This is a genomic window from Streptomyces turgidiscabies Car8 (genome assembly GCF_000331005.1).
In the GTDB taxonomy this organism is placed as follows: Bacteria; Actinomycetota; Actinomycetes; order Streptomycetales; family Streptomycetaceae; genus Streptomyces; species Streptomyces turgidiscabies.
Genome location: NZ_AEJB01000475.1, coordinates 1 through 40,397, shown reverse-complemented (window position 1 = coordinate 40,397; position 40,397 = coordinate 1). Strand labels below are relative to the sequence as shown.

Sequence of the window (40,397 nt, the reverse complement as noted above, 5' to 3'; positions counted from 1 at the left end):
CCATCAAGCCGCGCACGAGCGGCAAGCGCTCGCCCGACACGCATGGATCGCAGGGATCCCAGGGGGGAACCGTGACGGACGCCAGAGGTCCGCAGACCCAGCAGTACGGGGCCGGTGGCGGCGCGGCCGCCCAGGGGGCCCCGGGCGCGATGCCGGTGGCGGAGCCCGCCGCGCAGCGCGCCCCCGTGGCGCCGCCGCAGCAGTCGCCGTTGCCCGGTGAGCGGCAGCCGCAGCAGGCGGCAGGGCCCTACCACCCGCCGCAGGCCTACCCGTCGGCCGCTGCCGGGGGCCCCGCGGCCCCGGTGCAGGCCCCGGCTCAGGCGCAGGCCCGCAACGCCCAGGCAGGGGCCGTACGGCGCCCGCGTACGGGGGCGACCACCCTGCCCCGCACGCGCAAGGCCCGGCTGCGCGTGTCCAAGGCCGACCCGTGGTCGGTGATGAAGGTCAGCTTCCTGCTGTCGATCGCGCTGGGCATCTGCACCATCGTGGCGGCGGTGGTCCTGTGGATGGTCATGGACGCGATGGGCGTCTTCTCGACGGTCGGCGGCACGATCTCGGAGGCCACGGGGTCGAACGAGTCGAACGGCTTCGACCTCCAGTCCTTCCTGTCGCTCCCGCACGTCCTGATGTTCACGTCCGTCATCGCCGTCATCGACGTCGTCCTCGCGACGGCGCTGGCGACCCTCGGCGCGTTCATCTACAACCTCTCCGCGGGCTTCGTCGGCGGCATCGAGCTGACGCTCGCCGAGGACGAGTGAGCTGGTGAAGCGCAGGTGAGACGCGGGTGAGGTGCGGTCCCAAACGTCGCCCGACTATCGATTTTGGGACTGACCGCGTCGTGCGCTAATCTTCAGAGGTCAGCGCGCGGGACATACACCGCACAGCGCGGCGGGGCTATAGCTCAGTTGGTTAGAGCGCATCCCTGATAAGGATGAGGCCACAGGTTCAAATCCTGTTAGCCCCACAGTAGTTAAGTGCCAGGTCAGAAGCCCGGTAGGTCCTCAGGATCTACCGGGCTTCTACATTTGTTGATCTTGAGAGTCCGGTACTAGTCCGTAACTTCGCTGATCCGACGCGATGTCAGGACTGCTGGGCTGATGTCAGAGTCTCCATCTACCCTTGCTCGCAGCGCACCCCCTGCCGATTTGCGCGGCAGGGGGTGTCTGCGTAGGCCCGGGACCTCCCGCTCCCTGGCGTACGCATGGGCCACTCTATCGAACGTCTGTGCGACTAGGATGGTCGTCGAGTGGCCGGATGTCCTGATGCCTCGTCACGCAGGCAGAAACGGGGCGGCCGGTCTCGTAATTGTCTGGATCTGCTGCCTCATAAAAACTGGCAAAGCCCCGCACAAGCAATCGAAACGCTGGCGAATCGGCTACATAACCCGGGTCTACCGTCTGTAGATCGGCCGTCTGAGTGGGTAATGTGCAGTCTGGGGAGGCGGACGTGACCATTCCATCCGCCTGACACACAACCCCAAGCGAGCCCGGCGGCGGCTGCTCGGGAGGCGCCGCGGCCGGAGGGCGCCCCCTGTCGCATCACACGCGACAGGGGGCGTCTGGGCACAGTAAACCGCCCCGCCCTCCATACGGAGAACGGGGCGGCGGCGCTCAGCCGCACGGGCGAGCGCCTAGCGGGGGCAGAGGACACACATCACACTGCCCCCGCGGCTACGGCGGGCCTATCCGGAGGGTGGGCCGGTGTCATACCCACGCACTTCAAGATCACACAAATTAGGGTCGGCCCTAATCCCTTTTGATCATGTAGTCGGGACTGTGGACCAGTGCCACGTCCCCCCGCACCCGACGAACGGGTCATCGCCCGTCGGCGCCAGGTGGGCGAGCAGATCCGCCGCGTACGCGAGCACCTCAACCTGACCCAGCCGGACGTCTGCGGCAGGTCCGGCATCGACATCGCCACATACAGCCGCATCGAGCAGGGCCACTCCAGCCCCCTCCTCGACACCCTGATCCGGATCGCCAACGCGATGGACGTCCCACTCACCGAACTCGTGCGCTGAGCGGCCGACCCCGACGGGGGTGACGGGGCCGACCGCTCCTCTTTCCCGCTACCGAAGTCGGCGCGCGCCGGTAGCGAGGGATCGGGCGGGATAGGTCTGGGTGGGCGGCTTCTTGCACAGCACGGCGTGGAGGATGACGTCGCCGCCGGCACCGGACGCGCTGTCCTTCGGGACCTTCAGGGTCCTCTGTCCGCGCCGGATCGGCTGGTCACAGCGGGCGCAAATCATCGGCCGTCCTCCCACGCATGGCGACGCAAAGCTCGGCGCGCATCGCAGGCCTCACCCCGGCTGCACGGCGTGCATGTTCCATCGTGGGCGCGGAGTGCCCGCCAGACAGCGGCATGTACGCAGCTGGTGCACGCCCTGGGTTCCCACGGGCCGACTATCCCCATCAGGGTGCCGGACCGGCGGCCGAGGTCGACGGCACCGGAATCGAGGAGGCCTCCGCCCCACACGCAGGCCTCGCCGCGGATCTGCTCCGGCCGCAGACTGCCGAGAGCGGGCACCGGCAGGGTCGCGGTGCGCAGGATGTCCTGCGTGGCGCTGGTCATCGGCTCCCCTTTGTGGGCAGCGGGAAGACCTGGCCGCCTGCGCCCGGGGTTCGGCCAGCCAGCTCGTGGAGGCCGATCTCGACCAGTGCGGCGACGACGCTCGGGGCGCACAAGGCGCCCGCGGCCTCCATGGAGACCGACCAGTAAGGGGCGCCCGAGTCGTCCGGGGCGTTCCGGCCGGGCCGGGGAACACCCACATACGAGCCGAGACCGCGAGGCTCCACGTCCCGGGTGTACTCCCACGGACGGCCACTATCGGCGGACATCAGCACGTAGTAGCGGCAGCGGTGCGGGTCATGGATGGCCGGTCCGCCGACGAGCGCGCGGGCCAGGTAGTGGTCGACGGCCGCGAGGTCGGTGGTGCAGGCGGCGGCGTGGACGAGGCGCGCGGACATGCGGATCGCGGAGAAGATACGGCCCGTAGGGAGCATGGTGACGCCGAGATCCTGCCACTCCGTACGGGACCGGTCGCGGGACTCGGTCGCGCCCAGGAGCCAGGCGCCGACCGCTTCGTCCACCTCTGCTCTGGTGTGTAAGACAGCTCCGGACGAGGCTGGATGTTTGGGTGTTTCGTACGTCATCGCTCACGCCTCCACAGTCACGGTGGTTTGTCTCACCACGTGACCGTAGGCAGGAGCTGGTGAGGTGACCCGAGCTGACAGCTCGGGTGACCCACAGGCTCGTCGACCTAGACCAGACCGATGCGCTCCGCGAGCTGCTCGGCTTGTCGGGCATGCATCGCCCGAGCCCGGCGGATCACGGTCAACACCATCTGCCGTGCCAGCGGTGTCCGTGCCAGGTCTTCCGGGGCAATCGCCTCCAGGCCGAGGAGGGCGAGCAGCACGGCGGCATCGTCCCGGCGCTGGCTGTGGCAGGCCGCTACCTCCAGGCCGAACGTGAACTCCCGTTCCAGGCTGGGCAGACCACTTGTGTCGATGGCGTCCGCGGTGTGCAGGGCCTCGCCGGTCTCGCCCGCCTCCATCTCGATGGAGACGGCGTGCAATGCCACGTTGGTCGGCCCGAACACTGTCCAAGCAACGTTGCTGCCGTCACCCACGGCGCGAGCCGCGGGCGCGGCATGCTGCCTCAGCCGGTCGCGGGCCTCCCACCACCGGCGCCGGCGAGCGGCAGCCACGACTGCCACCAGCTGGAGAGCACCCCCCATCGCCGCCCGCTCAACTTCCGACATTTGAGCTGTCGCCACCTGCTCAGCAGCGCGTATGGCCGACTCCTCCGCCTCGACGGGCTGGCCGGCCGCGAGCAGCACGTGCCCGAGGTTCCACTGTGCAGCCGCGATGCGCAGTGGATCGTCGGCGTCCTCCGCTGCGCGCATCGCACGGTCGGCGGCGAGAGTGGCGAGGTCGACGCGTCCGGTGCGCCGAAGGTAGGAGCGGAGCAGGCAGTACAGATCTGAGGCGGCTCGCAGCACAGCGCGTCGCTCCGCTACGTCGGTACCCGCGCGCGCGGCACGCACGGCATGCTCCAGGTCAGCGACGAGGTCCGGCATCGTCTCGGCCGCTCTGGTGAACCGGTCCGGACTGGTCTGCCAGCTCTGCCACGCAGCCTCCACCCGGTCCCTCAGCACGCTCGCAGGCACCGGTGGGGTGCTGCGTGCCGGGCCGTAGCCGAGCAGCGCGCGGCCCACGGCGGTCTCGGCGGTGTCCCCGGCCGTCTCTTCGGCGGGCGGCTGTTCAGAGAGCAGCGCTGCCGCAGGCACGCCCAGCTCCTGGGCGAGCGCGTACAGAATCGGCAGGGACGGCCTCTTGAGGCCGCGTTCGATCTGCGACAGGTAGTCGGGCGAGATACCGGCCAGGCCGGCGACAGCGTCCTGTCGGCGCCCCCCACGGTAGTGCCTGATCCTGTCCCCGATGGGGAGGTCTGCTGCAACCATGCGCTACTCCTTGCTCCTTGATATGAGCGTAGGGTGCGCGCAACGTGGGGAGGCCCAGTTCGTCAACAGAGGGGAGGCACTGGTGCCAGAGCTGGTGCTGTGGGACATCGACCACACGCTGATGGCGACGCGAGGCCTCGGGCGGGAGCTGTGGGAGCAGGCGTTCCAGACGGTGACGGGGATCGCGCTGCGGGAACAGGCGTCGGTCACCGGGTCGACGGAACGGGTGATCCTGCGGGAGACCGTGCGGCTGCACGACATCCCTTACAGCGACGACCTGTTCGTACGGTTCGCTGACGCGCTCGGGACACTGCACGTCCGGCGCGCGGCCGAGCTGCGCGAGCGGGGGCACGCGCTGCCTGGTGCTGCGGCGGTGCTCGCGTCTCTCGCAGAGCGAGGCGTGGCGCAGTCTGTGGTGAGCGGCAACGTCAGGCAGGCCGCCGAAGTAAAACTCGCTGTGTTTGGTCTGGACAGCTGGATGAGGCTGGATGAGGGCGCCTACGCCGAGGACGGCGAAGGCCGCCCCGAGCTGCTGCGCGCTGCCCTCAAGCGGGCAGCCGTGGGCCCGCAAGGTGCGGTGTTCCTCGGAGACACTCCCGCCGACGTCGCCGGAGGACGAGAGGCTGGCGTCCGGGTCGTAGCGGTCGCTACGGGCGGCACCTCCGCGACCGAACTGCGCGACGCTGGCGCCCATGCCGTGCTCGATGACCTGGCGGACACGGGCCGGGCGCTCGCCGCGATCGGGGCATGAGGAAAAGCCCTCTCCCGCCCGAAGGCGAGAGAGGGCGAGGCTCTGATCAACTTGCTCGGGAGGCTTACTCTCGTCACGGTAGCGGCCGGAAAGCGGCAATGCGGAGCTTCGACCAAAGACATCTCAGCCGTGACCGACTGCCTGCCACACCGACACGGCGAGCGCACCCACGGCCGTCACCGCAGCGATAGCTGGCAACGGCCATCGGGAGCGCTCGATCGCATCAAGCCGCCGCTCGTGATCTTCCAGCGCCTTGTCGGTTTGGTCGCCGCGCTGCACCAGGAGGGCGAGTTGGCCACGCTGCTCGGTGAACCCGACCTCCATCGTCCGCCGCAGCTCGGCGAGTTCGAGCGCGATCGACATCGACTCCGGCGGCGTCACTCACGATTCCCATCGTCCGTACGCAGCCAGCGCGGGAGCAGCCCTTGGACGCCGGGCAGTGCCATGACACGGGCGAAGCCACCCGCGACCGCCAGACCGCCCGCCACCCAAGGCAGAGACTCCGGGATCCCAGAGGCTGACACGATGGCCGGCAGCGTTACCGCGAAGCCGATCCCGGTCTGGAGCACCGTACGGGCGGTGCGCTTGCTGGTGTCCTTCATGGGTCAGCTCTCCTTGGTGAGTGCGATACCGAGCCGGTCGAGCGCCGCTTCGGCGCCTGTCTCCGCAGCGGCCTGGATCTCCGCCGCGTCCAGCCCGCCGCCCTTGGCGAGAGCTGCGATGGCGGCGGTCTGCGCGCCGACCAGCGCGACGAGCTGGGCGTGATGGGCGTCGCCGTAGCTGAGGAACACCCCTGCCGGACGGGTCGGGTCGGTGCCCTTTGCCGCCGTCGGGCTGGTCAGTCGGTGATCCCAGACCGCCTTGGCGTACTCCTGGGGGGTGGGCATGTCGTCCTCCTCGGTGGTGGTCGGTCGCGGGGCGCCCTTCTGCACCCACGCGTACAGAGCGGGCCCGGGGCACTCGGTGGCGTAGCCGTCCTTGTGGCCCTCGATCTCCTCGCCAGCACCGTCCTCGCGGAGCAGCTCGATGCCGTCGCGGATCGCCGAGAGCATGGCGTCGGTCGGCTCGGTCAGGCCCTCGTCGCCGACCAGGCCCACGACCGCGTAGTGCGCCTTGTTCAGGGGCTGGTTGCCGTTGGCCGCGGTGCGGCGGCCGAGGCCGCGCCCTTCCAGCAGGTAGCCGTGCGGGCAGGCCCCGTAGTTGTAGGCGATGTCCGAGTAGTCCTCGTCCGGATCGGCCAGATGAGAGGCGCGGATGGACTTCCACTCGGCGATGCACGCGGCATGGTCGGTGAGCAGCCGAGTACTCACCTCGGTCCCCTCGTAGTGGACCTTCACCCCCCTCGCGGTGGCCTGCAGCGGAGCCGCTGAGGCTGGCCAACCGAGTTGTGCACGCGTGACGAGCCGCGTCATCAGGCGCGCCCGGGCCTGGTCCACACCGCGGGCATGCCCTTGATCCCGTCGAGGTTCTCGCGGTAGACCAACGACGTGCGCCAACTGTGCCCAGGCCCGTCGTGCAGGACACGGGCGTTGATCGTGGTGGCGGACCAGACCCGGGTGACGATCGCCGGCGCCGTGGTGGCGCCGTTGTTCTCGGCGGGGTCGGCCACGACCAGGACGACGTCGCCAACCGCCGGAGCCAGCGGCGCGGGCGGAGCTCCATCGAGGGCCGCGTTGCTCGCGGCGACGACCGCCCAGTTCTTCGCCGCCCAGAGTTCGTCGAGTGCCTTCGTCACCTCCGGCCCCGTGAGGGTCTCGGCAAGCTGATGCGCCAGGTCGTGGAACGGTCGGCTCACCGCCTGGAGGTGCGCCGGCAGATGGTCGAACCGGAAGTTCTCGAGCACCCGGGCGGTGGCGGGATGGATCTCTACAGCCATTCGTGCCTCCAAGGGCATGCAGAAGCCCCGCGCCGGACGACGCGGGGCTCGATGAACGGGAACGTCAGAAAGTCGCGATCCCTGGGAAATCAGATGCCGGACCGGCGTCCCAGACGGTCAGCAGGCCCGGAGTGCCCGCAGTGCCGACCAGGATGAACGTGGCCGTGCTGCCGGTGTCCCAACTGGCGGTCAGGTAAACGGTGTCGGTGACCGTCGAGGAGGGCGTGACGAAGGTGCAGAAGTCGATGGCGTTGTTCCGGTTGGCTGTTCCTCGGTTGGCCACCGGGACGCTCTGAATGTTCCGGATAAGGCCGCCGCTCCGGCGGAGCCTCAGGAAGCACAGGTCAACGAGCGAAGCTGTGCCGTGCTGGATCATGCCGTGGTATTCGATCTTGTAGGCGCGCCCCACCGTGAACGTGGCGGACGGCGTCGTCACGACCGTCACCTCGGTCGTCGACGTGACGTTCGCCGAGTTCGCCGTCAAGGCTGCGTGCGCAACGACGTACGGCGACCGGTAGGTCAGCAACTCGTCGTAGATGACGCCGCCAGGGGGCACAACATCAGGCACGGGAGCCTCCTAGGGCAATGCGAGCAGGACGAGCGACGTGGACCGGAGAGTTGGCCAAATGGGACTTCGTCACGCCGTTGGCGGCGCGGACCACGGTGAAGGTCTGCGGTGATGCGACGCCGGTGACGTTGGTGACGGTCATCTCCTCGCCGCCCACGACGATGTTGAAGTCCACCTGGTGCACCCACAGCAATCCGCTGGAGACGGCGACCGACAACGAGGTCGCCGAGGAGCTGACGCCGACAGCGAGCGTGCTGGACTTGGAGTCGGCGATGCCCCGCACCGGGTCGTCTGTGACACCAACCTGGTACGGGCCCGCTGGCACGCATACGAAGTCGATCTCCCAGGTGCGCACGCCGATGCGCTCCTTATAGCCCACCACCAGCAGATCCACCGGTCCGGGCGGGAGGCCCTCGGGTAGGTCGGTGATGCGGATGAGGTCGCCTTCGGTGATGCCGAGCACCGTGTCGATCAGTTCCGGTGCCCTGTGCAGGCGGATCGTCAGCGACGGGTAGCGGGCCTCGTCCCAGGTGCCCAGATGCGCGAGCCAGGCCGCCATAGGCTCCGTCTGATCATCCGAGTAGACGTTCAGGGTGACGGAGTCGTCGTAGCGGCCCACCGATTCGATGGACAGCGGCCCATCGTGCACTTCGGCTCGGCCGGACGAGCCGCCCACCCTCTCCACCGTGACGTCATTACGCAGCGCCTGGTCGTCCTCCACCGGGTCGACGCCCGTCAGCCCACGGGACGCGAACGGGAGGGTGAGACTCGGCTGCCGGTTGTAGAAGGAGGTTCGCCCCCGGTAGCGCAGACCGATCTTGTCTCGGTCCTCGACGAGGATCCCCCCGTCAGCAGCCGCGCACTGCTCCAACTGCTCCAGCAGACTGGCCGGCCGTTGTGGGCCCATGCGGGCAGTCTCGCTCTGGACGCCTGTCACGAGGATCGGAAGGCTCTCCTCAGTGGACAGCCGGCGCAGGCGCGCAGCGGCAGTCTCACCCTGGTAGCCGTCGTCCGCGCCGTCCATGATCTTGGTATCGGTGGCTTGGAAAACGGCGAGGTGACCCATCGTCGTGCCATCCATGCCTGTGCCGAAGGTGCTGGACACGGTACGGACGCGGCCGACCTGACCAGCGTAAGAGCCGGTCACGAAGACACCACTGGCGCTCACGTTGAGCCAGGCCATATCGACGTCGACGTTGCCCCCGTTCTGCCGAGCGAAGACCCGGAAGCGGTTCTGGCTACCGAAGAAGTTCGGGGCGTTCCCCGCGTTCGAGTTCAGCAGGAGCAGCTGAGTGCCGTCTGGATCGAGGACCGTCAGCCGCACATTGTTTGTCTGGACCTGCACTGTGACTCGGGCGGCGGTCCCGCCCACGAGGGCAAGCTCGAAGAACGTAGCCAGCGAGCCAGGAGCGGTCGGCACACGGTAGACCAGCTCAACCTGCCACGGGCCGACCCCCGAGACAGGGGCTGGCACCTGAGCGAACATGGTCGCTCCGACCTGCACGACCGGCAGCGGAGCTGAGCCCGAGAACGAGTCGTCGCTCGCCATCTCGAAGTTGCTCAACTTCAGCGGCTGGACACCCGGGGTAGGGCTGTAGGCCTGCGTCGCCTCGTCATCGTCCTCCATCGGCCAGTACGCCAACAGAGTGCTGTCGGAGGGGATACGGCGGCGTAGCGTCGACTGGAAAGCCTTCGTGCCTTGGTTGAGACGCCGCAGGACTCCGGCACCCTCCCCTTCGACAAGGATGAGGTAGCCGGAATTGCCCCAGCGAGCGGGCCAGTCGCTGTACTCCCCGGTGAACCGGACGTACTCGTTGCTGATAGCTGCCCCGTTGGCCAGGGTCCAAGTGCGGCCACTGGCGTCCACGAAACTGGTGGCTCCGACGGATTGCACCGTGAAATCGACGCTGTCCACAAGTGTGCCGTTGATGCCGTTTCGGAGCTGCGCCGCGTACACGCTACCCACGGCGCCAGCGAAGACCACAGTGTCGAGGTCACCAACTACCAACGGAGCCGTGGACGCGAAAATCGCACCGGTAGGCATCGTGATGGTGGCGCCCAATTGAGCCCACGCGCCGCTGATCGACGGCGCCGTGTAGAAGGTTGTCGCGCCGGTGGCGTTGTCGCGGGTAACGCGGAGAGCTAGCCGGCCCGAAGGGGGGACGGGGACTACGGCTGTCGACTGGTACCCGGTGACCGCGCCGCCGTCGGTTGATGCGCGGAGAAGCAGCTTCCCGTCCGCTGCCACTGACATTTGCCACGACCGCTGATTGCCTGTGGTCAGGTATTTTCCGAACAGCTCGACCTCGGCGCCGCTCTGCCAGTTGAGCAGCGACACCTCGATCCGAGCGTCCAGGTTGCCCGCGATATTCAGAGCGGTAGCGCTGGGGGTCGTCGCGCGTGCAGTGGATGAGTCGTCAGGCAGTACCAGTCGCTGCGTGCCAGTCCGCACCGAGACCCGCAACGGCGTGTTCCGGGGCAGCAACCCGAAGTACTCGCTGCGCGGGTTCCGGTTGGAGAAGAGGCCCCTCGGGGAGCGCAAGGTAAGGGTGCAGGAGGCCGGGTCGACCGCCTGCCCTTCAGCCGTGCGCCCTCGCCTGTGGGTGATGACGTTCCCCAGCTGCGCGTACTGAGTGACGTCAGTCCACACCCCACCGATCCGGAAGGCGACATGAGTGCCAAGCGAGTCCTCTGGAAAGGCCATCAGCCGCCCCTCTTCCCAACGAGCACGAGGCCGGCGTCCTTGCCGCCCTTCTTCTGGATGCCGCGCTGCAATCGGCCGACCAGGTAGTCGTCCTCGGGGCGACCGGAGGACCGGATCTCCAACACCGTGCGCTGCACAGCGCCCGCGCGAGCCCGCGACGACGCCATGTCCCAGGAGCCCGCGGTCGGCGTCTCGACAAGGCTGGCCATGCTCCGGTTGACCGCAGCACGCTGACCCTCGACCCCCTTGATCAGGCCCTGTCCTGTGTACCGGCCCACCAGCGCCATCACCCGCGAGGGGGACTTGATTCCGAGGGCCGCGCGGATGGCCTTCGACATGCCGCGCGCGATCGTCAGCATCTGCCGCTCGATGGCCGTCTGCTGTGACTGGAGGCCCTTCACGAGGCCCTGAGCGGCCCGGATCCCGGCTCCGTACATCGCGTCGCCGGCCGTCGCCCCTGCCTGGTTCGCCGCCCTCACGAGTGCGCCCTGCTGGCTGTTGATCTGCTTGATCTGGCCCGAGTTCGCGTTGGCCAGGGCAGCAGCCGCAGAGGAGCCGCCATCGACTCCGGCCTGAGCGATCTGCGAAATCAGGTCCGACCTGACGCCCTTCTTTCGGAGGGCGGCGAGGTTCTTCGCGAAGGCCTGCGCGGCCACCGTGTCCGCCCGCAGGCCGACGAGAATCGACTCCGCGGTCTGTGGCCAGCCGCCGGTGTCCTGGCCCGTGATGTTCGCGGAGTCCAGCACCCCCTTGGCGACATCGGCCGCGAGAGTCTCCCGAGCCTTCCGCAGGTCGTCCAGCCGCTTCGTGGACGTCTTCAGCCGGGCCGCGAGGGTCTCCTCGCGCTTGGCGAGAGCGAGGAGCTGCCGCGTGCCGGTGCCCAGCTTGGCCAGCGCGGCCGATCGCTTCTTGCCCGGCTTGAGGCTGTCCGCGATGATGTCCGCGAGCTTCCCGGACGCCGCCTTGACCTGCTTCGTCGACCCGGTCAGCCCGTCGATCAGACCACGGGCGATCCAACGGCCCTGCGCCCGCGTGACCTTGGACGGGGAGTTGATGCCGAGGGCCTTCGCGATCGGCCCCGGAATCACGTCCTTCGCCCAAGAGATGAGCTGGGACTTGATCCAGCCGCCCATCGAGCTGATGCCGGACCACAGGCCGTGCACGATGTCCATGCCCTTGGAGACCAGCAGATCGGACAGCGAGCCCAGCCCGGAACTGATGCGCCCGGGCAGCCCTTTGACCCATAGGACGAGTTCCAACGCCTTGCGGACCGCGGCGTCCTTCATCCGGCCGAAGTAGCCGCTGACCAGGCTGGGCAGTCGCCCGAGGAACTTGACCGCGCCAAGGATCAGGCCGACGGCGGACATGATCTTGTTCCAGACCCAGTCCCAGATCTTGCCGGTCCACTTCTGGATCGTGGACCAGTTCGCGATGATCAACGCCACCAGGCCGATGACGATGGCGATGACCCAGCCGACCGGACCCATCGCGATCAGCCACTGAGCAGCCATGATCGCGGCCCACGCGACCGCCCGCGCGGCCATCAGGACGAACTGCGCGACCGTCGTAGCCGCCACCCGAATCACCGACAGCAGCCACGTCGCCGTCATCCTGGCCGCCGAGGCAGCCCACACAGCGGCCGTACGCAGCGCATTGGCCGTGGCAGAGGCCGCAACGGCGACAAACGAGCCGATCGCACGGCCCTTCATCATCAGCCAAGCGCCAGCCGTACGGAGCGAAGCCCCGACCTGGATCGCGGCACTCCTGACCGAGGCCGCACCGGTGGCCGTCCACCCCCACACGACCCGGCCAGCTGCGACGGTCGCCGTGACACCCATCAGGACCAAGGCGGGGACAAGGACACCAGCGATGACAGCGCCCGCGATCTTGAAGGAAGTTGAGTGCTCGCGCACGAAGGCGCCCAGCCGGATCATCGCGGGGATGGCCTGGCCGCCGATGAAGTCCACGAGTTGCTGCATGGCGCCGCGCTTGAACTTCTCGATGTTCGCGGACGCCGTGTCGTGAATGCCCTTGCCCAGCCTGTCGGCCGCCCCAGCCGCCTTGTCCATCCCGGACGCAGCGGCTGCCGACGCCGGATCGAGGGCCAGCAGCGCATCGCCCATCACGATGCCTGGGTCGCCGAACAGCGCTTCGGCGGCGGCGAGCCTGTCGGCCCCGTCTTTCGTCTTACGGAGGGCGTCCGTAGTCATCTGGAGCGCTGGACGCCGATGGGCCGCCTCTCAGCTTCGCCACGACATCGTCGGCTTCAGACCAATGCCTTGACGCCGCCTCGACCGGCTCCCGCCAGCGAGGGCCCGCTCACCGAACTGACCGATAGCGTCCGCGACTTGATCGCTGTCGCGAGCGCCCTTGCCGATGGCCTGCGTAATGAGGCCGATGGAGGTCTTACCGTCCAGGCCGACCCGCTTGAACTGGACGCTGTACTCGTTCAGCGTGTCGAGGAAGTCGTCCGCTTTGTTGATATTGGTGCCGAACCCGGCGGCGATCAGGTCCAGGGCCTGCGTGGCGTCCTTCGCCATGCCCGTCTGGATCATCTGCTTTGCCGCGTTGACGACCTTCACCAGGTCTTGGCCGAAGAGCGAGGTCAGGTCGGCGACCTTCGTGCTCACCTTCTGGATGTCGGCGTTCGTCGCGTCCGCGTCGATCAGCCCGGCGCCCATGACGCTGCCGATGGTGTCGGCCGCCGTCTGGAAGTCTTCGGTGATCGCCTTCGCGTACAGCTGGCCCGCGACGTGCCCGTACCGCTGTGCCTGCGCCGGCGTCTTGTTGAGCTGCGCGCCGAGTCGCGCCGTGATCTGGTCTTGCTCCAGCGCCTGCCCGAACGCGGTCATGAGGATGGCGCCGGCTGCGGCGCCCGCGCCGAGCGCCACAGCCTGCAAGCGGGACAGGCCACCCTCGGCCTGGTCGACGGCCGCGTCTGCGCCGTCTGCCGCGCCGTCGGCGAGCCCATCGCCGAGTGCCGCCCCAGCCTGCTGCCCGCCACGGCGTGCCGCCGCCTCCGCGTCGAGAGAGGCAGCCGTGACGGCGTCGACAAGCTGCGCCTGCATGTTCCGCCACTGACCATCGGCGCCGCGGACGAACCCGTCCCCGAGCTGCTGTCCCGCCTGCTGACCAGTGCGGTCGGCATCGGCGCCCATGCGCTGCCCGGAGGTCCGCAGAGCGTCCTCGGCGCGACGCAGGCCAGGGTTCACCGCCCGGTCATCGACGCTGAGGATTGCGTTGAGTTCACCGACGGTGAGCGACACGATCGGTCACCTCCTGGGATTGCGGGGGTTTTTCTCGGGAGGTGGCGCGAAGTGCCGGTGCAGGCGTGATTCAGCGGAGAGGAGTCCGAGGACACGGGCCTGGAACCAGCGCCATGACCGGCGCTGGAGGATGCCGTCTCCCACGTCGATCCCGTAGGTCTCGTGGAAGTCGGTCTCGATGAGCAGCCACTGCTGGAGCAGCCGCTCCCAGGTCAGGTTCTTGAACCCTTTCGACGACGACGTGAGCCCGCCCTCGTACCACTCGTAGAGCCCGGTTGCCTCGTCGAGTTCGCCGCGGCCGACGCCGAGCCATCGCGCTTCTCCTGCCGACGGGCCGCCCGGTTCACCGCTTTTCCCGGCTGCTGCCCCGTCCGCCAGAACTCCTGAGCGGTGGCCTTGTCGGTGGTGATCCAGAACATGGCCGTGAGCGCAACGTGCTTGAAGGGACCCCACTTCACGTCGGCCAGCAGCGTGTCGTAGGCGTCACCGAGGCACAGACGAAACAGGTCCCTCTCCTCCTCGTCGTTCAGGACCTGGGTGTCCGGCGCCTTGCCGCCAGCTGCGAGCCGAGCAGCAAGGGTGGTGACCCTCTCGACACGGATGCCGTCCTCGGCGGACGGGTCCTCGATCCGATAGACGCGGATCTCCCCGTCGCGACCTCTTACGGGGAGATCCAGGTAGTCGTCGAGGAACGCGTCGAGTGCCTCGAACGTCTCGTCGCCCGCCATCACGGGGCCAGCGGGTTGGTGATCGGGACGAGCGGACCGTCGCCGGTGAACTCGATGTCCGTCTCGCCCAAGGCGGTGTACTCGCCCCCGGCCGGCTTCCAGTTCGGGATCGCCTTGCCCTGGTAGGCCTCGGGCAGGCCGTTGCGGTTCATGTAGCGGAGGCGGATCTTGTTCGCGTCGCCGTACGCGTAGTGCGCGAGCCGGATCGCCTCGTGCACCGGGTTGTAGATCTTGACGTCCTTGTTCGCCTTGCGGCGGATTTTGATGGTGATCTTCCAGGACTGGGCGGTCTTCTCGTTGCCCGCCCAGCCGTCCGAGTCGTAGTCGGAGGCGTCCTCGATGTTCGGCTCGGACTCCGGCTGGAACTCTCGAATGCCCGGGCAGAGCTGCCAGTCGGGCACGTCGTCGGTGCCCATGTTGATCTCCAGCCGCCACTCGCGTGCGAGCTCGGTCTCCTCCGTGGGGGTCGACACAGGGGCCTCCTCAGTCGTTCAGGTGGGATCCGAACCGCACGGTCCGGAAGTAGTAGTTGCCGGTCAGCTCCATGCGCCCGCGGCTGTCCTGGCCGATCCATGCCTGGCTGTTGCGCCAGGAGATCTCCACGCGCACGCTGCGGGCATCCCAGCTCAGGCGGTTGTGCAGCACGGTGAAGACGTCGTTCGCCAGCTGGACAAGGTCGAGGGGGTTCGTGCCCGCGCGCATGCGCACCTGGATGCCGGTCACCGAGTCCGTCGAGTTGTCGTCGGCCACCGGATACGGGGTCAGCGCGAGCACTCGATCCGGGCCGTCCGGCATTCGACCGAGGACGATGCCCGTCCCGTCCGCAGGCAGTGCGCCCGACGGCGAGTAGGCGCCGACGCTCTCGGCCGTGAGCAGCTCGGCCACGCCCGCCAGGAGGTCGACGTCGTGGGTCTCCGAGCTCACCGCAGCGCCCGCCTGACCTGCGCTGCGATCAGCGCCTGGGAGGTATTCCGCTCCGCGTTGAACGGGGTCTCCAGGTACTTCGCGGTCCTGCCCGGCGCGTGCTGGTAATCCATCTCCTCGTGCTGCCGGACCGCGTACGGGGTGTCGTAGCTGACCGTCGCGGTCAGCGACCCCGGGTCCACGCTCGCCGTCCCAGACCGTTGAAGTGCGGACTCGTCCAGTGGGACCACATTGTTGCTCTCCCCAAGGACGTGCTCAGCGGCGAGGAGTAGACCCCGCGCAGCTCCCTCCCGCATCGCCCGTGTGGCCAGTTCCGCGTTGAAGCGCAGCCGGTAGCTGGGCACACAGATCACCTCATTCGAGCTGGATTTCCAGGTGGTTGGGGGTGCCGAGCGTCTTGCCGTCGCGCCGCTTGGCCTGGATGACCGTGGTCTTCCGGCCGCCGGGGAGCGTCACCCGGGACAGGGCCGGAGCCTCGGTTTCGAGGTCGGCATACGCGGTCGACGTGGACGTGACCTGCTCGCCGCCGGGTGTCCGTACGGCGCGTGTCTGCTCGTCGAGCAGGCACCGCACCGCGGTTGGCGGACCGTACAGGTGGCTCGTGCTGGACTCCCCTGCGTACGGCTCCACCGTGATCTCGTGGATGAAGTACCGGCGAGGGATCCGCCTCACCATCAGCAGCCACCCGAGTAAGCGACCCTGCGGAACTTGTCGCCGGGGAGGTTCTGGAGTGCGCGCACGAGCTTGGGCGCGTAGTAGTCCGGCCCGGACCGGTTGTCGCCAGCACCGAACTGCAGCGCAACCGAGCCGAGCTGGACGCCCTGGAGCGGACCGCTGATGTCGGTCTCCTCGCCGACCTCACCCCAGAACTCCACCTGCGCGCAGACCGCTTCGGCGAAGGCCTCGATGACCTCGGCGTCGGTCGGCATGCCGTCGTCGTCGACGTCGTACACCGCGGGCCCCAGGAAGTCGCTGTCGAGTAGATCGGTCGCGCGCTCGAGGAGCTTCACCGCGTCCAACGGCGGGGCCGCGTGCAGGAAGTTCGCGAGCTGGGTGGTCGTCGCGTACGAGCGAACGTCCGCCATGACCGCAGGTGCCGGCGCGACGGACACGACCTCGTGCTGCACGGAGGCACCGGTCCCCGTGACCGTCCACGACAGCCGCCAGATCCCGGCCAGCGTGTAGCTGACGGGAGCTGTCCAGGTCGCCCCGTCGTCGGACCCCGTCACGACGGGCGTCACGACCGACCCGTCAGGGCGCGTCACGACAAGGCTGGCGCCCGTCGTGACGCCCGCCGGAGCCACGGTCAGACTGGCCGTGACGAGATCTCCGACATCGGGCATCGTCAGCCTCCGCTCGTTGTGGTGGCCGCCAGGAGCGGGCCAGTGCCGGACGTCGACAGGCCCGGGCCGCTCGTGCTCGGAGTGAGCACCGGACCGGACGTGCTGGGGGCAAGGTGGTCGGCCGGCTGCTGGCGCCGACCGATGAGGACGAGCGCCTGGCCGTGCTCGACCGCTGGCGTGATCCGCACCTTCGGGCCGATGAGAGCCCGCGACACCTCCGCAGCCCTACCGAGCGCGCAGGTCTTCGTCCCTCTGAAGGGCTGCGCGGCTTCGAACCCAGCCGCCGCCGACAGACCTCGAGTCTTCAGGCGCCCGACGGGCAGCGTGCCCGCCAGCTCGATGGCCCGCCCGAGCGCGAGCAGAGACTGCGCGCCGAACTGCTGCGCCTCGACGGCCTCCACAGCCGAAGTAAGGTCCAGCCGCTTTCCGCCGACGAGTGGCCGGGCCGTGCTGGTCTCGTCCGCAGGGGCGATGGCCCCGGGCACGAGCAGCCGCTCCGCCTCGACGACCTCGGCTGCGGCGACCAGCTGCGCGCGCTTGCCCGCGGCGAGGACCTGGGCCGTGCTGAACTCGCCCGCCGTTCCCAGGGCTCGTGTCTTGCGGCCCGCGACCGGCAGCGCGGACTCAACCGCCAGGACGGCGGTCAAGGCCTGCGACTTGCGACCGGTGACGGGCCGAGCCTCGTCCGTCTCCGAGCCCCGGCCGAGGACGGCTACGGAGCCGCCAGCCAGGCCGAGCGCCTCGGATTCCTCGACAGCGGTAGGGAGTTGCCGGGCCCTCGACTGGACGAAGGGACGTGCTGTCGACGTCTCCTCGGACGGCACGAGGGCCCGGCGCCGACCGCCTGCCAGCGGCCGTGCGGTCGCGGTCTCGGCCGCCACGGTGAGACCGGCCGCCTTGACCCGGCCGAGTGGCCGAGCCTCCCCTACCTCACCCGCCACACCCACCGTGCGGGCCTTCACACGGCCCAGGGAACGGGCCGTGCTGGTCTCTTCTGCCGCGACCAAGCCAGACGCCGGAGCGAGCGGCACGGCCGTAGCTGTCTCCTCCGCGACCGGCAGCACGGCCATCTTCGCGGAGCCGAACGACCGGGCCGCCGCCGACTCGACTGCAGTGCCGAGCGCCAACTGCTTCCGGCCGGCCGGAGACTGGGCGGTCTCGGTCTCGGCCGCCGGCAGGAGCGCGCTGGCCTTGGCCCGGCCAAGCGGTCGCGCGGCTCCGGTCTCTGCGGCCCGCCCGAGCGCGGCAGACCGGGAGCCGATCAACGCCCGGGCCTGGTCAGTTTCCGTCGCGACGGTGAGCGCTGCCGTCTTGGCCTTGCCGAGGGGCTGCGCAGCTTCAGGTTCTCCTGCGGGCGCGAGTGCGCGGGAGCGGGAACGACCGGGTGCCTGCGCGCTGTCGACCTCGCCAGTCGCGCCCAGGGCCAACGACTTCCGGCCGACGAGAGACTGCGCGGTATCAACCTCGCCCGCCAGGACGAGCGCGGCGGACTGACTGGCCCCAGTGTTGAAGCTGTCGAACTCAGCGACGTCGTCGACGCCTCCGTCGCGGTGGGCGATGAGCTGCACCTGGAGGTTGGTGTCGCCCACCCACCCAGGGCTTGCCGCGGTGCGCCGGTTGGTCCACGTGATGCCATCCGGCGAGGTATCCCACAGCAGCTGGCCGCCGGTCTCCCGGATCCGCAACCACGCGTGCGCGGTCGCGTCGTAGGAGATAGCGGCCTGAGCCGGGTCGAAGTACCCGGTGCGCACCGCCATGATGAGGTTGCCCGTGATCGCGGACACCTCGAAGATCGCATCCGTGCCCAGAGTGATCGTCTGGACCAGGAGCTGCGCCCACGCCTCCACGGTCGCGCCCCCGGCCGCGGGCGGCCACATGCGGACGTGCACGCCGGACTCGCGCAGCCGGTATGCCTCGGCCGACGCGTAGGCGTTGTAGGCGGTGTTGCAGGCGACGCGCGCCCGCCCGCCGACCTCGCTGTACCCGCCCGGGTCGTAGCTGTCGGGCCACTTCGCCGGGTCGACGACGCCGTCGTTGAAGGTATCGGCAAGCGCCGAGAAGGGGACGCCTGCGAGCGGGACCAGGGTCTGCGCGGAGTTCGTCTCGGTGGCCGTGCCGAGGGCGATCGACTTCCGTCGCCCCAGGACCTGCGCCGTACTGGTCTCGGCCGAGAGGGCGAGCGCCTTCGTCTTCCTCCGGGCGAGAGCCTGACCTGAGTCGGTCTCCGAGCCGAGAGCGAGCGCTTTCGTCTTGGTCTTGCCGGCAGCCTGCCCGGTGTCGACCTCCGACGCGGTTCCGAGGGCCGCGGTCGTGAGCGGGATGGTCTCGACGAGGGCCCACAGCGCGCTGACTCGACGAGTCGTCGCCTGCGAGACGTTGGTGCGGTAGCCGATCTGCGCGGTGTCGAGGAGCGCCTGCGTCCACGCGCCCCCGGCCTGCGGATCCGTGTAGCTGGTCAGCTGGTAGACGTACGGAGCCGCGGACTTCTGTGACGCCCACCCGTTCAGCGCGACGCTGACCGATCCGGACTCCAGCACGGTGCCAGCAGCCTGGCTCTTGATCCGGTAGACGAGGGAGGCGGCCGTCGCCGCGTTCGAGCCGATCCGGGCACCGACCTGGACGAGCGCGACCCGCTCCCCAGCGCCGATCCCGGCAGTCGCTGACGAGTCCAAGTTGACGTCGTCGATCGTCGTCGTGCCCGTCGCCGCGGTCTCGTTGTAGCTGGTCGCGTCGTCGGGGGTGGTTTCGCTGATGCGCGTGTAGTTGTTGCCCGCACCAGCGGTTCCGCCCACTGCGGTGCCGAAGAGGTTGTTGTCGCCCGCCGCGTTGGGCTTCAGGTGGACGATGTTGCCCGGGCCCGGAAGCCCGGTTTGCACGCTGCCCGTGGTGTCGTTGACGGCGACGTCGTCGATGTGGAAATCGCCGCTCACGGCGGTCTGCGCGCCGACCCTGACCCTCGACCAGCCGTTGATGTTGGAGCACACCGTGCTGGAGAACTCGACGCCGTTCACATAGCCCTTGAAGGCGCCGGTGACCGAGCCGGCCGTGCCCGCGGTGTCGGTGTAGTCCAGCTCGATGCGGTACCAGACACCCGTCGACAGGGCGGCGGAGGCGGTGCCGATGTCGGCCGCGGTGAAGCCGTCGCGGAGGGTCAGTACGCCGGTTGTCTTCAGGCGGAGCAGCCCGGGGAAGTAGCCGGACTGGCCGATGCCGTAGATGTTGCAGTCGGCGGACGGCAGGGTGGTGATGCGCAGGTAGAAGCGGTGAAGGGTGCGCTTGACGGTGCCGGAGTCGATCTGCTGCTCGACGTACTGCGTTGCGGCGCTGGGGTTGATCCGGAGGGAGGCGGCGCCGGCGCGGTGGACGGTCGTTGAGATCGTCGGGGTGCCGGTGACCGAGAGAACCTCGACCCCTGCGGTGACCGACTGGAGCTCGAACCCGCACGTCCACAATCGCGCCATCGTCGGCCTCCCCGGAGGATCAGGCCGCTGAGCTGGCCCGTACGAAGTCCGTGATGGTCAGCGTGAAGTCGGTGCCGTCCGGCGTCATGGTGACGTCGTGCTTCGTCAGCGGGATCAGGTCCGCATCTGTGCCGCCCGTGGTGTCCGGGTCGTAGCAGATGACCACTGCGGAGATCGCGTTTCCGGTGGCTGCGGTCCAGGTGACGTCCGCGCAGTCGATGTTCACGCGGTCGTTGGTGTCGTCGACCGTTGCCGTGACCGTGGCCAGCGTCTTTCTGCCCATGGTGGTCTGCTCGTTGGACGCGCCTCCGAGGAGCGCGCCCAGGTCGTCGTAGTCACGCATCGTCGAGTCGCCGACGATGCCGCTCGTTTCGATCGGCACCATGATCAAGGCGTCGTTGGTGGCGGGCAGCCCAGCCAGGTAGGTCAGCCGCCCGAGTGCGATGTTGAAGACGATGTTGGCCATCGTGAGAGTCCTCCAGGCATGCGGAAGGGGGCCCCGAAGAGCCCCCTCGCCGCAAGTCGATCGGCTATGCAGAGCAGCCGATGATCTCGATGTCGTAGGTCACCGGCGTGCCAGACGACGAGTTGGCGATCTTCAGCAGGTCTGCCGTGGTAGCCGTGACCGCGTATCCGATCGCGTCGGCCGCCCCCGTCCCGACCGCCACGAAGGCTCCCGGCCGCAGGGTCAGCGTGTGCGTCGCCCCGAGCAGCGTGATCCACGGCGCCGAAGCTGCCGCGCCGACGATCACGTTGTTGGTGTTCCCGGCCGCTGCCGCGATGATCAGGCCCTTGATCCGGGCGAAGGTGACCGCCGTGCCGAACGCATCGAGGAGCACGCCGGCTAGGTCGAGGTCCTCGGTCGCAGAAGCGGCGAGCGTGCGCCGATCGGACCAGATTCGGTCCGCCTTACCCGCCCCCGTGCCGCTGCCGAGGGTCATCCTGCGGGCCAGGATCTGCGATGCCCGACCCGTACCGAGGTCGAGCGCTGCGGTCAGTTCACCAGAAGCCTGGACGGCAACGGTCGCACCTGATGTGAGAGGCATATCCGGTCCTCCTGATCAGTTCGCGATGACGAGCGGCACAGCCCGCTTGAAGGCGGGTGTGGCGATCGTCGCCGGGGCTGTCGCACCGATGCCCGAGCCGGACGTCTGGGAGAGGTTGCCCTCACCCGTCAGGAAAGGCTTCGCACCGACCGATCCAACGAGGGTCGGCACCGTGGAGGCGGCGATGGCGAGCGCCGCGTAGTAGATGCCCGACTTGGTGATCCGCTGCGCCGTCGCCAGCGCGAACGTCTTCGCCGTGTCCGCTGCCCACGCCTCGTTCGTCTTGTCCGCGGACTGCGCGAGCAGCGCGCCGGCCCCGTTGTACAGCGCGGCGATCTGGTTGGTGAGCGTGCCGCCCGCCGTACCCGCGCTGATGAACGTGAGGTTGGTGATGAGGTCGCCGTCCTGCAGATACAGGGCGACGGAGCACATCACGCCGGTGGCTGCGGCCGGGACGTCGTCCAGGCCCACGCGCGGCAGGTTCACCCGGTGGAAGACAGCCTCCGGGTCCGGGCGGTTGGCCGAGTTGAGCCAGCCGAACTCGTTGCGGGGGTTCCCCTTGAATGCGCCGAGGAGCGTCACTGCCCGGCCTCCTTCTGGTCGTCCCCGGCCGGAGCCGCAGGCGTCTTGGCCGCGAGGAGATCCTCGCGCTTGCTGGTGATGCCGACGCGCGGCTTCTTCGCGGCGGCCTCCGCGTCCAGGACGCGGGTCGCCTCGTCGAGGTCGGCCTCGTCGAGGTGGGCCAGGACGTCCTCGACGCCGTGCTGCGCAGGATCGAACGGCTCCGCCGAGCTGCCCGGATTGCGCTGCCCCACGATGGCCGTGACGATCTCCTGGGCGCGCTCCTCGTCGGTCTTGCCGTCGGAGAGAACGACGCCGTAGCCCTGCCGGCGGAAGTACTCGATCGCTGCACGCCCCTCCTTCGTGGAGTCGTCCACGAAGGCAGTGCCCTTGCTGAACTGGACGCCGGCGGACTCGCCGCTGTACGAGCGGACGGGCGCCTCGATGCGGTAGTTATTCATGCTGGTCACCGCACCTTCACGTTGCGCAGGACACCGCAGGACTTGGTGTTCTTGAGGACGGCCGCAACCGGGCCCATCTCGACCTCGCCGCTCTTGACCGCGCCCGGCTGGGTGAAGTCCGGCAGGTAGGTCTCGACCAGCGGGGAGCCAGCCATCGACGCGCCGTGGAACGCGTCCAGGCCGAGGCTGACGGCGTAGATGTCGGTGAGGCCGGTGATGGTGCCGCCCGCGCCGCCGCCGTCGGTGTCCGCCGAGCGGATCGGGATGATCGGGGCGGAGCCGTCGGCGCGGTCGCCGAGGTCGACGAGGACCCAGTTGCCGTACCGCATGATCAGGTTGCCGAAGCTGTCCTTCTCAGCCGTGTACTGGTTGGCCCGCCGTGCGAGGGACTGGATTCGGGCGATCGACTTGGTGTTGCCGAGGATCGCCTTCACGCCGGCCGGGACGGAGCCGTCCGCGCCGGTGTCGCCCGAGCCGGTCTGGGAGCCCATGATTCGCGACAGGAAGTCGTCGAACGCGTCGAACGCGCTCATGGCGATGTCTTCGGTGGTCACCGTGGCCGGCGACCAGTCGAGGTACCCGGTCGCGATGCCCTCGGCGAGCGGCAGGTATTCCGTGCTCTGGCCCACCAACGCCTTGTCGAGGCCGTCGAAACCGGCATCGTCCACGGCGATGTCGCCGAGGATCAGTTCCTGCTGGAAGCGGGTCCGCATCGCGGTCAGCTTCTGAGCCAGCTGGAAGGTGATGCTGTTCGACGCGGCCGGACCGAGGCGGGCCAGCTTCCGGTCGACGGAGAACGCGCCACCGAGGGGGTGGAGTTCCACGAACTTGCGCTCGCTGGTCGCCTGGCTGGGGACGTACTCCTCATTGAACCGGCGGAACGACACGCTGCTCGGTGCGAGGAGTCGGGTGTAGCCGTAGGAGAGGGAGCTGTCGCCCGTGCCCGGGGTCGCGGTGTCGTCCCAGACGAAGTTGTTGAACAGCCAGCTGTTACGCCGGAGGTTGTCGATGACGGCGAAGTCGATGTCCGCCTGGGTGTTGAGCTGCGCCTGAGCGAGCGTCACGGGCATGGGGTACTCCTGAGGTCAGTTTCCGTAGTGGTTCGCGATCGCGCCGGAGAGCGATCCGCCGCGCTGTTTTGCAGCGCCTTCGCCGGTCCCGCCGGAGAGATCGGCGCCGGACTTACCCGCGGGCGGGGTCACGGCGAAGGCCTTGTTGCCGTCGACCGCGTCCTTGATTGCCTTGTCGAGGTCGGTCTGGAAGCCCTTGTCAGAGGGGTCGAGTTCGGAGATCGCGGCGACGAACGAGCGCGAGTCGAGTAGGGCGCCGGCCTTCGCCTTGAGCTTGTCGGCCCGCGACCAGACGGCGAGTTCGACGTCCTTCGCGCGCAGGGACGCGTCCTTCTGGGAGAGCGCGGTGTCCTTCTGTGCGATGGCGTCGGCGAGCGCCTTCGGGTCCGGCGGGGCGTCGTCCTTGACGAAGCCGAGCGCCTTGCCGAGCTGCTTCGTGAGGGCGGCGACCGCGTCGTCTGCGGCCTGCTTCTTGGCGTCCGTGCGTGCCTTGCCCGCCTCCGCGCGCGCGTCTGTGAGTTTCTTCTCCAGCCGCTTGACCTTCGCGGCGTCGTCCTCGCCGTCCTTGCCCTGGTCGCCCTTGCCGGAGCCGCCCGCGCCTTGGCCGCCGTCACCGCCGCCGGAGTTGCCGCCGTCACCGGATCCGCCGCCGTCGCCTGAGTCGCCGTCACCGTCCGCGCCGCCGCTGCCGGATCCGGAGCCGTCGCCGTCCCCTCCATCCGCGTACAGGAACGGGGAGAAAGGGCCGCGACCATACGGGTGCGCCCACCCGGAGCCTCCGAGGCCACCGAGCCGGGGCAGGGTCTTCTTCCGCATACGCCCTCCAGGGCATGAGTCGCCCGCGCCTGGCGGGCTTCGAGTAGGGGCCGCGCCAGGCGTGCCCGTGGTGGTGCTGTACGGCCCGCACCAGGCGGGCCATCAGGAGTGACCCGCACCAGGCGGATCGGTGTTCCCCGTCCGCACCAGGCGGCCGGAAGTCTGAAAGGGCAGCCGCTGCTGCGCTGTGGTGGATACGTTCGGGGCATGACCGTTCAGATCAAGCTCATCGGCCAGGCGGAGCCCGTGCAGTGGAAGGACGAGAAGCCTGCACGGCCCTCGTTTCGCGAGTACTCGTACTGGTGTCTTTCCAGCGGAGCTCTGCGCATTGACGTGACCGTTCAGAACGTCGATGACGAGGGCCACCAGAGCCAATACGGAACGACGACAGAGATCGTCTATGGGCCCCATGCCTGGGAGCAGGTCGAGGGAGACGGTGAAACTGGGGCCTGAGATCAGCGGGCGCTCGCGACCTGCTCGCGGTGTCTCTTGCGCGGCAGCCCGGTCTCGGCGACCAGCTCGCGGATCCGGCCCTGGTACTCGCGGATCTTCGCGTTGGCCCGGGCCTTCTTCGTGTCGTCCATCGCTCCGGCTGCCTCGCGTTTCCACCGGCGGACCTGGCGCTCGAGGTAGCGCTGCTTCTGCGACTGCTCGTACGTCGCGCGGGTCCGGTCTGCCTTCGGGCCGGGAGGCCGGGTCAGGCCGGGCAGATAGATCGAGACGCTGTGCCGGCAGTTCGGATGGAGGAGCCCGGCCGCGCGCGCCTCGGGAAGGCTGCCGGCCACAGAGACACTGACCATGCGGTCGTCCTCAGTGGCGTGCTCCATCTCCACCGTGCCCTTGCCGGACGGCCCGTCTCGCCGCAGCACCTTCCCCTCCCAGGGACGGCAGCGCTCGCACTCCTCCGGCGAGTCAGACACGATGACCAGCTCGATCCCAGCGGCCGCCAGGCGGTCGGTGTGCGCCTCCACGGCCGCGCGCCCGAGCGCGGACCGCGTGGCCATCTCCGCGTACGACGTCAGATTCCAGGACCGGCCGGAGCGGTCCACGAATCCGGTCACACCCCGACGGGAAAACGCCTGCAACGCCCGCTCCGCAGCCTGGCGCCGGGTGATTGCTCCCAGCAGCGGGGCCGAGGTGGCTTCCGCGATGACCTGCCGGTAGACGTCCAGGCCTGTGCGGAGGATCCGAGAGTGCGTCGCTCCGGTCTCCTGGATGAGAGCTGCGGCGAGCCGGTCCACGGCAGCCGCTGAGGGCAGCGCCTGAGCGGCGACGAGGGCCGGGCCGGTGGCGACTGCCCCCAGCTCGAGGATCGCCGCTTGCTGCCCCCGGTCGTACGCCTTGGCGACAGCCTGTTGGATCGCGCCCGTGGTATCGGCCTGGAGGGCCGCGATGATCTCGACGATCGCCGTCTGGAGGTTGCCGAGCGCGGCCAGCTTCAGCTGCACCCACATCGGGGAGTCGATCCCCTCGGCCAAGGCCCTCGTGACCTTCTCGATCAACGCGAGTTCGGCCTGCTCGTACAGCTTTGAGACGGCGGCCGCGAGGTCCTCGGCCATGTCGGGGCTGACCGGCATCTGGTGCCCCCCATCACTCCCCGAAGGCGGGTCTGTCCGCGCCGAACGTGAGCGGATCCTCGACCAGGCGGCCGGTCTCCTTCAGGATCCGGCCGACTTCCTCCCGCTGCGCCGTCTCGTCCCAGTCCGGGTGAAGCAGGGCGACCTTCGCCTCGGTCGACGCGGCCTCCGCCTGCTGAAGCAGCGAGGCAGTCTCGGCGAGCGACTTGATGTCGTCCTGCACGCTGTCCTGGAAGATCACCTCCGGGCGCTCGACCTCCACACCGGTGACCCCAGGGAACATCCCGCTGGCCTCCAGCATGAGGATCACCTCGGTGATGTCGGCGATGCCGACCGCTCCGAGCTCCGTCTTCCGCGCGCGGGTGGACATGCTGCGCGCACTGCGGGCCTTGATCTCCGTGGCCGTGACCGCAGGCCCTCCGGAGTCATCGCCGAACGTCCCGCCGCTGTAGCCCGCGTTCCGGATGACCTTGCCGACCAGCTCCTCGATCGTGGCCCGGTGTTCCTCGTGCCGGATCATGAACTGGTTCAGGGTGATCTGCTGATCGCTGGTGGGCGGCACGTTCATCGGGGCGTAGACCTCGCGGTCCTCCCACGTGGCGCCCTGACCCGGGCCGTTGTTCAGGAGGTAGCCGGACGGGACGATGATCCTCGACTTGGCGAGGCGGATGTCCCGCATCCAGCTGGAGTACGTCTCGTCGATCGAGGAGAGGAAGCCTTCGGCGCCCTGGTAGTCCGAGGCGCCGAGGCCGACCGCTCCGGGCAGGTCCCGCCAATCCCCGGCGATCATGGTGTTGGGGATGTACGTGCAGGCGAGCTTCTTGCCGATCGGCAGGACTCGGGACGGGAGAAGGTTCTCCGTCTGAGACTGCGACTTCAGGCCGATCGGCTTGCCGAGGTTGTCCTCGCTGCCCTCGTACACCTCGTGGAGGATCAGCCCGGGCTCATGGCGCTCAACGTGCCGGATGACCTTCTGGCCGTCGACTCCGAGGACTCTCCAGAGGGTGACCGCGCGCAGCTTGTCGCCGTACGCGAACTCTGGGGCGGCGCCGTCCGCGTGGACGAGGGAGGCCCATGGGCGGTCGGAGACCTCGTCATCCCAAACAACGCGCAGGTAGGAGCCTCCGAGGGCTGCGCAGATCTCCCCGGACGCGATGAGGGTCCGCTTCATGCCTGCGTCCATGAGGTCTTCGAGTCGCTGCTGAGTGTCCTTGTTCTGGGCTTTCAGCGTGGGTGGCTCGGAGTACAGCAGGTCGCTGCTCGTTCGGGCGATGTCCTTCGCGAGCGGCATGTGCAGGCTCGCGCGCTTCTCGCCGAACGGAGTGGGCTCACCCCAGAACCAGCGGGCTACGCGGCCGACCATGCCGCCGCGGTACTGCGAAGGCCGGTTCTCCGGGGCGCCGAAGCGAGCGTTGTCGCGGTGCCGGTTGCGGTACCGGTACGACAGCCGATCGGGGTTCGCGGCGTACCAGGCGGACCAGTCGGCCATGTCGGCCTGGACCGACGGGTCGATGGGAGGCCAGCGGGTGCCCTTAGCGGGGAGCGGCATCGGGCACCTCCTCCTTGGGCTGCGGGCCCTGCTTCGTCCAGGACCGGAAGTTCCGGGCGTACACCCAGCCGTAGGCCCCGGCGGAGGCGAGGAAGCCGTATTGGCTGGTCGTCAGGGCGTAGGCAATCCAGAGGACTTGAGCACCGAGGCCGATCGCCCATCCGAGGGCGCGGCGCCGGCCAGCGAAGTACAGCCCGGTGACGCCGACTGCAGTGAGGATCCACGACCACCAGGCGATCACGCTGCTACCTCCAGGTTCGCGCGGACCAGCTGCCGCCAGTCGTGCGCCGTGGAGTGGAGGCCGTACCGGAGCGCGTCCACTGAGTGGTCGTCGGTCTTCAGTGGCTTGTCCTCGCCGGCGGCGGCAGCCTTCTCGTCCCAGGCGTACGAGGGGAGCTCGGTGAGCAAGCCTGCGCAGGAGCGATGGACGTACAGCAGGTCGGAGCCGAGGGCCACGGAGACGCTGCGGATGCCGTCCTTGACCTCGTTGTTGGCCTTCGCGACGCCCTGGACGCCGTCGGACCAGAGCTGCGTCATGAAGCTCGCGGCGCTCGGGTCCACGAAGATCCACTGAGGCTGGACGCCTTCGCCACCGCGGTGCTTGTACGTGCCGAGCCACTGCCGTACAGCGAGGCTGTACTGGGCGTCGGTCAGCTGACGTCGCTCCGCGCGGGAGTCGTGCCGGTACTCGGAGGCGACGTACAGCCGGTCGTCCGTCCCGATCCCGATCAACAACGCCGAGAACGGGTTGATCGTGCCGTAGTCCAGGCCCACGCACATCCAGTGCCGGATGTCTGGAAGCGAGTCGACGACGTGCTTGGCCTCGTCGAACATGTCGTAGACGACACCCTCGGCCAGGCACCATTCGCCGAGGACGAACCGCCGGTAGAACAGCCCCTGATATTCGATCTTGAGGTTGGCGACGTAGGCCGGCGGCAGGTACGGGTTGTCGTGCAGGCTGAAAGAGAACCGGTGTAGGTCGAGAGCCTTCGGGTCCTCGGACGCCACCTCGGTACCGTCACGCCGTACGTGCAGGCGCGCGCGGTCCAGGAACTTCTTCTTCAACCAGTGGTTTGGACCCTCAGGGTTCGTGGTGCCGAACCACTGGGCGCCCTCGACGCTGAGGCGGGTGCCGAGCATCGAGAAGAAAGTCTCGGGGAACGTGGTGACCTCGTCGCAGTACGCGCCTGCGAGCGTGAGCCCCTTGATCTTGTCGGCGGCCCGCTCGTCGTTCGCGCCGGCGACGTAGATGGTGCGGCCGAAGATGACGACCTCGCCCGCGCCGGCCTTGAACTTGCACCGCTTCACGCCGACCATCTGCACGATGACGTCGATGATGTTGCGCTTCAGGGTGCGCTCGGTCTTCCCGACCATGAGCAGGGCGCCCGGGGGGCCGGTGCGGATGTAGCGCAGCCACACCATGATCGAGCTGATCGTCTTGGAGGAGCGGACTGCGCCTTCCCACAGGTTCCCGCGGGCGGTGGCGAGCTGGGTGGAGCGGAGCTGCTTGCCCACGAGGGCGTCGTACATGCCCGCCCCCTCAGCTGCCGCCCATCATCCCCTTCAGCCAGGCGTCGACCGCGGCCAGGCCCTCGGTGTCCTGCTCGGCCGGGGCGAGCTTCAAAGACCGGTCCAGCGCGGTCGCGACGACGCCCATCAGGGCCCGCTTGTCGGCTGGCGTCGGCTCCGGGGCCTCGTAGGTGTCGAAGTCGTGGTCCTTGCCGCCCCAGTCGAAGTAGGTGTGGGGTTTGTCGAGCTTCTCCAGCTCGCGTTCGGCGACGTCCTGGAGGCGCTGGGCGGTGGCGGCACGGCGGTCGGCGAGATCTGCGCTGCGGATCTCGGTGGCCTGCCGGACCTCGGCCGCCCGACCGAAGGAGAGTCCCAGGCCCTGGGCGATGTCGCTGATGGTGCGACCGCCGCGTCCGAGAATCTTGGCGATCTCGTTGCGGCCCTTGCCCTCGGCGTGGAGTTCGCGGACGCGTTGGCGTTCGGCTTCGGTGACTGGCTTGGCGGTGCCCATGGTGGGTCACCCCCCTGGACATGGCGAAGGCCCGCACTGTGGGCGGGCCTTCGTGGGTGCGCGCGATGGCGCCATCTATGAGTTTGTGTGTCCGGGCACGCCGGACTTGGAAGAGACTCTACGCCGTGTGATCGGTTTCCGCCCACCTGCGACTCGCGTCACAAAGGGTGGGCAAGGACGGCGGTGGCGCCCCGTGCTCTTGCCGTACGGCTGCGACGTGCTGTTGAAGGGCGGCGCCAGGGTAGAAGTACTCGCTGCGCGGACCGCTCCGCAGCGCAGTGAACTGGTTGTGCCGCTGTGTCTCCAGGGTGCGGTCGCCGGGCTCCAGCGCCAGGATCTCGTCCGGCATCAGCTCGGTCATGCGGTGCCTGATACGGACCGTCGTACCGATCTTGATCAGGGTGCCCCGGCGAATGTAGTAGACCACCGCCTCGTGCTTCTTCCAGCCCGTCTCTACGGCAGCGAATCGCACTGGAGTCGTCGTAGCGGTGAACCGGTGGCGACCGAGCTTGACCGCCGTCTCGATCGTCTCGGCGGTCAGCTCTACGCCTGCCGAGCGCATGTCCGCGAGGACTTCAGCGATGTGATTGAAGGCGGGATCGCCCACGTCGACCATGCGTGAGAGTCGGGCATTTCCCTCGCCATGGTCGTGGATCGGGTTGAGGCACTTCCCGAGCTGGGCACAGATATCCTCGTACACGTCGGCACTCCTTCGAAGTGTCGGCCATGCCCCGGGGGTGTTACAGCACCCGCCGGGGTCTCTGTTTGCTTGTGCCCCAATTCTCCCATAGGGCACTGGCAGTTGGCCCTGCGTCAGACCTTGCAGAAGCCGGATGACTTGAGGGCGGCGTTGATCTTCGCGCCCTGTGCTTCGGTCGTGGTCACGTCCTTGTACGTGAAGCGCTGCGACGCGAGCCAGTCGATCCGGTTCACGCCCGTGTCGTTCAGCGCGGAGCACTGGTTGCGGGCGGCGTCGACTGCCTTGTCCTCGTACCGGACGACGTCGGGGGCCGCCGCGGCCAGGGTGTCGAGGAGGTCTTGCCGCTTCTTGCCAGTCGGCCTCTCGGGGATGCCCGCTGCTTTCCGAGCCGAGCTGTAGTCCGGCGCCGGCTCTTTGTCTGGGCAGGAGCGGTCCTTGTTGATTGAGAAGTCAGAGCCGCCCTCATTCAGGCCGGTGACGGCCGCGCCCATGTTGCCGACTGCGTAGCGGCCGTTCGCCAACCGGTTATCTACGGAGGCTGTCCCCCCTGTCGAACAGTTGATGATCACCCAGTAGCCGGCCTCGACGCTTAGGTCGTTGGTCACGGAGTCGAAAACGCCACGGAGATCTTTGGTGGTGTTGACCTCGACGGTCAGGTTCCGGGTCTTGCCGCGAGCTTCCTGCTTGACGATCTTGTATGGCGGTGCCGCGGCCTTGCTGTCACCGCTGTCGGTGTCACTGGAGCAGGCGGTGAGGCTGAGCGCCGCGACGGCAGCGATGGTGGCGAGGTGAAGGATGCGCATGGTTCCCCCTGGACGCGGTGGCTGAGGGGGCATCATTGCGGCCGCTGTGAGGCTGCTGTGTGGTTGTGTCCGTTCTGTGACGCTGAGTTCGCCCGTGACGGGCGTCAAGACCGTCGTGACGGGCGCGTGTAGGAACCAGGACGGCACGGTGGGGCGTCTGCTTGACGACACCGAGCACAGAGTGAGGAGTGTGGCGTGGGCCCGTTGCAGTGGGGCGACGTTCCGACGGCCGTAGCGGCAGTGTTCGCGGGTGGCGCGGCCTGGTTTGCCTACCAGACGATCAAGAGTCAGCGACAGCAGATCGGCGAGCAGCGGCAGTTCATCGGGGAGCAACTGGGGTTCATGGCTGAGCAGCGGCAGAACTTGGAGTTGGAGCGAGTCGAGCTTCGCGCGGCTGCCGAGGACCGCAGGTGGGCGCAGGCCCGGCAGGTTCGCATGTATCCCAATAAGGCCGGGTGGGAGCCTGACGGGCGTGGCGGCGGCATTGCTACAAACGATCACTGGGTGGTGACTGTCGACAACAACAGTGACGCCCCCATTCATCAGGTTGACGTCAGGTTTGGCACTGCGTACCGAGCGGCCGAGGCGTGCGAGTGGCCCGTGAATAGACGCTACGGGGACCGTGCCGTTTCCCCTGGTGAGCCCTTGCCTCGTCCCGTGTTTCTGTTGGGTCCGGCGAAGGGCGCTCGCTTTACGTCACCGGTCTGGTCTGCAGCTACGGCTCACAACAATCGGCCGACGCTGTTCTTCATGGACGACAGCGGCGTGCAGTGGTCGCTCGACTCTGACGGGAAGTTGGAGGAAACGCCTGCCGATGGCACGTCATAACGGCTATGGCATGACGGGTCAGTCGTCGTTCTCGCTGAGATCGGCCTCGACCATCTTGATCTTGCCGGTGGTCGACAGCTCGGCGCGGAGATGGCGGTCGCTGGGGACGCCGGCCTTGCGCGCGTCCTCGACGAAGGCCGCGAGCTCGTCGAGCGTCATGTTCTTGTCTGCGCCGGTGGCCCGGATCGAGGTTGGCATGGGGCCAGGATGACGTACGAGGGCCCCGCCGCGAGGGGGTTCGCGACAGGGCCCGGGCGTCAGTTGCAGGGGAAGTGGCCGGCGGGGAAGAACCCGCCGCAGGGCGCGCAGTAGTACGTCGCGTGGTCGATGCCGAGGGCGGCGACGAGGCGTCGGATCATGCTTCTTTCACCTGCTCATTGCCGGAGTGGCCGAAGGGCCGATTCTTGATCTTGTGGATCGTCAAGCCGGTGTCTGTGCGATCTACACGCAACCCCTCTTCCGGTCGCCCCCCGTCACCGTTGTTGCCGTTGTTGTTGCCGCCTGACCTGCAACAACAACCGCCCCCGTGGGGGTCGACGGCGGGGGAAGATACGGGCGGGATGGCTTCAGCGCGTACAGCCGGCCCATTCCCCTCTCGCGTACGGCTCGCCTTCCAGGGGATGCCCTCGGCCTCCAGGAGAGCCTTCACTGCCTTCGTGTCGGGGAGCTTCAGGTCGTCGCGGAGGACGGTGAGGAGGACGCCCTTGTCGTCGCCGACGAGACGGTGCAGCGCCTCCACGACGTCCGGCTGCGCAGCCTCTTCCTCGTCTCCGGCGATGTCGCTGCGTCCTTCGCGCCAGGCCTGGAGCTTCTGCCAGCCCAGCGTGCCGAGGATCCCGACGATGACGTAGGCCACCTCCGGGAACACGACCACGATGCGCCAAGCGACCAGGATGCCGACCACAACCAGAGCCACGAGGGAGCCGCGACCGCTCGGCTCATCGCCCTCCCCCGCCTCTTCCTCGGTCTGTTCCTCGAGGGGCTCGTCGTCCTCCGGGCGGCGCTTCACAGGATCCCTGCCACGTAGTCGCCGACCCACGACACGGTCGGCGCGACGATGAAGCCGACAACCCCGGCGATGCTCGATGCGAGGCCGAGGCTGATTCCGGCGAGGATCTGCCGGATGTAGTCCCAGCGGAAGCCTCGCTTGGTGCAGACCGCGATGGTGACGACGGTGATGACGATGATCGCGGCGTGCCCGCCGGGGGTGAGCGCGAGTTGGCTGGACCTCGTCACGTTCGGGGTTGATGCACCGAGGCCGTAGATGAGGACGACGCGGCCGACCTGGTTCGTGCCCCACAGGGACCAGTCGGCGATGGCGCCGATGATCCCGCCGACGGACAGAACAAGCAGCGCTCCGTACGCCAGGCACAGCAGGTGAGGCAGCAGAGCCTGGAGAGCCCTCAGGGAGAACCGCTTCTTGTGGCTGGTCCACCAGCGGGTGAAGTCCCAGGCGAAGAGGGAGAGCCCGGTGGTGACGCCGCCGAGGGAGACGAGTCCGTAGGTGGGGATGCCCAGTGGGGTCATCGGGATGTCGAACGGCATGAGGTCCTCAGTGGAGGATGGCGACGCCGAGCGCCGCGAGAGTGAGGATGAGTGCGACCGTGCCCGTGATCGGGGGGACGTCGCGGAGGGCCAGCCAGGCCAGACCGGCGAGCGCGAGGAGCGCGCACGCAGCACAGAACACGCCGAACACGGCGGTCACGGCAGCGTGGGCTACGCGCCGATGGCGAACGGGGCGGGCGGCAGCTGGGCGAGGTGCTTCTCGTGGGCCTCGACCTCGGTGCGCAGGGTGCCGCGGATGATGCCGTCGGACGGTGCCTCGTAGCCGGCGGCGACCAGGGCGTCGCGCATCGCCTTCGTGCCCGGCCGGGTGGGCGGCACCGTGTCGTACAGCGGTCGGATCACAGCGCAGCGAGGGTCGCTATACGTGATCGTGCGCGGGGGCGCGGGCGCGATTGCGGGTGCGGCCGGGCGGGCCACGATCGGCAGGAGACGCACACTCGCGGGCACGGCCTGCGTCCACGGGGCGGAGGCGGCCGGGAGCGCGGGTGCCTCGGTGGGCACGGGCGGGATGACCGGAGCCGTCGCGGGCGCCACCGGGGCGCTGACGGGCGTCACGATGCGCGGCTGGGCCAGCGCGCGGTACACCTGGCTCATCAACGCGCCGAACGCCAGCAGAGAGGCGACGGGCGGGACGGCAGCGACCACGTAGTCGAGGACCTCGGCGCCCGGGCCAACGCCCGCGATGTTCAGTGCGATCGATCCGCCGGCGCCGAACACCACCAGTCCGATCGCCCACCAGTCGACGCGGCGGGCGAGAGCAGCGCGGAGGATGAGGACTTCGCCCGCGGCGTAGAAGAGGTCGAGGGTGGCAGGCCAGGCCCAGGCGCGGATCGGGTCGTCAGCGAAGCCGTGACGGGCGCCGACGTCGTGGAGGTGCTCGTAGGAGAGCCAGAGGGAGACGCCCGTCAGCAGGAAGATCAGGGCTGCTGCGGTGATGGCGAGGGCCATGACGCCGCGCGGGTGGATGGTGCTGGGATGGGTGGGCGCACTAGGGTGCAGCTCAGCCATAGGAGGTCACTCTCCTGTGGTCAGAGCCCTGGCGGGAGAGTTCGAGTCTCCGTGCTGGGGCTCGTTCATTTGGAGGTGACGCCCTACGGGGGGCATCTGCCGCCTTGACGGTACCGCGCGGGGCGCGGGTGGTGCTACAGGGTCAACGAGGCGCGGCGCCGACGGGCGTCATGACGGGCGCTTAGGATCCGGGCGGGGCTGACATCCCGGATGAATTGATCGAGCTGGAACGTTCCTCTGAAGGGGAGCGGGTGAAGCTCGCTGGCCTCGCTGGCGCGGAGTACGAGGCGCAGTGGAGGAAGTGGTGGGGCGCGGCGGAGGTCTTCCAGGCTGCGGTGACCGAGTGCGCGGCGCGTGGCGATGTGGGCATGTCGCGGTATGAGCTGGAGCAGGCGGCGAAGAAGGCTGTGCGGCATCCCGAGGGGCTGGCCGCGTAGTCCTGCGTTCGGTTCTCGGCTCGACGGGGCGGGGGTCGGATGCTTGAATCGAACATATGAACGAGCTGCCTCCGGATCCCCCGCGCCTCCGCGCGATCCTGGCGCACCTCGACCAGCAGCTCGCCCAGAGCGAGACGATCGCCACCTACCTGCGACTCCAGCGCGACGCCGTACACCGCGCCCTCACCAAGACCGAGCACGCAGCCAGCCCGCAGCAACGCCGCCAGCCGCCCGCGAAGCCGAAAAGCGAGTACGTCTCCGAGCGGGAGATCCACAAAGGGCACCCGCTCGGCTGCACCATCCACGTCGGCGGCTGCGGCATGGTGGCGCGGCCCGTCACCGGACTCACTGCCGAGGAAGCCCGTAGAGCGCTCACCAGGGACGCGCAGTTCTTCCACCCCTGCGAGCTCTGCCGGCCGGACACCGCCTTGGGAATCCTCGAATGACTGGCCAGAGTGCGGGTGCGTACTGCCCGGATGATCCTGAGGGCATGGCCGGACCGATTCGCGTGGTCGTGCATCTGCCGTCACCGACGGGTGGCCGACGAGTGCGAGTGGACGGCGAGATCCTCGGCCTGGCGCACAGCGTCTCCGATGTCGCCGAGTTCCTGCGGCGGGCCGGACTCGAGGTCGATGCGGCCGAGGTAGCGGAGGTGGCGTGGATCGACTGGCGTGGGGGCGGCCCGGAGCAGTGGGCCTCGGAGTCGAACGACTGATCTATCCACATAGGTCAGCGTGGCCCCTGACCTGGACTCCTGTGGATCAACAAGAGGGTTATCCACAGGCCCGCACGGGGCGCTCACGGTCGCCGTACGGTACCGCTCCTGCCGACACAGGAGCATGCGATGACCTACCGAATCGACCTGTCCATCCGCGCGGAAGACGCCCTCGACGGGTTGGCCGACGAGGGCCGACGCGAAGTCATGGAGACGATCGCGTCGGCCTTGATCCGCCGGGACAGTTGGCCGGCTCCGGGTGGGTGGGACGCGGCCCTGTGGTTCGGGCCGCAGTCCTGGATCGTCTTCTCTGCCTACCCGGATGGCATCGACGTGCTGGAGGTCGGCTGGGTTGGGTGACGCCCGTCAGAACTCGTCATCTCCAGGCTGCTCAACATGAGGGGCAGTTGCGGCGCGGTCAGCATGGCGTAGGCCTCGGCGAGGTCGCGGAGAGCGGCGACCTGGTCGGGGAACTTTAGGCCTGGGGCCCGTTACCCGGCGATGGTGGAGTTCGTCCACCCAGCGACCTGGTGGAGAGGGCCCCGCCAGAGCCCCACCTTGCTGGTCGTGCTGCCCGAGATGAAGGTCGCGTCCTTCAGGTGGATGTATCGAACTGGGATCGCCTCATCCTCGACCTCATCGGTTGCCGTCTCTTCGAGGACCCTGGCGATCACCCCTCCAACCCACTCGTTGGCCTGACTGACCTGCTCCTTCCAGAGGGCTTCCCACACCTTGTGCGTGACCAAATGGCCGGTAACCAACCCTCCACTGATGTTGAGGGAGACGCCGATGCTGCTGTTCTCGCCCACCTTCTCCAGGAGGGTAGTCATCAAGACCAAGTAGTAGTCGGCGGTCGGCGCGATCGCCTCCGCGGACTCCTTGGCCTTGATCTCCGCAGGGTTGCTCATGGTTCCTCCGTGCGTGTGAGGCGTTCCTGAGGCTTGTGAGGCTATCCGCTGGCACTGACAGTGACTGGTGTTCAAAGAGTCGCGCGGCGGCGTCGTTCGTGCAGATAGCGTCGAGTAACTCGGCCTTCGCTGAGGTTCAGCAAGTCGCCCGATCCGCCGAGTCCTCGCCGGTCCATTTCCGTCCGCAGCCGCGGCACTTCACGGCGGGGTCCTGGCCGTCGCCGCCCTCGATGCGCAGCACCCCGCGGCAGTGCGGGCAGGGCCGGTCCAGGACTTGGGTGCGGCGGGTCATCTCCAGCGCCTGGTCGACCTGCTCGGCAGCCTGTGCGGCGGCGCTCTCGATGTCGGTGTGCTGGAGGCCGGACAGCTTCCGGAACGGGCCGGGCGCGTCCTCGTAGCGGGCGAGGAGCCAGGCTGCGGCGTACGGCGCCGCGCGGAGGCGCGGGTTGGTCCACGACCAGCGTCGCTCGTCGACCTCGTCCTTCAGGATCAGCGTCTTCAGTTGGAGGGCGATGTCGTCGCCGGGGCCGGCCGACCGGACCTGGAGGTTCAGGCGGGGCCGCTGGACCGAGGAGGCGATCTGGTCGGCGACGTCGACGAGCTGCTGGTCGAGGCTGGCCATGGTGTCGAGGATGGCGATGCGGAGGGGTGCTGCGGTGGCGCCGAGCTGCTCGGGGGAGCGCTCGAGGGCGCGGAGCTCCACGGCTGCTTCGTCGGCGCGGAGGTGTTCGTGGAGGCGGGCGATGCCCATGACGGGGGGCCAGGTGTCGGCCTGGTTGGTGCCGAGGGCGGCCTGGAGGTCGGTCCAGTGGTTGATGAGGTGGTGGAGGTGGTTGGCGGTGGTCATCGTGACTCCTGGGGTTCTCGGGTTACGGTGATCACTGCCGGGGCGCGCTGGTCTGGCGAGACGTGAAGCGCGCCCCTTCCGCATGCTCAGTCGTCGCCGAAGATCACGGTGGCGAGGCCGAACCAGGTGAGGACGGCGGCGATGACGCCGACGATCCCGGCGACTCCGCTGTCGGCAGTCAGGCCGTACGTGACACCTCCGGAGATGCCCCCGAGAGCCAGGCCGAGGAGGAAGAGCGGCATGGTCAGCCCCTCTCGGGGAGTAGGACGGCGAGGGCCTGGTCCCAGTCGGCGAAGCGGACGGCCCGGTCGTCGAGGTAGGCGGTCGCGGGGAGCTTCCGGTTCGTGACGAGGAGGCGATCTCTGTCGTTCCAGAACTCGCAGGTGGCCTCGCCGGGCGGCTCCCACGTGATGTTGAACTCGCCGCGTTCGAACAGCCAGTCCGCCACCTGCTCGGTGTTCCGGCTGGTGTGGATGAACACGGCGTCCTGGTCCATGAGGGCGCGGAGTCCGTCGAGGGCTCCGGGCAGGGGCGGGTCGTAGATCGTCCCGTCGCACCAGCCGAGGCTGTAGGCGTGGATCACGCCGTCGAAGTCCACTGCGATCGTCATGAGGTCTGCCGTCTCCTGTGCTCGATGATCTGCGCGGTCTGGTCGAGGCGTTGGGCGTGGCGGTGCAGTTCCCAGCCGGGGCAGCGGATCACCTTCACGTCCGGTCCGAGGCCTCGGAGGTGCTCCGGGATGTCGGCGTACTGGACGTCGGGGTCGGTGGGTGAGAGTCCGCTGTTGTAGCACCAGGCGTTGAAGCGGGGCTGGTCTGCGGCGAGGACGACGAGGATGGGACGCCCCGTCATGACGGGCCCTCGCCCTCGCTGATGACCGCCTGCCGGAGTTCGAGGAGGCGCTTGTCCCACCAGCGGGCGATGGGCGTCCCGAGGGGCGGCGGTCCGGCCTTAAGCCAGTGCTCGTACAGGTCGATGACGCGCTGTACGTCGGCTTCAACCTGGCGGTGGATGCCGTTGCTGAGGCCCGTCGCGACGGGGGTTCCGGCAGTCGTCATCGCTTCGGCCGCGCTGGTGACCTGATCGTCGAGGGCTGCGTGCACTGCGTCGAGTGCTTGGTCCCATCCCTCGTCTTGCGCGTTGGCCAGAGTGTTGTGGGCCGAGCGGCTCGGAGCCTTCTTGATCGCACGTACGCGGCCGATGGCGGCCTGTGCTTGCTCCAACTCGGGCACGAGGGCCTTCACGTGCCGCAGGTTCCCGGCGGCGACGGCGCGCGCGGTGTCGGCCTCGCGCATCTCCGTTTCGACGTGGTGGCGCAGCGTCCGGGCCTCGTCCTCGGGCAGGGAGCCACCGCGCTGAAGACGGGTGAGGAGGACGAGTAGGGACCCGCGGCGTGTCCACTTCAGTGTTTGCTCCTCGGCGGCGGCCGGGCCAGGCTCCGGGTGGGGTGGGAGCTTGCCGTCGATGTAGGCCTGGCCGATCGCGGCCGATAGCCGCTGGACCATCGTCTCCATGGAGCCCTCGGCCGTACCGCCGTCGATGATCTCCACGCCAGCGGCGAGGCCGGAGAGCATGCCGGAGAAGAACATCTGGGCGGGCATAGGAGAGTTCGCGGTCAGGCTCTTGGCCTCGTCGATCAGGGCCTTGATGTGCGTCCGGACGCGGTCGTTCGGGGTCCGGGCGGGCGGGATCCGGCTCACGTGCTGCTCCAGGGCTCGTTGGCGAGGTCTGAGGTGAAGCGGTGGAACAGGTTCGTGCACCGCCGGCCGTGCGCTTCACCCTCGCTGTGGTCGGCGAGCGCGCAGCACGGGTTCAACGGGGCAGGCTGCTCCCCGAGTACGTACGCCTCCTCCCACGCCTCCTCGGCGAGCGTCCGGTGGTGGGCGCGGTAGTAGGAGCGGGCGAACCAGGCGAGCACGGCGGTGACGTACAGGGTGGCGAGGGCGGCGTACGGGAGGGCGGGGGCGAGGTAGGCGCTGGTGGCCGCTGTTGTGGCCGCGCCCAGGGTGAGGGCGCGGGCGGTGCGGCGGTGGGCGGTCACCGGCTGAACACCCGTCGGGCGAAGCGTCGGGCGCGGATCGGGCCGTACGCCCAGCCCGGGCGCCGGGCACGCCGCCGGAGGGCGCGGCCGATGGGCGGGAAGTCTTCGCCGTGGTGGCCGCAGAGCAGGGCGCTGATGGCGATGACGAGGGTGATGTACGGGATGACGCCCGTCATGACGGCTGGCCGGGGTCGTGCTGGCGGGCCTCGGCCGCGAGCCACTTCGGCCAGCCTGCGGGGTCGCCGGTGAAGTGCCGGCCGACGCTGTCCATCGGAACGCGGGCGTCGCCCTGCATCCACCAGCCCTTGACGTAGGCGTGGATGCGGCCGAGCTGACCATCCGAGGCCGCGCGGTAGGTGAGCGTGATCTCGCGCGGTCGGATGGTGCGGGTCTCGTTGTACTCGTCCGGTACGTCGGGTCGGCCGCGTACGGCGTAGACGATGGAGATGGCGATCGGGACGTCCAAGGTGGCTTTGTCGAGGGCCTGTTGGGACGGCCAGGTGGCGGTCGGGATGGCGGGGTCGCTGACCATGCGGAGGAGTTCGCTGGCGGCTCGGGTGACGCCCTCGGCGGTGCGCTGGCCAGCGTCCTCGTAGACGGTCGGGAAGAGTGTGGTGCGGAGGTGTTCGGATGCAGCGGCGAGGGTGGCGCCGCGGAGTTCAGCGCGCTCCTGGGCCCTGGCCTCGCGGATCTTCTGTTCCAGCGGGGCGATAGCGGCGCGGGTCTTGGCGGTGGTGTCCTCCTCGTCGGGGAGGTTGCAGGCGACGTAGCCGAGGAGGCCGTCGAGGGCGGCGGGGCGTTCGGGCATCGGTGCTCCTGGGTGGTGGGATGGCGGGGTGCCGGCCGCCCGCACTGCTCGCGGGCGGCCGGGCCCGGTCAGACGTGGCGGAAGGTGATCTCGGCGAGTTCGGCGCGCGCCTCGGCGATGGTTTTGCGGCCGTTGGCGAGGTCGCCGATGAGGCCGACGGCGTGGTACTCGCCTTCGTCGGTGGCGTCGCTGAGTCGTGCGGCGATCTCGGAGATCAGCTCCAGAACGTCGCTGTCGGAGTCGGTCTCCTCGTCGTCCTCGGGCTCGTCGTCCTCGTCCTGGTCGTCGTAGAGCGTGCTGGTGCCGCAGCCGCAGGCCTCAGCGAAGGTGCAGGTACACACGGTCTCGCCTGGGCTGACGGGCTGTGACGGGTCGTCAAGGGCCGCGAGGACGGCTGACGGCCACAGAGTGTCGGCGTCGGTCGGCTGGCCATCTGTGCCCGGCGCCTGAGCGGCCTCGGCGAGTGCACGAACGCTGGCGATCACGGCCTCGCGCTGGTCGAGGTCGCACACGTCCTGCGGGTGCTCGATGAGCGCGTCCAACTGCCTGCGGA

The 40,397-nt window shown here is 68.8% G+C and carries 56 protein-coding genes and 1 tRNA gene; 11 read left to right on the top strand and 46 right to left on the bottom strand.

Annotation, left to right across the window (positions count from 1 at the left end; all coding sequences use genetic code 11):
* Window positions 1–2: 2 nt before the first annotated feature.
* The 3 genes from STRTUCAR8_RS34465 (at window position 3) to STRTUCAR8_RS34455 (ending at window position 2,020) form a co-directional block, all read left to right on the top strand.
* Window positions 3–758 (top strand): DUF3566 domain-containing protein, encoded by a 756-nt coding sequence (locus STRTUCAR8_RS34465; RefSeq protein ID WP_078507407.1) that lies wholly within the window; start codon window positions 3–5, stop codon window positions 756–758.
* A gap of 132 nt (window positions 759–890) precedes the next feature.
* Window positions 891–964 (top strand) — tRNA-Ile (locus STRTUCAR8_RS34460).
* Between the two features lie 819 nt (window positions 965–1,783).
* Window positions 1,784–2,020 (top strand): helix-turn-helix domain-containing protein, encoded by a 237-nt coding sequence (locus tag STRTUCAR8_RS34455; protein ID WP_006380825.1) that lies wholly within the window; start codon window positions 1,784–1,786, stop codon window positions 2,018–2,020.
* Between the two features lie 224 nt (window positions 2,021–2,244).
* Here STRTUCAR8_RS34455 and STRTUCAR8_RS53595 read toward each other — a convergent pair whose 3' ends face one another.
* The 3 genes from STRTUCAR8_RS53595 to STRTUCAR8_RS34440 all read right to left on the bottom strand — a co-directional run bounded on the left by STRTUCAR8_RS53595 (window position 2,245) and on the right by STRTUCAR8_RS34440 (window position 4,462).
* On the bottom strand, window positions 2,245–2,571 hold the full coding sequence (locus tag STRTUCAR8_RS53595) for a hypothetical protein (RefSeq protein WP_006380851.1): 327 nt from the start codon (window positions 2,569–2,571) through the stop codon (window positions 2,245–2,247).
* Window positions 2,568–3,089: a hypothetical protein gene (locus tag STRTUCAR8_RS34445; RefSeq protein ID WP_048818872.1), complete on the bottom strand. Its 522-nt coding sequence runs from the start codon at window positions 3,087–3,089 to the stop codon at window positions 2,568–2,570. The genes STRTUCAR8_RS53595 and STRTUCAR8_RS34445 overlap by 4 nt, the downstream gene beginning before the upstream one ends.
* Before the next feature lie 170 nt (window positions 3,090–3,259).
* Window positions 3,260–4,462, bottom strand: coding sequence for a helix-turn-helix domain-containing protein (locus STRTUCAR8_RS34440; RefSeq protein ID WP_006380857.1), 1,203 nt, complete (start codon window positions 4,460–4,462; stop codon window positions 3,260–3,262).
* Between the two features lie 82 nt (window positions 4,463–4,544).
* On the opposite strand from STRTUCAR8_RS34440, the gene STRTUCAR8_RS34435 reads away from it, so the two are divergent.
* The gene (locus STRTUCAR8_RS34435) at window positions 4,545–5,213 is read left to right on the top strand and encodes an HAD family hydrolase (protein WP_006380839.1); all 669 of its coding nucleotides are present in this window, start codon (window positions 4,545–4,547) and stop codon (window positions 5,211–5,213) included.
* Between the two features lie 123 nt (window positions 5,214–5,336).
* Here STRTUCAR8_RS34435 and STRTUCAR8_RS34430 read toward each other — a convergent pair whose 3' ends face one another.
* The 6 genes from STRTUCAR8_RS34430 to STRTUCAR8_RS34405 form a co-directional block, all read right to left on the bottom strand.
* Window positions 5,337–5,576, bottom strand: a complete 240-nt coding sequence (locus STRTUCAR8_RS34430; RefSeq protein WP_006380831.1) for a hypothetical protein — start codon at window positions 5,574–5,576, stop codon at window positions 5,337–5,339.
* Window positions 5,577–5,590: 14 nt separating this feature from the next.
* Window positions 5,591–5,815, bottom strand: coding sequence for a hypothetical protein (locus tag STRTUCAR8_RS34425; protein ID WP_006380818.1), 225 nt, complete (start codon window positions 5,813–5,815; stop codon window positions 5,591–5,593).
* A 3-nt stretch (window positions 5,816–5,818) separates the two neighbouring features.
* Entirely contained in the window at window positions 5,819–6,523 is a 705-nt protein-coding gene (locus STRTUCAR8_RS54705; protein WP_277814662.1) for a peptidoglycan recognition protein family protein, read from the bottom strand.
* A gap of 101 nt (window positions 6,524–6,624) precedes the next feature.
* Complete coding sequence (locus STRTUCAR8_RS53590) at window positions 6,625–7,089, bottom strand: hypothetical protein (RefSeq protein WP_006380853.1); 465 nt, start codon at window positions 7,087–7,089, stop codon at window positions 6,625–6,627.
* A 64-nt stretch (window positions 7,090–7,153) separates the two neighbouring features.
* The gene (locus STRTUCAR8_RS34410; protein ID WP_006380810.1) at window positions 7,154–7,657 is read right to left on the bottom strand and encodes a hypothetical protein; all 504 of its coding nucleotides are present in this window, start codon (window positions 7,655–7,657) and stop codon (window positions 7,154–7,156) included.
* Window positions 7,650–9,995, bottom strand: a complete 2,346-nt coding sequence (locus STRTUCAR8_RS34405) for a hypothetical protein (RefSeq protein ID WP_158697483.1) — start codon at window positions 9,993–9,995, stop codon at window positions 7,650–7,652. The genes STRTUCAR8_RS34410 and STRTUCAR8_RS34405 overlap by 8 nt, the downstream gene beginning before the upstream one ends.
* Window positions 9,996–10,095: 100 nt before the next feature.
* On the opposite strand from STRTUCAR8_RS34405, the gene STRTUCAR8_RS52955 reads away from it, so the two are divergent.
* The gene (locus STRTUCAR8_RS52955; protein ID WP_006380822.1) at window positions 10,096–10,290 is read left to right on the top strand and encodes a hypothetical protein; all 195 of its coding nucleotides are present in this window, start codon (window positions 10,096–10,098) and stop codon (window positions 10,288–10,290) included.
* A gap of 70 nt (window positions 10,291–10,360) precedes the next feature.
* Here STRTUCAR8_RS52955 and STRTUCAR8_RS34400 read toward each other — a convergent pair whose 3' ends face one another.
* The 15 genes from STRTUCAR8_RS34400 to STRTUCAR8_RS34335 all read right to left on the bottom strand — a co-directional run bounded on the left by STRTUCAR8_RS34400 (window position 10,361) and on the right by STRTUCAR8_RS34335 (window position 24,037).
* The gene (locus STRTUCAR8_RS34400; protein WP_006380838.1) at window positions 10,361–12,571 is read right to left on the bottom strand and encodes a phage tail family protein; all 2,211 of its coding nucleotides are present in this window, start codon (window positions 12,569–12,571) and stop codon (window positions 10,361–10,363) included.
* Between the two features lie 30 nt (window positions 12,572–12,601).
* A complete protein-coding gene (locus tag STRTUCAR8_RS48530) occupies window positions 12,602–13,627 on the bottom strand; it encodes a phage tail tape measure protein (protein ID WP_006380848.1) in 1,026 nt (341 codons plus the stop codon).
* Window positions 13,628–13,839: 212 nt separating this feature from the next.
* A complete protein-coding gene (locus tag STRTUCAR8_RS34395) occupies window positions 13,840–14,355 on the bottom strand; it encodes a DUF7426 family protein (protein ID WP_044473398.1) in 516 nt (171 codons plus the stop codon).
* The gene (locus STRTUCAR8_RS34390) at window positions 14,355–14,828 is read right to left on the bottom strand and encodes a phage tail tube protein (protein ID WP_006380832.1); all 474 of its coding nucleotides are present in this window, start codon (window positions 14,826–14,828) and stop codon (window positions 14,355–14,357) included. Before STRTUCAR8_RS34390 ends, STRTUCAR8_RS34395 begins: the two co-directional genes overlap by 1 nt.
* A gap of 10 nt (window positions 14,829–14,838) precedes the next feature.
* Window positions 14,839–15,279 carry a minor capsid protein gene (locus STRTUCAR8_RS34385; protein ID WP_006380816.1) on the bottom strand — a complete coding sequence of 147 codons (441 nt, stop codon included), beginning with the start codon at window positions 15,277–15,279 and terminating at the stop codon, window positions 14,839–14,841.
* A complete protein-coding gene (locus STRTUCAR8_RS34380) occupies window positions 15,276–15,623 on the bottom strand; it encodes a minor capsid protein (protein ID WP_006380846.1) in 348 nt (115 codons plus the stop codon). The genes STRTUCAR8_RS34385 and STRTUCAR8_RS34380 overlap by 4 nt, the downstream gene beginning before the upstream one ends.
* Window positions 15,624–15,633: 10 nt before the next feature.
* On the bottom strand, window positions 15,634–15,954 hold the full coding sequence (locus STRTUCAR8_RS34375) for a hypothetical protein (protein ID WP_006380819.1): 321 nt from the start codon (window positions 15,952–15,954) through the stop codon (window positions 15,634–15,636).
* Window positions 15,954–16,622, bottom strand: coding sequence for a copper resistance CopC family protein (locus STRTUCAR8_RS34370; protein WP_006380852.1), 669 nt, complete (start codon window positions 16,620–16,622; stop codon window positions 15,954–15,956). The genes STRTUCAR8_RS34375 and STRTUCAR8_RS34370 overlap by 1 nt, the downstream gene beginning before the upstream one ends.
* A 2-nt stretch (window positions 16,623–16,624) precedes the next feature.
* A complete protein-coding gene (locus STRTUCAR8_RS34365) occupies window positions 16,625–20,083 on the bottom strand; it encodes a hypothetical protein (RefSeq protein WP_006380860.1) in 3,459 nt (1,152 codons plus the stop codon).
* A 19-nt stretch (window positions 20,084–20,102) separates the two neighbouring features.
* A complete protein-coding gene (locus tag STRTUCAR8_RS34360) occupies window positions 20,103–20,549 on the bottom strand; it encodes a hypothetical protein (RefSeq protein ID WP_006380820.1) in 447 nt (148 codons plus the stop codon).
* A 64-nt stretch (window positions 20,550–20,613) separates the two neighbouring features.
* A complete protein-coding gene (locus STRTUCAR8_RS34355; protein ID WP_006380814.1) occupies window positions 20,614–21,129 on the bottom strand; it encodes a hypothetical protein in 516 nt (171 codons plus the stop codon).
* 15 nt (window positions 21,130–21,144) lie between these two features.
* On the bottom strand, window positions 21,145–21,711 hold the full coding sequence (locus tag STRTUCAR8_RS34350; RefSeq protein ID WP_006380813.1) for a hypothetical protein: 567 nt from the start codon (window positions 21,709–21,711) through the stop codon (window positions 21,145–21,147).
* Complete coding sequence (locus STRTUCAR8_RS34345; RefSeq protein ID WP_044473386.1) at window positions 21,708–22,160, bottom strand: hypothetical protein; 453 nt, start codon at window positions 22,158–22,160, stop codon at window positions 21,708–21,710. The genes STRTUCAR8_RS34350 and STRTUCAR8_RS34345 overlap by 4 nt, the downstream gene beginning before the upstream one ends.
* Window positions 22,157–23,221, bottom strand: coding sequence for a major capsid protein (locus STRTUCAR8_RS34340; RefSeq protein ID WP_006380833.1), 1,065 nt, complete (start codon window positions 23,219–23,221; stop codon window positions 22,157–22,159). The genes STRTUCAR8_RS34345 and STRTUCAR8_RS34340 overlap by 4 nt, the downstream gene beginning before the upstream one ends.
* Before the next feature lie 15 nt (window positions 23,222–23,236).
* Window positions 23,237–24,037: a hypothetical protein gene (locus STRTUCAR8_RS34335; protein ID WP_006380843.1), complete on the bottom strand. Its 801-nt coding sequence runs from the start codon at window positions 24,035–24,037 to the stop codon at window positions 23,237–23,239.
* Window positions 24,038–24,244: 207 nt separating this feature from the next.
* Here STRTUCAR8_RS34335 and STRTUCAR8_RS34330 point away from each other — a divergent pair, with 207 nt between their 5' ends.
* A complete protein-coding gene (locus tag STRTUCAR8_RS34330) occupies window positions 24,245–24,490 on the top strand; it encodes a hypothetical protein (protein ID WP_044473385.1) in 246 nt (81 codons plus the stop codon).
* Window positions 24,491–24,492: 2 nt separating this feature from the next.
* Here the strand turns inward: STRTUCAR8_RS34330 and STRTUCAR8_RS34325 are convergent, their stop codons facing one another.
* The 7 genes from STRTUCAR8_RS34325 to STRTUCAR8_RS53585 all read right to left on the bottom strand — a co-directional run bounded on the left by STRTUCAR8_RS34325 (window position 24,493) and on the right by STRTUCAR8_RS53585 (window position 30,686).
* The gene (locus tag STRTUCAR8_RS34325; RefSeq protein ID WP_006380842.1) at window positions 24,493–25,614 is read right to left on the bottom strand and encodes a phage minor capsid protein; all 1,122 of its coding nucleotides are present in this window, start codon (window positions 25,612–25,614) and stop codon (window positions 24,493–24,495) included.
* Window positions 25,615–25,627: 13 nt separating this feature from the next.
* Complete coding sequence (locus STRTUCAR8_RS34320; RefSeq protein ID WP_006380835.1) at window positions 25,628–27,163, bottom strand: hypothetical protein; 1,536 nt, start codon at window positions 27,161–27,163, stop codon at window positions 25,628–25,630.
* On the bottom strand, window positions 27,147–27,404 hold the full coding sequence (locus tag STRTUCAR8_RS34315) for a hypothetical protein (RefSeq protein ID WP_006380837.1): 258 nt from the start codon (window positions 27,402–27,404) through the stop codon (window positions 27,147–27,149). The genes STRTUCAR8_RS34320 and STRTUCAR8_RS34315 overlap by 17 nt, the downstream gene beginning before the upstream one ends.
* Entirely contained in the window at window positions 27,401–28,693 is a 1,293-nt protein-coding gene (locus tag STRTUCAR8_RS34310; RefSeq protein WP_006380856.1) for a PBSX family phage terminase large subunit, read from the bottom strand. The genes STRTUCAR8_RS34315 and STRTUCAR8_RS34310 overlap by 4 nt, the downstream gene beginning before the upstream one ends.
* Window positions 28,694–28,703: 10 nt before the next feature.
* Window positions 28,704–29,183: a helix-turn-helix domain-containing protein gene (locus STRTUCAR8_RS34305; protein WP_006380809.1), complete on the bottom strand. Its 480-nt coding sequence runs from the start codon at window positions 29,181–29,183 to the stop codon at window positions 28,704–28,706.
* A gap of 118 nt (window positions 29,184–29,301) precedes the next feature.
* A complete protein-coding gene (locus tag STRTUCAR8_RS50585; RefSeq protein ID WP_006380823.1) occupies window positions 29,302–29,883 on the bottom strand; it encodes a hypothetical protein in 582 nt (193 codons plus the stop codon).
* A 113-nt stretch (window positions 29,884–29,996) separates the two neighbouring features.
* Complete coding sequence (locus STRTUCAR8_RS53585; protein WP_199791724.1) at window positions 29,997–30,686, bottom strand: hypothetical protein; 690 nt, start codon at window positions 30,684–30,686, stop codon at window positions 29,997–29,999.
* A gap of 195 nt (window positions 30,687–30,881) precedes the next feature.
* Between STRTUCAR8_RS53585 and STRTUCAR8_RS34285 the strand changes: the two genes are divergently transcribed.
* Window positions 30,882–31,514: a hypothetical protein gene (locus STRTUCAR8_RS34285; RefSeq protein ID WP_044473384.1), complete on the top strand. Its 633-nt coding sequence runs from the start codon at window positions 30,882–30,884 to the stop codon at window positions 31,512–31,514.
* 18 nt (window positions 31,515–31,532) lie between these two features.
* Here STRTUCAR8_RS34285 and STRTUCAR8_RS34280 read toward each other — a convergent pair whose 3' ends face one another.
* The 5 genes from STRTUCAR8_RS34280 to STRTUCAR8_RS54700 form a co-directional block, all read right to left on the bottom strand.
* Complete coding sequence (locus STRTUCAR8_RS34280; protein ID WP_006380830.1) at window positions 31,533–31,712, bottom strand: hypothetical protein; 180 nt, start codon at window positions 31,710–31,712, stop codon at window positions 31,533–31,535.
* 157 nt (window positions 31,713–31,869) lie between these two features.
* On the bottom strand, window positions 31,870–32,523 hold the full coding sequence (locus tag STRTUCAR8_RS34275) for a hypothetical protein (RefSeq protein ID WP_006380812.1): 654 nt from the start codon (window positions 32,521–32,523) through the stop codon (window positions 31,870–31,872).
* On the bottom strand, window positions 32,520–33,059 hold the full coding sequence (locus STRTUCAR8_RS34270) for a hypothetical protein (RefSeq protein ID WP_006380855.1): 540 nt from the start codon (window positions 33,057–33,059) through the stop codon (window positions 32,520–32,522). Before STRTUCAR8_RS34270 ends, STRTUCAR8_RS34275 begins: the two co-directional genes overlap by 4 nt.
* Window positions 33,060–33,066: 7 nt before the next feature.
* Window positions 33,067–33,219, bottom strand: coding sequence for a hypothetical protein (locus STRTUCAR8_RS52950; RefSeq protein ID WP_006380858.1), 153 nt, complete (start codon window positions 33,217–33,219; stop codon window positions 33,067–33,069).
* Window positions 33,220–33,230: 11 nt separating this feature from the next.
* Window positions 33,231–34,088 (bottom strand): DUF2637 domain-containing protein, encoded by an 858-nt coding sequence (locus STRTUCAR8_RS54700; protein ID WP_006380849.1) that lies wholly within the window; start codon window positions 34,086–34,088, stop codon window positions 33,231–33,233.
* A 251-nt stretch (window positions 34,089–34,339) separates the two neighbouring features.
* Here STRTUCAR8_RS54700 and STRTUCAR8_RS34260 point away from each other — a divergent pair, with 251 nt between their 5' ends.
* The 4 genes from STRTUCAR8_RS34260 to STRTUCAR8_RS34245 all read left to right on the top strand — a co-directional run bounded on the left by STRTUCAR8_RS34260 (window position 34,340) and on the right by STRTUCAR8_RS34245 (window position 35,600).
* Window positions 34,340–34,525, top strand: a complete 186-nt coding sequence (locus tag STRTUCAR8_RS34260) for a hypothetical protein (RefSeq protein ID WP_006380841.1) — start codon at window positions 34,340–34,342, stop codon at window positions 34,523–34,525.
* A gap of 56 nt (window positions 34,526–34,581) precedes the next feature.
* Window positions 34,582–34,971, top strand: a complete 390-nt coding sequence (locus STRTUCAR8_RS34255) for a DUF6233 domain-containing protein (protein ID WP_006380844.1) — start codon at window positions 34,582–34,584, stop codon at window positions 34,969–34,971.
* 44 nt (window positions 34,972–35,015) lie between these two features.
* On the top strand, window positions 35,016–35,240 hold the full coding sequence (locus STRTUCAR8_RS34250) for a hypothetical protein (protein ID WP_048818870.1): 225 nt from the start codon (window positions 35,016–35,018) through the stop codon (window positions 35,238–35,240).
* A gap of 129 nt (window positions 35,241–35,369) precedes the next feature.
* Window positions 35,370–35,600: a hypothetical protein gene (locus STRTUCAR8_RS34245; protein ID WP_006380840.1), complete on the top strand. Its 231-nt coding sequence runs from the start codon at window positions 35,370–35,372 to the stop codon at window positions 35,598–35,600.
* A 131-nt stretch (window positions 35,601–35,731) separates the two neighbouring features.
* On the opposite strand, the gene STRTUCAR8_RS34240 is transcribed toward STRTUCAR8_RS34245, so the two are convergent.
* The 10 genes from STRTUCAR8_RS34240 to STRTUCAR8_RS34200 form a co-directional block, all read right to left on the bottom strand.
* The gene (locus STRTUCAR8_RS34240) at window positions 35,732–36,148 is read right to left on the bottom strand and encodes a hypothetical protein (RefSeq protein WP_006380829.1); all 417 of its coding nucleotides are present in this window, start codon (window positions 36,146–36,148) and stop codon (window positions 35,732–35,734) included.
* Window positions 36,149–36,284: 136 nt separating this feature from the next.
* On the bottom strand, window positions 36,285–36,995 hold the full coding sequence (locus STRTUCAR8_RS34235) for a hypothetical protein (RefSeq protein WP_006380861.1): 711 nt from the start codon (window positions 36,993–36,995) through the stop codon (window positions 36,285–36,287).
* An 86-nt stretch (window positions 36,996–37,081) separates the two neighbouring features.
* The gene (locus tag STRTUCAR8_RS52945) at window positions 37,082–37,237 is read right to left on the bottom strand and encodes a hypothetical protein (RefSeq protein WP_006380850.1); all 156 of its coding nucleotides are present in this window, start codon (window positions 37,235–37,237) and stop codon (window positions 37,082–37,084) included.
* 2 nt (window positions 37,238–37,239) lie between these two features.
* On the bottom strand, window positions 37,240–37,605 hold the full coding sequence (locus tag STRTUCAR8_RS34230; protein WP_044473382.1) for an HAD family hydrolase: 366 nt from the start codon (window positions 37,603–37,605) through the stop codon (window positions 37,240–37,242).
* Window positions 37,602–37,847, bottom strand: a complete 246-nt coding sequence (locus tag STRTUCAR8_RS34225; RefSeq protein WP_006380827.1) for a hypothetical protein — start codon at window positions 37,845–37,847, stop codon at window positions 37,602–37,604. Before STRTUCAR8_RS34225 ends, STRTUCAR8_RS34230 begins: the two co-directional genes overlap by 4 nt.
* A complete protein-coding gene (locus tag STRTUCAR8_RS34220) occupies window positions 37,844–38,695 on the bottom strand; it encodes a hypothetical protein (protein ID WP_006380847.1) in 852 nt (283 codons plus the stop codon). The genes STRTUCAR8_RS34225 and STRTUCAR8_RS34220 overlap by 4 nt, the downstream gene beginning before the upstream one ends.
* A complete protein-coding gene (locus STRTUCAR8_RS34215) occupies window positions 38,692–39,036 on the bottom strand; it encodes a hypothetical protein (RefSeq protein ID WP_006380815.1) in 345 nt (114 codons plus the stop codon). Before STRTUCAR8_RS34215 ends, STRTUCAR8_RS34220 begins: the two co-directional genes overlap by 4 nt.
* Entirely contained in the window at window positions 39,033–39,212 is a 180-nt protein-coding gene (locus tag STRTUCAR8_RS34210; protein ID WP_006380828.1) for a hypothetical protein, read from the bottom strand. Before STRTUCAR8_RS34210 ends, STRTUCAR8_RS34215 begins: the two co-directional genes overlap by 4 nt.
* The gene (locus tag STRTUCAR8_RS34205) at window positions 39,209–39,844 is read right to left on the bottom strand and encodes a hypothetical protein (RefSeq protein WP_006380854.1); all 636 of its coding nucleotides are present in this window, start codon (window positions 39,842–39,844) and stop codon (window positions 39,209–39,211) included. Before STRTUCAR8_RS34205 ends, STRTUCAR8_RS34210 begins: the two co-directional genes overlap by 4 nt.
* Window positions 39,845–39,912: 68 nt before the next feature.
* The coding region (locus tag STRTUCAR8_RS34200; protein ID WP_006380834.1) for a hypothetical protein at window positions 39,913–40,397 on the bottom strand (485 nt) is incomplete at its 5' end.

What these genes read in the sequence shown, in the direction of transcription:
- STRTUCAR8_RS34320 (WP_006380835.1), bottom strand. Translation starts at nt 27,163, where the DNA reads ATGCCGCTCCCCGCTAAGGGCACCCGCTGGCCTCCCATCGACCCGTCG.
- STRTUCAR8_RS34280 (WP_006380830.1), bottom strand. Translation starts at nt 31,712, where the DNA reads ATGCCAACCTCGATCCGGGCCACCGGCGCAGACAAGAACATGACGCTC.
- STRTUCAR8_RS34305 (WP_006380809.1), bottom strand. Translation starts at nt 29,183, where the DNA reads ATGGGCACCGCCAAGCCAGTCACCGAAGCCGAACGCCAACGCGTCCGC.
- STRTUCAR8_RS34205 (WP_006380854.1), bottom strand. Translation starts at nt 39,844, where the DNA reads ATGCCCGAACGCCCCGCCGCCCTCGACGGCCTCCTCGGCTACGTCGCC.
- STRTUCAR8_RS52945 (WP_006380850.1), bottom strand. Translation starts at nt 37,237, where the DNA reads ATGCCGCTCTTCCTCCTCGGCCTGGCTCTCGGGGGCATCTCCGGAGGT.
- STRTUCAR8_RS54700 (WP_006380849.1), bottom strand. Translation starts at nt 34,088, where the DNA reads ATGGCTGAGCTGCACCCTAGTGCGCCCACCCATCCCAGCACCATCCAC.
- STRTUCAR8_RS34375 (WP_006380819.1), bottom strand. Translation starts at nt 15,954, where the DNA reads ATGGTGAGGCGGATCCCTCGCCGGTACTTCATCCACGAGATCACGGTG.
- STRTUCAR8_RS34270 (WP_006380855.1), bottom strand. Translation starts at nt 33,059, where the DNA reads ATGCCGTTCGACATCCCGATGACCCCACTGGGCATCCCCACCTACGGA.
- STRTUCAR8_RS34325 (WP_006380842.1), bottom strand. Translation starts at nt 25,614, where the DNA reads ATGCCGGTCAGCCCCGACATGGCCGAGGACCTCGCGGCCGCCGTCTCA.
- STRTUCAR8_RS53590 (WP_006380853.1), bottom strand. Translation starts at nt 7,089, where the DNA reads ATGGCTGTAGAGATCCATCCCGCCACCGCCCGGGTGCTCGAGAACTTC.
- STRTUCAR8_RS34395 (WP_044473398.1), bottom strand. Translation starts at nt 14,355, where the DNA reads ATGGCGGGCGACGAGACGTTCGAGGCACTCGACGCGTTCCTCGACGAC.
- STRTUCAR8_RS34335 (WP_006380843.1), bottom strand. Translation starts at nt 24,037, where the DNA reads ATGCGGAAGAAGACCCTGCCCCGGCTCGGTGGCCTCGGAGGCTCCGGG.
- STRTUCAR8_RS53595 (WP_006380851.1), bottom strand. Translation starts at nt 2,571, where the DNA reads ATGACCAGCGCCACGCAGGACATCCTGCGCACCGCGACCCTGCCGGTG.
- STRTUCAR8_RS34210 (WP_006380828.1), bottom strand. Translation starts at nt 39,212, where the DNA reads ATGACGGGCGTCATCCCGTACATCACCCTCGTCATCGCCATCAGCGCC.
- STRTUCAR8_RS34250 (WP_048818870.1), top strand. Translation starts at nt 35,016, where the DNA reads ATGGCCGGACCGATTCGCGTGGTCGTGCATCTGCCGTCACCGACGGGT.
- STRTUCAR8_RS34370 (WP_006380852.1), bottom strand. Translation starts at nt 16,622, where the DNA reads ATGCCCGATGTCGGAGATCTCGTCACGGCCAGTCTGACCGTGGCTCCG.
- STRTUCAR8_RS34360 (WP_006380820.1), bottom strand. Translation starts at nt 20,549, where the DNA reads ATGGCCAACATCGTCTTCAACATCGCACTCGGGCGGCTGACCTACCTG.
- STRTUCAR8_RS34425 (WP_006380818.1), bottom strand. Translation starts at nt 5,815, where the DNA reads ATGAAGGACACCAGCAAGCGCACCGCCCGTACGGTGCTCCAGACCGGG.
- STRTUCAR8_RS34225 (WP_006380827.1), bottom strand. Translation starts at nt 37,847, where the DNA reads ATGACGGGGCGTCCCATCCTCGTCGTCCTCGCCGCAGACCAGCCCCGC.
- STRTUCAR8_RS34340 (WP_006380833.1), bottom strand. Translation starts at nt 23,221, where the DNA reads ATGCCCGTGACGCTCGCTCAGGCGCAGCTCAACACCCAGGCGGACATC.
- STRTUCAR8_RS34400 (WP_006380838.1), bottom strand. Translation starts at nt 12,571, where the DNA reads ATGACTACGGACGCCCTCCGTAAGACGAAAGACGGGGCCGACAGGCTC.
- STRTUCAR8_RS53585 (WP_199791724.1), bottom strand. Translation starts at nt 30,686, where the DNA reads ATGCGCATCCTTCACCTCGCCACCATCGCTGCCGTCGCGGCGCTCAGC.
- STRTUCAR8_RS34365 (WP_006380860.1), bottom strand. Translation starts at nt 20,083, where the DNA reads ATGGCGCGATTGTGGACGTGCGGGTTCGAGCTCCAGTCGGTCACCGCA.
- STRTUCAR8_RS34430 (WP_006380831.1), bottom strand. Translation starts at nt 5,576, where the DNA reads ATGTCGATCGCGCTCGAACTCGCCGAGCTGCGGCGGACGATGGAGGTC.
- STRTUCAR8_RS34235 (WP_006380861.1), bottom strand. Translation starts at nt 36,995, where the DNA reads ATGACCACCGCCAACCACCTCCACCACCTCATCAACCACTGGACCGAC.
- STRTUCAR8_RS34230 (WP_044473382.1), bottom strand. Translation starts at nt 37,605, where the DNA reads ATGACGATCGCAGTGGACTTCGACGGCGTGATCCACGCCTACAGCCTC.
- STRTUCAR8_RS34310 (WP_006380856.1), bottom strand. Translation starts at nt 28,693, where the DNA reads ATGTACGACGCCCTCGTGGGCAAGCAGCTCCGCTCCACCCAGCTCGCC.
- STRTUCAR8_RS34440 (WP_006380857.1), bottom strand. Translation starts at nt 4,462, where the DNA reads ATGGTTGCAGCAGACCTCCCCATCGGGGACAGGATCAGGCACTACCGT.
- STRTUCAR8_RS34255 (WP_006380844.1), top strand. Translation starts at nt 34,582, where the DNA reads ATGAACGAGCTGCCTCCGGATCCCCCGCGCCTCCGCGCGATCCTGGCG.
- STRTUCAR8_RS34245 (WP_006380840.1), top strand. Translation starts at nt 35,370, where the DNA reads ATGACCTACCGAATCGACCTGTCCATCCGCGCGGAAGACGCCCTCGAC.
- STRTUCAR8_RS34330 (WP_044473385.1), top strand. Translation starts at nt 24,245, where the DNA reads ATGACCGTTCAGATCAAGCTCATCGGCCAGGCGGAGCCCGTGCAGTGG.
- STRTUCAR8_RS34240 (WP_006380829.1), bottom strand. Translation starts at nt 36,148, where the DNA reads ATGAGCAACCCTGCGGAGATCAAGGCCAAGGAGTCCGCGGAGGCGATC.
- STRTUCAR8_RS34355 (WP_006380814.1), bottom strand. Translation starts at nt 21,129, where the DNA reads ATGCCTCTCACATCAGGTGCGACCGTTGCCGTCCAGGCTTCTGGTGAA.